Source organism: Aestuariivirga litoralis (assembly GCF_003234965.1).
Lineage (GTDB): Bacteria > Pseudomonadota > Alphaproteobacteria > Rhizobiales > Aestuariivirgaceae > Aestuariivirga > Aestuariivirga litoralis.
Window position 1 is genome coordinate 57,022 of sequence record NZ_QKVK01000004.1, and the last position, 54,691, is coordinate 111,712.

Annotated in this window: 55 protein-coding genes, 2 tRNA genes and 1 riboswitch (2 of these 58 running past the window's edge); of the genes, 21 read left to right on the forward strand and 36 right to left on the reverse strand. The window is 66.6% G+C overall.

The window, feature by feature from the left end; all coding sequences use genetic code 11:
• The 8 genes from DK847_RS09995 to DK847_RS10030 form a co-directional block, all read left to right on the forward strand.
• Window positions 1-177, forward strand: the final stretch of a protein-coding gene (locus tag DK847_RS09995) for a cobalt-precorrin-5B (C(1))-methyltransferase (RefSeq protein ID WP_204508300.1). 870 nt of this gene lie to the left of the window's left edge; 177 of the gene's 1,047 nt are visible here — the last part of the coding sequence; its start codon lies off the left edge, out of view; its stop codon occupies window positions 175-177.
• Entirely contained in the window at window positions 167-910 is a 744-nt protein-coding gene (locus DK847_RS10000) for a cobalt-precorrin-6A reductase (protein ID WP_111198271.1), read from the forward strand. Before DK847_RS09995 ends, DK847_RS10000 begins: the two co-directional genes overlap by 11 nt.
• A 122-nt stretch (window positions 911-1,032) precedes the next feature.
• Window positions 1,033-2,079, forward strand: coding sequence for an amino acid ABC transporter substrate-binding protein (locus DK847_RS10005; protein ID WP_111198272.1), 1,047 nt, complete (start codon window positions 1,033-1,035; stop codon window positions 2,077-2,079).
• A gap of 73 nt (window positions 2,080-2,152) precedes the next feature.
• Window positions 2,153-3,331 carry an amino acid ABC transporter permease gene (locus DK847_RS10010; RefSeq protein ID WP_111198274.1) on the forward strand — a complete coding sequence of 393 codons (1,179 nt, stop codon included), beginning with the start codon at window positions 2,153-2,155 and terminating at the stop codon, window positions 3,329-3,331.
• A 4-nt stretch (window positions 3,332-3,335) separates the two neighbouring features.
• Window positions 3,336-4,457 carry an amino acid ABC transporter permease gene (locus DK847_RS10015; RefSeq protein WP_111198276.1) on the forward strand — a complete coding sequence of 374 codons (1,122 nt, stop codon included), beginning with the start codon at window positions 3,336-3,338 and terminating at the stop codon, window positions 4,455-4,457.
• Window positions 4,457-5,194 (forward strand): amino acid ABC transporter ATP-binding protein, encoded by a 738-nt coding sequence (locus DK847_RS10020; protein ID WP_111198278.1) that lies wholly within the window; start codon window positions 4,457-4,459, stop codon window positions 5,192-5,194. The genes DK847_RS10015 and DK847_RS10020 overlap by 1 nt, the downstream gene beginning before the upstream one ends.
• A gap of 27 nt (window positions 5,195-5,221) precedes the next feature.
• On the forward strand, window positions 5,222-6,229 hold the full coding sequence (locus tag DK847_RS10025; protein WP_111198280.1) for an amino acid ABC transporter substrate-binding protein: 1,008 nt from the start codon (window positions 5,222-5,224) through the stop codon (window positions 6,227-6,229).
• Between the two features lie 53 nt (window positions 6,230-6,282).
• Window positions 6,283-7,086 carry a glycoside hydrolase family 25 protein gene (locus tag DK847_RS10030; RefSeq protein ID WP_111198282.1) on the forward strand — a complete coding sequence of 268 codons (804 nt, stop codon included), beginning with the start codon at window positions 6,283-6,285 and terminating at the stop codon, window positions 7,084-7,086.
• A 72-nt stretch (window positions 7,087-7,158) separates the two neighbouring features.
• Here DK847_RS10030 and DK847_RS10035 read toward each other — a convergent pair whose 3' ends face one another.
• The 7 genes from DK847_RS10035 to DK847_RS10065 are packed head-to-tail and all read right to left on the reverse strand — an operon-like array spanning window position 7,159 to window position 14,921.
• Entirely contained in the window at window positions 7,159-8,676 is a 1,518-nt protein-coding gene (locus DK847_RS10035) for a M81 family metallopeptidase (protein ID WP_111198283.1), read from the reverse strand.
• Window positions 8,677-8,698: 22 nt separating this feature from the next.
• On the reverse strand, window positions 8,699-9,649 hold the full coding sequence (locus DK847_RS10040) for an ABC transporter ATP-binding protein (RefSeq protein ID WP_111198285.1): 951 nt from the start codon (window positions 9,647-9,649) through the stop codon (window positions 8,699-8,701).
• Entirely contained in the window at window positions 9,642-10,604 is a 963-nt protein-coding gene (locus DK847_RS10045; protein ID WP_111198286.1) for an ABC transporter ATP-binding protein, read from the reverse strand. Before DK847_RS10045 ends, DK847_RS10040 begins: the two co-directional genes overlap by 8 nt.
• Entirely contained in the window at window positions 10,601-11,482 is an 882-nt protein-coding gene (locus DK847_RS10050; protein ID WP_111198288.1) for an ABC transporter permease, read from the reverse strand. The genes DK847_RS10045 and DK847_RS10050 overlap by 4 nt, the downstream gene beginning before the upstream one ends.
• Window positions 11,479-12,405, reverse strand: a complete 927-nt coding sequence (locus DK847_RS10055) for an ABC transporter permease (protein ID WP_111198290.1) — start codon at window positions 12,403-12,405, stop codon at window positions 11,479-11,481. Before DK847_RS10055 ends, DK847_RS10050 begins: the two co-directional genes overlap by 4 nt.
• Window positions 12,406-12,438: 33 nt before the next feature.
• On the reverse strand, window positions 12,439-14,019 hold the full coding sequence (locus DK847_RS10060; protein ID WP_111198291.1) for an ABC transporter substrate-binding protein: 1,581 nt from the start codon (window positions 14,017-14,019) through the stop codon (window positions 12,439-12,441).
• Window positions 14,016-14,921 (reverse strand): MurR/RpiR family transcriptional regulator, encoded by a 906-nt coding sequence (locus DK847_RS10065; protein ID WP_111198293.1) that lies wholly within the window; start codon window positions 14,919-14,921, stop codon window positions 14,016-14,018. The genes DK847_RS10060 and DK847_RS10065 overlap by 4 nt, the downstream gene beginning before the upstream one ends.
• A gap of 262 nt (window positions 14,922-15,183) precedes the next feature.
• Here DK847_RS10065 and DK847_RS10070 point away from each other — a divergent pair, with 262 nt between their 5' ends.
• A complete protein-coding gene (locus DK847_RS10070; protein ID WP_111198294.1) occupies window positions 15,184-15,888 on the forward strand; it encodes a class I SAM-dependent methyltransferase in 705 nt (234 codons plus the stop codon).
• Window positions 15,889-15,936: 48 nt separating this feature from the next.
• Here DK847_RS10070 and DK847_RS10075 read toward each other — a convergent pair whose 3' ends face one another.
• From DK847_RS10075 to DK847_RS10110, 8 genes are all read right to left on the reverse strand, one after another.
• Window positions 15,937-16,428: an SRPBCC family protein gene (locus DK847_RS10075; protein WP_111198296.1), complete on the reverse strand. Its 492-nt coding sequence runs from the start codon at window positions 16,426-16,428 to the stop codon at window positions 15,937-15,939.
• Window positions 16,425-16,769: an ArsR/SmtB family transcription factor gene (locus DK847_RS10080; RefSeq protein WP_111198298.1), complete on the reverse strand. Its 345-nt coding sequence runs from the start codon at window positions 16,767-16,769 to the stop codon at window positions 16,425-16,427. Before DK847_RS10080 ends, DK847_RS10075 begins: the two co-directional genes overlap by 4 nt.
• 75 nt (window positions 16,770-16,844) lie before the next feature.
• Entirely contained in the window at window positions 16,845-17,378 is a 534-nt protein-coding gene (locus DK847_RS10085; RefSeq protein ID WP_111198300.1) for a hypothetical protein, read from the reverse strand.
• A gap of 17 nt (window positions 17,379-17,395) precedes the next feature.
• On the reverse strand, window positions 17,396-17,929 hold the full coding sequence (locus DK847_RS10090) for a hypothetical protein (protein ID WP_111198301.1): 534 nt from the start codon (window positions 17,927-17,929) through the stop codon (window positions 17,396-17,398).
• A gap of 9 nt (window positions 17,930-17,938) precedes the next feature.
• Entirely contained in the window at window positions 17,939-18,568 is a 630-nt protein-coding gene (locus tag DK847_RS10095) for a type III secretion system effector protein (protein WP_146256095.1), read from the reverse strand.
• Between the two features lie 119 nt (window positions 18,569-18,687).
• A complete protein-coding gene (sseA, locus tag DK847_RS10100) occupies window positions 18,688-19,533 on the reverse strand; it encodes a 3-mercaptopyruvate sulfurtransferase (protein WP_111198304.1) in 846 nt (281 codons plus the stop codon).
• Entirely contained in the window at window positions 19,530-20,249 is a 720-nt protein-coding gene (locus DK847_RS10105; protein WP_111198306.1) for an alanyl-tRNA editing protein, read from the reverse strand. Before DK847_RS10105 ends, sseA begins: the two co-directional genes overlap by 4 nt.
• Window positions 20,246-21,271: a cysteine synthase A gene (locus DK847_RS10110; protein ID WP_111198308.1), complete on the reverse strand. Its 1,026-nt coding sequence runs from the start codon at window positions 21,269-21,271 to the stop codon at window positions 20,246-20,248. The genes DK847_RS10105 and DK847_RS10110 overlap by 4 nt, the downstream gene beginning before the upstream one ends.
• A gap of 171 nt (window positions 21,272-21,442) precedes the next feature.
• Here DK847_RS10110 and DK847_RS10115 point away from each other — a divergent pair, with 171 nt between their 5' ends.
• The 3 genes from DK847_RS10115 to DK847_RS10125 are packed head-to-tail and all read left to right on the forward strand — an operon-like array spanning window position 21,443 to window position 23,745.
• Complete coding sequence (locus DK847_RS10115) at window positions 21,443-22,228, forward strand: amino acid ABC transporter substrate-binding protein (RefSeq protein ID WP_111198310.1); 786 nt, start codon at window positions 21,443-21,445, stop codon at window positions 22,226-22,228.
• A 60-nt stretch (window positions 22,229-22,288) separates the two neighbouring features.
• The gene (locus DK847_RS10120; protein ID WP_111198311.1) at window positions 22,289-22,969 is read left to right on the forward strand and encodes an amino acid ABC transporter permease; all 681 of its coding nucleotides are present in this window, start codon (window positions 22,289-22,291) and stop codon (window positions 22,967-22,969) included.
• Window positions 22,966-23,745 carry an amino acid ABC transporter ATP-binding protein gene (locus tag DK847_RS10125; RefSeq protein WP_111198313.1) on the forward strand — a complete coding sequence of 260 codons (780 nt, stop codon included), beginning with the start codon at window positions 22,966-22,968 and terminating at the stop codon, window positions 23,743-23,745. Before DK847_RS10120 ends, DK847_RS10125 begins: the two co-directional genes overlap by 4 nt.
• Before the next feature lie 12 nt (window positions 23,746-23,757).
• Here DK847_RS10125 and DK847_RS10130 read toward each other — a convergent pair whose 3' ends face one another.
• The 9 genes from DK847_RS10130 to DK847_RS10170 form a co-directional block, all read right to left on the reverse strand.
• Window positions 23,758-24,996: a hypothetical protein gene (locus tag DK847_RS10130; protein WP_146256096.1), complete on the reverse strand. Its 1,239-nt coding sequence runs from the start codon at window positions 24,994-24,996 to the stop codon at window positions 23,758-23,760.
• A 123-nt stretch (window positions 24,997-25,119) separates the two neighbouring features.
• Entirely contained in the window at window positions 25,120-25,755 is a 636-nt protein-coding gene (locus tag DK847_RS10135) for a hypothetical protein (RefSeq protein WP_111198317.1), read from the reverse strand.
• Between the two features lie 166 nt (window positions 25,756-25,921).
• Complete coding sequence (locus tag DK847_RS10140; protein WP_111198319.1) at window positions 25,922-26,614, reverse strand: hypothetical protein; 693 nt, start codon at window positions 26,612-26,614, stop codon at window positions 25,922-25,924.
• Window positions 26,615-26,775: 161 nt separating this feature from the next.
• Window positions 26,776-27,531 carry an outer membrane protein gene (locus DK847_RS10145; protein ID WP_111198321.1) on the reverse strand — a complete coding sequence of 252 codons (756 nt, stop codon included), beginning with the start codon at window positions 27,529-27,531 and terminating at the stop codon, window positions 26,776-26,778.
• A 198-nt stretch (window positions 27,532-27,729) separates the two neighbouring features.
• The gene (locus tag DK847_RS10150) at window positions 27,730-28,137 is read right to left on the reverse strand and encodes a hypothetical protein (RefSeq protein ID WP_111198323.1); all 408 of its coding nucleotides are present in this window, start codon (window positions 28,135-28,137) and stop codon (window positions 27,730-27,732) included.
• 108 nt (window positions 28,138-28,245) lie between these two features.
• Window positions 28,246-28,611, reverse strand: a complete 366-nt coding sequence (locus DK847_RS10155) for a Rap1a/Tai family immunity protein (protein ID WP_111198325.1) — start codon at window positions 28,609-28,611, stop codon at window positions 28,246-28,248.
• A gap of 156 nt (window positions 28,612-28,767) precedes the next feature.
• Window positions 28,768-28,843 (reverse strand) — tRNA-Asn (locus DK847_RS10160).
• 94 nt (window positions 28,844-28,937) lie between these two features.
• Window positions 28,938-30,716 (reverse strand): 1-deoxy-D-xylulose-5-phosphate synthase, encoded by a 1,779-nt coding sequence (locus DK847_RS10165; RefSeq protein ID WP_111198327.1) that lies wholly within the window; start codon window positions 30,714-30,716, stop codon window positions 28,938-28,940.
• A 105-nt stretch (window positions 30,717-30,821) separates the two neighbouring features.
• A tRNA-Cys gene (locus DK847_RS10170) sits at window positions 30,822-30,895 on the reverse strand.
• A 252-nt stretch (window positions 30,896-31,147) separates the two neighbouring features.
• Here DK847_RS10170 and DK847_RS10175 point away from each other — a divergent pair.
• From DK847_RS10175 to DK847_RS10205, 7 genes are all read left to right on the forward strand, one after another.
• Window positions 31,148-31,816: a protein-L-isoaspartate O-methyltransferase family protein gene (locus DK847_RS10175; RefSeq protein ID WP_111198660.1), complete on the forward strand. Its 669-nt coding sequence runs from the start codon at window positions 31,148-31,150 to the stop codon at window positions 31,814-31,816.
• A 64-nt stretch (window positions 31,817-31,880) separates the two neighbouring features.
• A complete protein-coding gene (locus DK847_RS10180) occupies window positions 31,881-33,284 on the forward strand; it encodes a TolC family outer membrane protein (protein WP_111198329.1) in 1,404 nt (467 codons plus the stop codon).
• Between the two features lie 105 nt (window positions 33,285-33,389).
• Window positions 33,390-34,037: a DUF2497 domain-containing protein gene (locus DK847_RS10185; RefSeq protein WP_111198331.1), complete on the forward strand. Its 648-nt coding sequence runs from the start codon at window positions 33,390-33,392 to the stop codon at window positions 34,035-34,037.
• Between the two features lie 166 nt (window positions 34,038-34,203).
• Complete coding sequence (locus tag DK847_RS10190) at window positions 34,204-34,503, forward strand: PilZ domain-containing protein (protein ID WP_111198333.1); 300 nt, start codon at window positions 34,204-34,206, stop codon at window positions 34,501-34,503.
• Between the two features lie 85 nt (window positions 34,504-34,588).
• Complete coding sequence (locus DK847_RS10195; protein ID WP_111198334.1) at window positions 34,589-37,264, forward strand: valine--tRNA ligase; 2,676 nt, start codon at window positions 34,589-34,591, stop codon at window positions 37,262-37,264.
• A gap of 10 nt (window positions 37,265-37,274) precedes the next feature.
• On the forward strand, window positions 37,275-37,778 hold the full coding sequence (locus DK847_RS10200; protein WP_111198336.1) for a methylated-DNA--[protein]-cysteine S-methyltransferase: 504 nt from the start codon (window positions 37,275-37,277) through the stop codon (window positions 37,776-37,778).
• Between the two features lie 96 nt (window positions 37,779-37,874).
• The gene (locus DK847_RS10205; RefSeq protein WP_111198338.1) at window positions 37,875-38,084 is read left to right on the forward strand and encodes a hypothetical protein; all 210 of its coding nucleotides are present in this window, start codon (window positions 37,875-37,877) and stop codon (window positions 38,082-38,084) included.
• A gap of 40 nt (window positions 38,085-38,124) precedes the next feature.
• Here the strand turns inward: DK847_RS10205 and DK847_RS10210 are convergent, their stop codons facing one another.
• The 12 genes from DK847_RS10210 to DK847_RS10265 form a co-directional block, all read right to left on the reverse strand.
• Entirely contained in the window at window positions 38,125-39,636 is a 1,512-nt protein-coding gene (locus DK847_RS10210) for a DUF1254 domain-containing protein (RefSeq protein ID WP_111198339.1), read from the reverse strand.
• Window positions 39,637-39,709: 73 nt separating this feature from the next.
• Window positions 39,710-40,486 carry a precorrin-4 C(11)-methyltransferase gene (cobM, locus tag DK847_RS10215; RefSeq protein WP_111198341.1) on the reverse strand — a complete coding sequence of 259 codons (777 nt, stop codon included), beginning with the start codon at window positions 40,484-40,486 and terminating at the stop codon, window positions 39,710-39,712.
• Window positions 40,483-42,261 carry a precorrin-3B C(17)-methyltransferase gene (gene cobJ, locus DK847_RS10220; protein WP_111198343.1) on the reverse strand — a complete coding sequence of 593 codons (1,779 nt, stop codon included), beginning with the start codon at window positions 42,259-42,261 and terminating at the stop codon, window positions 40,483-40,485. Before cobJ ends, cobM begins: the two co-directional genes overlap by 4 nt.
• The gene (gene cobI / locus DK847_RS10225) at window positions 42,255-42,965 is read right to left on the reverse strand and encodes a precorrin-2 C(20)-methyltransferase (protein WP_111198344.1); all 711 of its coding nucleotides are present in this window, start codon (window positions 42,963-42,965) and stop codon (window positions 42,255-42,257) included. Before cobI ends, cobJ begins: the two co-directional genes overlap by 7 nt.
• On the reverse strand, window positions 42,959-44,170 hold the full coding sequence (cbiE, locus tag DK847_RS10230) for a precorrin-6y C5,15-methyltransferase (decarboxylating) subunit CbiE (RefSeq protein ID WP_111198346.1): 1,212 nt from the start codon (window positions 44,168-44,170) through the stop codon (window positions 42,959-42,961). The genes cobI and cbiE overlap by 7 nt, the downstream gene beginning before the upstream one ends.
• The gene (locus tag DK847_RS10235) at window positions 44,167-44,781 is read right to left on the reverse strand and encodes a precorrin-8X methylmutase (protein WP_111198348.1); all 615 of its coding nucleotides are present in this window, start codon (window positions 44,779-44,781) and stop codon (window positions 44,167-44,169) included. The genes cbiE and DK847_RS10235 overlap by 4 nt, the downstream gene beginning before the upstream one ends.
• Window positions 44,778-45,911, reverse strand: a complete 1,134-nt coding sequence (locus tag DK847_RS10240) for a sirohydrochlorin chelatase (protein WP_111198349.1) — start codon at window positions 45,909-45,911, stop codon at window positions 44,778-44,780. Before DK847_RS10240 ends, DK847_RS10235 begins: the two co-directional genes overlap by 4 nt.
• A gap of 314 nt (window positions 45,912-46,225) precedes the next feature.
• Complete coding sequence (cobO, locus tag DK847_RS10245) at window positions 46,226-46,843, reverse strand: cob(I)yrinic acid a,c-diamide adenosyltransferase (protein WP_111198351.1); 618 nt, start codon at window positions 46,841-46,843, stop codon at window positions 46,226-46,228.
• Entirely contained in the window at window positions 46,840-50,586 is a 3,747-nt protein-coding gene (gene cobN / locus DK847_RS10250; protein WP_111198352.1) for a cobaltochelatase subunit CobN, read from the reverse strand. Before cobN ends, cobO begins: the two co-directional genes overlap by 4 nt.
• Before the next feature lie 119 nt (window positions 50,587-50,705).
• Complete coding sequence (cobW, locus tag DK847_RS10255; RefSeq protein ID WP_111198354.1) at window positions 50,706-51,743, reverse strand: cobalamin biosynthesis protein CobW; 1,038 nt, start codon at window positions 51,741-51,743, stop codon at window positions 50,706-50,708.
• Window positions 51,740-52,522, reverse strand: a complete 783-nt coding sequence (locus DK847_RS10260; RefSeq protein WP_111198356.1) for a CbtA family protein — start codon at window positions 52,520-52,522, stop codon at window positions 51,740-51,742. The genes cobW and DK847_RS10260 overlap by 4 nt, the downstream gene beginning before the upstream one ends.
• A complete protein-coding gene (locus tag DK847_RS10265; protein WP_111198661.1) occupies window positions 52,485-52,664 on the reverse strand; it encodes a CbtB domain-containing protein in 180 nt (59 codons plus the stop codon). Before DK847_RS10265 ends, DK847_RS10260 begins: the two co-directional genes overlap by 38 nt.
• A gap of 23 nt (window positions 52,665-52,687) precedes the next feature.
• Window positions 52,688-52,900, reverse strand: a riboswitch (cobalamin riboswitch).
• Between the two features lie 146 nt (window positions 52,901-53,046).
• Between DK847_RS10265 and DK847_RS10270 the strand changes: the two genes are divergently transcribed.
• Together DK847_RS10270 and DK847_RS10275 are read left to right on the forward strand one after the other, a co-directional pair.
• The gene (locus DK847_RS10270; RefSeq protein WP_111198357.1) at window positions 53,047-54,312 is read left to right on the forward strand and encodes an SPOR domain-containing protein; all 1,266 of its coding nucleotides are present in this window, start codon (window positions 53,047-53,049) and stop codon (window positions 54,310-54,312) included.
• 106 nt (window positions 54,313-54,418) lie between these two features.
• Window positions 54,419-54,691: the 5' portion of a restriction endonuclease gene (locus DK847_RS10275; RefSeq protein WP_245414582.1), read on the forward strand. Its footprint extends 354 nt past the window's final position; 273 of the gene's 627 nt are visible here — the first part of the coding sequence; the start codon lies at window positions 54,419-54,421; its stop codon lies beyond the right edge, outside the window.

Here is a 54,691-nt window from a genome sequence, read left to right on the forward strand (position 1 = left end):
GTCCTTGCTGCAAACACGGCGCAGGAAGTGCTGGAAATGGCCGATGGCGTCGATCTCGCCGCCCGCGTGGCAAGGGCCGGACTGGCCACCGTGCGTGACGTTCTGAAAGATGCGCCGGTGGTGGCAGACGTCATGATCGTCTCGCGCCGGGGCGAGATCATTGCCCATGCCGCGTGACCGCTTGCTGATCCTCGGCGGCACACGGGACGCTCGCGAGATCGCTGATGTGCTGGTGGCGTCGGGCCGTAACGTCGTCACCTCGCTCGCAGGCGTTACGGCCCAGCCGCTGCTGCCTGCAGGCGAAGTGCGCGTTGGTGGTTTCGGCGGAGTGGCCGGATTGAAATCCTATCTTGAAACCGCGCAGATAGCGCTGGTCATTGATGCGACACATCCGTTTGCGGCGCGCATGTCGGCCCAGGCTGTCGCGGCCTGCGACGACTGCAGGGTACCGCTGCTGCGCTTCGAGCGTCCGCCATGGACGGCGCGCGCAGGCGATGACTGGAGGATCGTCGACTCGGCCACGCAAGCGGCCTCTGTCCTTCCGCGCGGGGCGCGCGTCCTGCTCACAACCGGTCGCAAGGATCTCGACCCCTTCTTTGCGCGCAGCGACATTTCGGGAATTGCCAGGATGATCGAGGAGCCTCCACTAAACCCTCCATCCAACTGGAAGATCCTGCGTGAGCGGCCGCCCTTCACCGTGCCGGACGAAATGGCCCTGATCAGCGACAACGCCATCACTCATCTGGTCACCAAGAACGCCGGCGGTCGTGCCACCGAAGCAAAACTGCATGCGGCGCGGGAGCTGCGCATTCCCGTGGTGATGATCGCCCGGCCGGTCAAGCCGGATGCCCCTTGCGTGGCCGCAATGGACAACCTTCTGGCGGTTGTGGAGGGGGTGCTTTGTCCTTGACCTGCTACCCGTTTTCCGATTGTTTTGTCACGCAACCGGGGGACTGATTTGCCCCTCGGATGAAGACATTCGCCGCGTGGATGGCGCATCCTGTCCTGCACAGGTCACAAAGAGGAATCTCGATGAAGAACAAGCTCATAACCCTCATGCTCGGCGCAGCGGCAAGCGTGGCGATCGCCGGGGCTGCCACTGCCGGCACACTGGATGATGTGCGTCAGCACGGCTTCGTGCAGTGCGGCGTCAGCCAGGGCCTGATGGGCTTCTCGGTGCCCGACGCGCAGAACAACTGGACCGGCATGGATGTCGACTTCTGCCGCGCGATTGCCGCTGCGGTGCTGGGCGACGCCACCAAGGTGAAGTTCACGCCGCTCACCGCCAAGGAGCGCTTCACTGCGCTGCAATCGGGTGAAATCGACGTTCTGTCACGCAACACCACCTGGACGATGAGCCGTGACACGTCGCTTGGCCTCAAGTTCGCGGGCATCATGTATTATGACGGCCAGGGCTTCATCGTGAACTCCAAGAAGCATGCCAACGTGAAGTCGGTGAACGATCTCGCGGGCGCCACGATCTGCACACAGTCGGGCACCACGACGGAGCTCAACATCGCGGACTATTTCAAGTCCCAGAAGCTCGACTACAAGCTGCTGACCTTCGAGAAGAACGACGAGGCGATCGCCGCCTATCAGGACGGCCGCTGCGACGCCTACTCGACCGACCAGTCCGGCCTCTATGCCCAGCGCCTCAAGATGCAGGTGCCGGACGACAACCTCGTACTGCCGGAAATCATTTCGAAAGAACCACTTGGCCCCGTCGTGCGGCAGGGTGACGACGCCTGGTTCAATGTCGTGAAGTGGGTCTATTTCGCGCTGGTGAATGCCGAGGAACTGGGCCTCACCTCGCAGAACGTCGAGGACATGAAGAAGACCTCGACCAACCCGGAAATACAGCGCCTGCTGGGCGTTGCCTCGTCCGACGGCAAGGCGGCGGGCTTCGGCATCGGCATGGGCCTCGACGAGGGCTGGGCCGAGGCTGCGATCAAGCAGGTGGGCAATTACGGCGAGATCTTCGACCGCAATGTCGGCCAGGGCTCGCCGCTCAAGATCGAGCGGGGCAAGAATGCCCTGTGGAAGGATGGCGGGCTGCAATACGCTCCGCCGGTTCGCTGAGCGATATCAACGACTTGGAAACCCGGGGCCAGGCCCCGGGTTTCGTGTTTCCGGCAACTGAGGCGGCGTTCCCATGAGCCTTGAGGCGACCGCGCGGCCGCGACGCCGGCCCGTCTGGAGCAGCGCCCGCTGGCGCGGCCTTGCGCTGCAAGCCCTTGTTTTAATTGCGCTTGCAGCGTTTTTCTATGACCTGGCTTTGAATACCGCGGCCAACATGGCCACCCGGCACATTGTTTCGGGTTTCGACTTCCTGTGGCGCAAGGCCGGCTTCGAGGTGTCGTTCTCGCTGATCCCCTATTCCGGCGAGGACAGTTATGCCCGGGCCTTAATGGTGGGGTTTTTCAATACCTTGTTGGTTTCGGCCTGTGGCATCGTGCTGGCCACGATGCTGGGGCTGGTGATCGGGCTGATGCGCCTGTCGCGCAACTGGCTGGCGGCGCGGATCGCCACGGCCTACATCGAAGTGATGCGCAACGTGCCGTTATTGCTGCAGCTTTTCATCTGGTACCGGCTGGTGCTGACGCCGCTGCCGCAGGCCCGCGACGCCATCACCCTCGGTTCGGCATCGCTTTCCAACAAGGGACTGACCTTGCCGGCACCGGTTTTCGGTGATGGAGCATGGTGGTCTTGGGTTGGTTTTGGTGTTGCCGCCGTTGCATTCTGGTTGCTGTCCGGTTGGAACAGGAGACAACGCGAAGCAACCGGAAAGAGCATGCCGGTCTGGTGGCTCGGGGCGCTGCTTTTGGTTGCGCTGCCGGTGCTGTTCCTGTTCGCCGCGGGATGGCCGCTCAGCTTCGAGCACCCAGTGCGCAGCAATTTCGGGTTCCGGGGCGGCATGACGCTGGTGCCCGAATTCATGGCACTGCTGCTAGCCCTGTCCATCTATACGGCAGCCTTCATCGCGGAGGCGGTGCGCGCCGGGGTGATGGCGGTGTCGCGGGGGCAGGGCGAGGCGGCGGCGGCGCTGGGGCTGAAGCCGCGGCTCGCGATGCGCCTCGTCGTCCTGCCGCAGGCGCTGCGGGTGATCATCCCGCCGCTGACCAGCCAGTACCTGAACCTGACCAAGAACTCCTCCCTCGCGGTGGCGATCGGCTACCCGGACCTGGTGTCGACGGGCGGCACCATCCTCGGCCAGACGGGGCAGGCAATCGAGGTGGTGACGATCTGGATGGTCGTCTACCTGAGCCTCAGCCTTCTCACCTCGGCCTTCATGAACTGGTTCAACGCCCGCCACCGGCTGGTGGGGAGGTGAGGCGGTGAGCGTGGCCTTCGTCAGGGATCGCGACGCGCCGCTGCGGCCCCCGCCACCGGGCACGGCGGGCGCCCTGGGCTGGCTGCGGGCGAACCTGTTTGCAGGCCCGGGCAACAGCCTGCTGACCCTGCTGCTGGGCCTGGCACTGGGCTGGCTGGCCTGGTCGGTGCTCGACTGGGCGGTGCTGCGCGCGGTGTGGACCGGCAGCGGCCGCGAGGCCTGCGCCATCCCTGACGCCGGCGCCTGCTGGCCCTTCGTGTGGGAGAAGTTCCCGCAATGGATCTTCGGCTTCTACCCCCTGGACGAGCGCTGGCGGCCGCTGGCGGTGATGGCGATCGGCGCGGCTGCCCTGGCGCCCATGATGGTGCCGGGCGCCCCGGGCAAGCAGGCCAATGCGCTGTTCCTGCTGATCGCCTATCCGGCCATCGCCTATGTGCTGCTGGCGGGCGGCGCTTTCGGCCTCGAGCCGGTGGAAACCTCGAGCTGGGGCGGGCTGTTGGTGACCCTGGTGGTGGCGGTGACCGGCATCGTGATCTCGCTGCCGCTGGGCATCCTGCTGGCGCTGGGGCGGCGCTCGGAGCTGCCCGTGGTGCGGACCGCGTCCATCGTCTTCATCGAATTGTGGCGCGGTGTGCCGCTGGTCACCGTGCTGTTCATGGCGAGCGTGATGCTGCCGCTGTTCCTGCCCGGCGGCGTGACCCTCGACAAGCTGATGCGGGCGATCATTGGCCTCTCGCTCTTCGCCTCGGCCTACATAGCGGAAGCGGTGCGCGGCGGGCTGCAGGCGGTGGCCAAGGGCCAGACCGAGGCGGGGCTTGCGCTGGGCCTGAGCCGGGGCCAGGTGACCCGCAAGATCGTGCTGCCGCAGGCTCTGCGCATCTCGATCCCCAACATCGTCGGCATCTTCATCGGGCTGTTCAAGGACACGACGCTGGTGCTGGTGGTCTCGATCTATGACTTCCTCGGCATCATCAATGCCGGGCTGCAGGACGCGAAATGGGCCGCGCCGCAGACGGCCAATACCGGCTATTTCGTTGCGGCCCTGGTCTACTTCGCCTTCTGCTTCGCCATGTCGCGCTATGCGCTGTTCACCGAGGCCCGGCTGGAACAGGCGGGGAAACGCTGATGGCGCGGCAGGCGGTGCAGTTCATCGGCGTGAACAAGTGGTTCGGCAGCTTCCACGTGCTGCGCGACATCAACCTCGACGTCGAACAAGGCGAGCGCATCGTGATCTGCGGTCCCTCGGGTTCCGGCAAGTCGACGCTCATCCGCTGCATCAACCGGCTGGAGCAGCACCAGGAAGGCCGCATCATCGTCGACGGCGTGGAGATCAACGACGATGTGCACGCCATCGAGGAGGTGCGGCGCGAGGTGGGCATGGTGTTCCAGCACTTCAACCTCTTCCCGCACCTCACCGTGCTGGAAAACTGCACGCTGGCCCCCATCTGGGTGCGCGGCATGCCGAAGCGCGAGGCGGAAGCCCTTGCCATGAAATTCCTCGAACGGGTGCGCATCCCCGAGCAGGCGAAGAAATATCCGGGGCAATTGTCGGGCGGCCAGCAGCAGCGCGTGGCCATTGCCCGCGCCCTGTGCATGACGCCCAAGATCATGCTGTTCGACGAGCCCACCTCGGCCCTCGACCCCGAGATGGTGAAGGAGGTGCTCGACACCATGGTGGCGCTGGCGGCGGAGGGCATGACCATGCTGGTGGTCACCCACGAGATGGGCTTTGCCCGCCAGGTGGCGGACCGGGTGATCTTCATGGACCAGGGCCAGATTGTCGAAATCAATGCGCCGGACGAGTTTTTCGGCCATCCCCGCAACGAGCGCACGCGGCTGTTCCTTGCCCAGATCCTGCGCTAGTTTCGGGCCCACAACGGAGGAATCGGAATGAAAGCTCTTCTTGCCGCAGCGGTGCTGTGCCTGGGCCTGGCGACGGCGGCACAGGCCGCGACGCTGGATGATGTGAAGGCGCGCGGCACGCTGACCTGCGGCGTCAACCCCAACCTCCAGGGCTTCGGCGCCAAGGCGGCGGATGGCAGCTATGCCGGCTTCGACGTGGACTTCTGCCGCGCCGTGGCCACCGCCACCCTGGGAGACCCCGCCAAGGTGACCTATGTTCCGCTCGACGCCAAGTCGCGTTTCGAGGCGCTGAAGGCCGGCAAGGTGGATGTGCTGGCCCGCAACTCCACTTGGACCATGGACCGCGAGACGGCCATGCCGCTGCGCTTCACCGGCATTTCCTATCATGACGGGCAGGGCTTCATCGTGAAGAAGCTGCTGGGCGTCACCTCCGCCCTGCAGCTTTCGGGTGCTGCGATCTGCTTCCAGACCGGCACCACCACGGAGAGCAACGTCGAGGACTTCTTCCGCGAAAAGGAGATGACCTTCGTGCCGGTGCGCCTCGACAACCTCGATGACCTCATCAAGGCCTTCGACGAGGGCAAGTGCGACACCTTCACCACCGACATGTCGTCGCTCTATGCGGTGCGGCTGCGGCTGAAGGAGCCTGATGCCGCCATGGTGCTGCAGGACGTGATCTCGAAGGAGCCGCTGGGGCCCGTCATCCGCCAGGGCGACGAGCAGTGGTTCAACATCGTGCGCTGGACACTGTTCGCGCTGGTCAATGCGGAGGAACTGGGCGTCACCAGCGCCAATGTCGACGACATGAAAGCCAAGTCGAAGAACGCCGCGGTGCAGCGCCTTCTCGGCGTCACCGGCAGCGACGGCCCGAGCACCGGGCTCGACGCCGACTGGGCCGCCCGCACCATCAAGGCGGTGGGCAATTACGGCGAGATCTTCGACCGCAACCTGGGCCCCGGCACGCCGCTGGCCATCAACCGCGGCATCAACGCCCTGTGGAACGCAGGCGGCCTGCTCTATGCGCCGCCGATGTGAGAGCGGACGCTGAAGGATGGTGCACGGTATGCGGACGAGACGGAGCCTGAACGATGCAGCGTGATCGCAATCGCATTGCTGTTCTCGCCCTGGCAGCGGTTGTCGCCTGCTTCGCGGGCGCCGCCGCGCTGGCGGGAGGCCTGTCGGACAGGAAGCCGCATGACGGCGTTGCCGCAGCCCATGGCATGCCTGTGCAGGGGATCGACGTGTCCTACTTCCAGGGGGACATCAACTGGAAGAAGGTCGACGCCGCGGGCATTCGGTTCGCCTATATCAAGGCAACGGAAGGGGCCGACCGCCTCGACCCGAAATTTCACGACAACTGGCGCGGTGCGCGCAAGGCGGGCATCGTGCGGGGCGCCTACCATGTGATGTACTGGTGCAGCCCGGCGCGCGACCAGGCGGCGTGGTTCGCGGCACAGGTGCCGGCCGACCGGGGCACGCTGCCGCCAGTGCTGGACGTGGAGTGGAACGGCCACTCCAAGACCTGCCCGCACCAGATTGCCCGCAAGGAGGCCCTGGCCAAGATGAAGGTGATGCTGGCGGCGATGGAAGCGCACAGTGGCAAGCGCCCGATCATCTACACCGATCCCAAGTTCCACCGCGACGTGCTGCAGGGCGCCTTCACCGACTATCAGTTCTGGCTGCGCTCGACGGCGGCCAAGCCCGCGGCGAAATATCCCGGGCGTGACTGGTCGTTCTGGCAGTTCACCACGACCGGGCGGGTGCCCGGCGTCACCGGTCCTGTCGACCGCAACAGCTACAACGGCACGCCGGCTCAATGGGCACGGGTGGTGAAGCGGTTGCAGACGGAGCAGGCCGCGACGGACGCGGTGCCGGAGACGGTGTCGCAATGAGCCTGGCGCGGGCCTGACTGGTCCTTGGCGCTGCAGGACGCCTGTGACGAGACCTGTCTCCACGACCGGATGTCAGGGCCTGGTCGGGAGCTCGGTGTTCCGCTCCAGCGGGAAGATGGGGCGGGGGACGTTGCGGTAGGTGCGGCGTTCGTAGCGGGGGGTGGAGAGGGCGCCGCTGTCGCAGACGATGACGCGGCCGGCGATGGGTTCGAAGGCGGCGCGGAAGTGCTGCATGGACTTGAGGGCGACCACGGACTTCTCCGCCGGCATGATGCCGAAGGCCTTGAACTGCTGCTGGTCCAGCATCTGCGAATTGGCGGTGACCACGAGGACATCGATGCCATCGACGCGGAGCACGGCGGTAGTGCCATAGCTGTGGTGCAGGCCGCCGAGGATGGGGCCGTCGCAGATCATGTCACCATTGCTGAGGTGGATGATTTCGCCCGTCACCGCGAGGGGGCCGCCGCCAAAGGCCGGGTCGTTCTTGCCGCCGAGCGCCAGGCTGACCGTGTCGCCCACGCGGTGGGTGTGGAGGAAGGCGGCCGCTTCAGGATCGATCATCGGGCCGAAGGCGGCGTTGCGGAGGCCTGCGTCCAGCATGGCCCGGAGCAGGTTGGTGGCATCGCCATAGGCGCCGGAGCCCGGATTGTCGGCATAGTCCGCGATGATGAGCGGACCGCGTGAGGCGTCGAAACTGCTGGCGATGGCGGCCGCCTCCTCGACGCCGAGGTAGGTGTTGACGCTGGTGAAGCGGGCAGCCCAGATGCCGTCCGCGATGTCTTCCGCGATGGCGCGGGCGCGCGACTCCGCAGCGGGCTGCAGCGTGTCGTAGGTGACGGTCACCGTGGGACCGACATCGCGGATGTCGGCATCCGAGAAGCCGGCATTGATCGATACGGCGAGGATGCCCGGCTCCCGTTCCGCCGCGCGGGCCTTGGCATAGAGCGGCAGCATGGGGCCTTCGTCCGAGCGGCCGCTGTTGATCTCGTCCAGCATCGGGCGGTGGGCGCGCAGGGTGCGCGGCCGGCTGCGCCCGGACATGCGGGCTTCCAGGATGCGGCCGGCCTGCAGGCCGCGTTCGCGCATGTCGATGTGGGGATAGGTCTTGTAGGAGACGATGGCATCGGCGAGGTCGCACATCAGCGGCGTGCAGTTGGCGTGAAGATCGAGGGTGACCGCGATCGGCATGTCCGGCCCGACGATGGCGCGCAGGCGGGTGAGGAGTTCTCCCTCGCCATCCTCGCAGAACTCCGTGACCATGGCGCCGTGCAGCGACAGGAGAATGCCGTCGAGGCTGTGCCTGCTTGCCGTCGCGGCGGCACAGATCTGGCCGGCGATGTCGTCGAAGGCGGCACGCGCCACGCGCGCGCCGGGGCCGGCATGGGCGGAGATCACATGGCTCACCCGCCAGCCTGCCTCCCGCGCGGCGTCGAGGAAGCCGGCGAGTTCGGTGTTGGCGTTGCCGCGCTCGGCGATGGCGGCCTCACCCTGGAGGTAGGTCTCGCTGCGGAAATCATCGAGCACCGTGAAGCCCTTCTTGAAGGTATTGCTCTCGTGGGCGAATTCGGCGGTCAGCACATGGCGGGGCACGGCACTCTCCTTGCTCGGTCAGTCACAGCGGGTGGAAACAGGCGACACGGTGGCCCCCGGCCTCGCCAGCAAGCTCGGGGCGCTGGTCGCGGCAGTGGGCGGTGGCGTGGGGGCAGCGGCCGGCGAAGGCGCAGCCCCGGGGAAGGTCGAAGGGCGACGGGATCTCGCCCTTCAGGGCCACCAGCCTGCGGCGCAAGGCGGGATCCGGGCTGAAGGTGCTGTCGAGCAGGGCGCGCGTGTAGGGGTGGCGCGGGGCCGCCTCGGTGGAGGGAAGCTCCTCCACCACGGCACCCAGATACATGACGAGGATGCGGTCGCAGAAATAGCGCACCAGCCCGAGGTCATGCGAGATGAACATGTAGGTGAGGCCGAGTTCGGACTTCAGCCGCTCGAGCAGCGCCACGATCTGCGCCTGGATCGACACGTCGAGCGAGGCGGTGGGTTCGTCCAGCACCACGAAGTCCGGCTTCAGGGCAAGCGCGCGGGCAACGCCGACGCGCTGGCGCTGGCCGCCCGACAGCTGGTGGGGATAGGCCGCCGCCATCGGCGCGGCGAGGCCGACCTGCGACAGGAGGTGGTCGATCGCGTCGCGGCTGACGCGCTCGCCCTGCACCCGGAAGGGCTCTGCCAGGACCTCGGCGATGGTGTAGCGCGGGTCGAGCGAGGAATAGGGATCCTGGAACACCATCTGCATCCGCCGCCGCATGCGGCGCAGTTCGCCCGCAGGGAGCGCCGTGAGGTCCGCCCCGTCGAAGCCGACACGGCCCTGGCTCGGCTCGATCAGCCGCAGCACCAGGCGGGCGAGGGTGGACTTGCCGCAGCCACTTTCGCCCACGACGCCCGTGACCGAGCCGCGCGGAATGGCAAGCGTGACGTCACGCACCGCCGTCATGCTGCGCGGCCGGCGGAGAAGGCCGCCGCCGCTGGTGAAGCGGCGCGTCAGGCCGGTGGTGGTGAGCAGCGGTTCAGCCATTGGTGGGCCCCGGGAAATGGCAGGCGACCACGCCCGAGGGTCTTGGCCGGGAGTCCGGAACGGTGGTGCGGCAGATGTCCTGCGCCTGCGGGCAGCGCGGGTGGTAGCGGCAGCCCGGCGGGTAGGCGGAGACGGCGGGCACCGTGCCGGGAATGCCGGCGAGCGTTCCCTTGCGGGTGTCGTCGCGCGGGATGCAGGCGATGAGCGCCTGGGTATAGGGGTGGGCGGGGGCGGCGAAGAGCGGGTCGATGGCAGCGGCCTCCGCCAGCCGGCCGGCATAGAGCACCGCCACCCTGTCGCAGCACTGGGCGACGACGCCCATGTCATGGGTGATGAGCAGCAGCGCCATGCCGCGCTCGCGCACCAGCTCGGCCAGGAGGTGGATGATCTGGGCCTGCACCGTCACGTCGAGCGCGGTCGTCGGTTCGTCGGCGATGATGAGGTCGGGCTCACCCGCCAGCGCCATGGCGATGACGATGCGCTGCTTCATGCCGCCCGAGAGCTGGTGCGGATAGCTGGCGCAGATCGCAGCCGCCTCGGGGATGCGCAGCTGGGTCAGCACCTCCAGGGTGCGGCGGCGCGCCTCCGCCCGGCTCTTGCCGAAATGCAGCGTGCCGATCACATCGACCTGGGCGCCGATGGTCTGCAGCGGGTCGAGCGCCGTCATCGGGTTCTGGCTGATGAAGGCGATGCGCTTGCCGCGCAGCTGCCGGTAGGCATCCTCGCCGAGCGAGGTGAGCTCGGTGCCGTCGAAGCGGATCGAGCCCGCACTCACCCGGCCGCCGCTCAGCGGCAGCAGGCCCATGATGGCCATGGCCGTGAGCGACTTGCCCGAACCCGATTCTCCCACGAGGCCGAGGATCTCGCCGCGGTCCAGCGTGAAGCCGATGCCGTCGAGCGGCGTCACCGGGCCGATCGTCACCTGCATGTCCGCCACGGTGAGCAGCGCCGTCATGCCGCGCGCAGCCTGGTGCGGATGTCGAGCGCACGGATCAGCGCGTCGCCATAGATGTTGATGGCGACCACGGTGATGGCCACCGCGAGGCCGGGGAAGATGATGATCCAGGGCGCCTTGAACAGCAGCGCCGTGCCCGACGACATCATGGCGCCCCAGCTCGGCGTGGGCGGCTGGGCGCCTAGGCCGAAGAAGCCGAGTGTCGCCTCGAGGATGATGGCATCGCCGGTGGCCAGCATGCCGCTCACCAGCACCGGGGCCAGCGCATTGGGCAGCAGGTGCCCCGTCAGCACCCGGGCGTGCGAGGCGCCGAGGCTGCGCGCCGCCTCGACATAGGTTTCCGACTTGATGGCCATGATCTGGGCCCGCGTCAGCCTGGTGAACTGCGCCAGGTAGGCCACCCCGATGGCCACCAGCGTGCCGGTGATGCCGGGGCCGATGATGGCAACCAGCATCAGCGCCACGAGGATTTCGGGGAACGACCAGGTGAGGTCCACCGCCACCATGATCATCTGGTCGAAGCGCTTGCCGAAATAGCCCGCCGCGGCACCCAGCACCATGCCGACGAAGACCGAGACGCCGATGGCAATGCCCGACACCGACAGCGAGGTGCGCCCGCCATAAAGCAGCCTGGTCAGCAGGTCGCGGCCGAATTCGTCGGTGCCGAGCCAGTGCGCGGCGCTGGGCGGCTGGTAGGCCTCCTTCAGCGACTGCAGGTCATAGGCATAGGGCGTCAGCAGCGGCGCGAAGACGGCGGCGAGGACGACGAGGATGATCCAGCCGCCGGCAAGCGCACCCTTGGGCGTGCGCAGGGCGCGCAGCACCGCGACGTCGCGCCACGCCACGCCATGGTGGCGGGTGGAGGTGGCGATGCTCATGACATGGCCGTGCGCACCCGCGGGTCGAGTGCGGCCTGGATCAGGTCTCCCAGCAGGGTGCCGAGCATCACCGCCATGGCCAGCATGAGGAGCGAGGCCTGCACGACCGGGTAGTCATGCTGGTTCAGCGCCTTGATCAGCAGCGTGCCGAGGCCGGGGCGGGCGAAGACCACCTCCACCGTCACCGCGCCGCCGAGGATCCAGCCGATGCGCAGGGCGAGGATGGTGACCACCGCGGTCAGCGCGTGGCGCAGCACGTGGCCCAGGTGGATGCGCCAGCGCGGCAGGCCCTTGGCATGGAGCAGCATGACGAAATCGCGCTGCTGCGCCTCGATCATGGCGACGCGGGTGACGCGGGCCACCAGTGCGGTGCCCGCCAGCCCGATCGTCAGCACCGGCAGGACCAGCGATTGCCAGTTGCGTGCCCCCGACACCGGAAACCAGCCGAGATGCACAGAGAAAAGGAGGATCATCAGCAGCCCCAGCCAGAAGGTGGGCATGGTGGAGCCGAGCAGCACGCCGCCCATGATGAGCTGGTCCGCCCAGCCGTCGCGCTTCCAGGCGGCGATGACGCCGAGCAGGATGCCGAGGCTGGCCGAGAACAGCAGCGCCGCGCCGCCCAGCGCCAGCGAATAGGGCAGCGCCTGAAGGATCATGGTGGAGACCGGGCGCTGGCCGACGATGGCGGTCCCGAGGTCGCCGCGCAGCACATTGCCCAGCCAGATGAAATATTGTTCAGGCAGGCTGCGGTCGAGCCCGTAGCGCTGGGCGATGATCTCGCGCTGCGCCGGGCTCGACCCGATCCTGATGAGGTTGTCGATCGGATCTCCCGGGATCAGGTGAAGGATCAGGAAGATCACGACCGAGACGGCGAGGAACACCGGCACGAGCATGAGCAGCCGCCTGACGGCATAGCCGATCACCGCAACCGCTCCGCCCGTGCCCGCATGTGCCGCTTACTCCTTGACTTCGACGTCCATCATTGTCACCGCGCCGATCTGGGTGCCGCGGATCTTCTCCGGCAGCACGATGCGCTCGGTGTTGTAGCCGACGTTCACCACCGGCTGGTAGATCGGCGCGAAGGGGAACTGCGAGAGCACGTATTCATGGTAGGCCTTGAAGTTGGCCTGGCGCTCCTCGCCGGTCTTCGAGCCCTTCATGGCCTTGGTACGCAGCTCCTCGGCCTTGGGGTCGTTGTACATCGAGACGTTGGGATAGCCCAGACGGTCGCCGCCGAAGAACCAGTCGATGATGTCGGCGTTGTCCCACTCATAGGAGCGCACGGCGAGCTGCTGCTTGCCCGACTTGTACTGGTCGCGGATGGCGGACGAGTCGAAGATGGTGATCTCGGCATCGATGCCCACCGCCTTCAACTGGCCCTGCACCACCTCGGCGAGGCGCTTGAAGGAGGTATCGGCCTGGGCCCAGAGCGACACCTTGAGCGGCTTGCCGTCCTTCTCGCGCACGCCATTGGCACCCATCTTCCAGCCCGCCTCGTCGAGCAGCGCATTGGCGCGGGCCGGATCGAACTTGATCTTGTACTTGGGGTCGACGTTCGACTCCGGCAGCGCGCTGATCAGGAAGGTGTCGGCCACGGCGCCCACGCCGCCATAGACGGCGGCGAGGATTTCCTCCTGGTTGATGGCCTTGGCGGCGGCCTCGCGCACCTTGATGTCGGTGAAGGGTTCGGCCGTCACGTTCATCGGCATGTAGGCCACCTCGCGGCCCGGCATGGTGAGCACGGCGAGCTTCGGTTCCGACTTCATCTCGCCCAGGAGGTCATTGGGCACCGAGAGCAGCATGTCGACGCCGCCCGTCTTGAGTTCGAGGAAGGCGGTCGAATCCTCGGCGATCTCGCGGAAGGTGAGCTTCTCGATCTTGGCCGGACCGGCGTTCTTCGACAGCGGCGAGGCCCACTTGTAGTCCTCGTTGCGCACCAGCACGGTCTCCGAGCCGACGTTGAAGGTGTCGAGCTTGAAGGGCCCGGTGCCCACCGCCTCGGTGACGCCGAACTTGTCGCCCGCCGCCGCATAGGCCTTGGGCTCCGGCACCGACATGAAGACGCTCGAGAGATTGTAGAGCAGGTTGGGGTCCGGCTGCTTCATGACGAACTTGACGGTGTGGTCGTCGACGATCTCGACCTTGTCGATGGCCTCTGCCATGTAGGCGTTGTCGCTGCCCTTGAACAGCTCGAGCCACACCGGGATGGTGGCTGCGTTGAAGGGCTCGCCATTGTGGAACTTCACGTCCTTGCGGAGGTGGAACACCCAGCTCATGCCATCCGGCGCCTCTTCCCAGCTTTCGGCCAGATGGGGGTGGAAGGACAGGTCGGCGTCCTGCTCGACCAGGCGGTCATAGATCATGGCGGTGGCGGTGTTGAGCATCGGCGCCTTGATGGGGTTGTAGCTCTGCGCGCCCACCTCGTTGGTGTTGAGCACGATGGTCATCTCCTGGGAGAAGGCCGAGGGGGCCGCCTGCAGCAGCGCCGCGAACGAGATGCCGGCCGCGAAGACGGCCTTCCTGAAGCTGATCGTCATGTCCTGTTTCCTCCTGTTGATCTGGTTCTTGTCGCTGGTGACTTGGCAGCGGCCCGCCGCCCGCCCGCCATGGCCGGGGCGAAGCCCGTATGGCCGACGAGGTCGTTGTAGAGCCCTGCCACCCGCTCCATGCGCGTTTCCACGCCGGCGCCGAGTTCCTTGAACACGCCGTTGACGGCCAGGCCGACGAGGCAGGCCATGACCGAGGTCGTGTCCCAGAAATGGTTGAGGTCGGTCTGCACGGTGAAAAGCTCCGACACCACGCCGTGCGCCCAGTCGCAGTAAGGATCGGTGATCAGCGTCACCGCGATGCCGCGCTCGGCCGCGGCCGCCGCCAGCTGCTGCGTGGTGCGCGAATAGCGCCGCCCGTCGAACAGCACGAGGCACACGGCCTTGGGATCGGCCAGCAGGATCTCGGCGAAATGGCCGCCCGCCACATCGGCGAGCTGAACGCCAGGGCGCAGGTACTGGAGATTGTGCACCAGCTGCACCGCATGGCCGCGCTCGGTCTGGAAGCCCGCGACATAGACTGCCGGGCAGTGCGCCAGCCGCGCCACCCAGCGCTGGAATTCGGGTGTGGTGGCCGTCTCGTAGACGGCGACGACCGCCGCGATCTCGCGCTCCAGCGCCAGGGCAAGCTCACCGCTGCCGCGGCGGCTGCGCGCATGGAAATCCTTCAGTCGGTCGCCGATGAGCCAGGCGGTGTTGCCGAAGGGCGACTGCAGGCTGCCCTTCAGCTCCTTCAGGTGCCGATAGCCAAGGGCGCGGCAATAGCGCCCGACGGAGGCCTCGCTCACGCCGACCTTGCGGCCGAGCGAGGCGGCGGTTTCGAAGGGCAGGGTATGGAGGTTGGCGAGCATGTAGCTGCCGATCGCGTTGGCGGCGCCCGAACCGTCCGCCATGCTCAGCCTGAGCCGGCGAACCAGATCGGGGCCAACGTCTCCAGCGGTTCTGGCGCGTGTGCTCAAAGGTCACTTCCCCCGCATGGAAGCGTGTCAGAAAAGTTTCAGACCGTCAATCGTGCAAGAAAACTTGTTCGTGGCCTGATGCAGCGGAACCGCGGGACCCGCTGGCGCCAGCGCCATGCGGCGCGCCGGCACAAGCCGTTTGCTCCACAACCGGGGAAGAGGCTAGCGTTGCATCAACGGCGATCGGAGAAAGTCGATGGCGGAGTTCCTTCTGCAGAACAGTGGCTACTGCCACTGCTGCCGGTCACAAGCCACGTTCCGGAGCGCCAATGCCTGGCTGCGCGACCACTACATCTGCCTGAACTGCCATTCGATCCCCCGTCAGCGCCACCTGCAGCACATCCTGGATGTTCACTTTCCGGACTGGTGCGGCCGCATCCTGCACGAATCCTCGCCCGCGAACGACTTTCTCGCGCGCTATTGCAAGGCCTATGAATCGAGCCAGTTTTTCCCGGACGTTCCGCCGGGCGAGAGTCACAATGGCGTGCGCTGCGAGGACCTCGAGGGAATGTCCCTTGCCGACTCATCGATTGACATCTTCGTCACGCAGGATGTGTTCGAGCACATCAACAACCCGGCACGTGCCGCCGCTGAAGTCACGCGCGTGCTGAAGCCCGGTGGCCTGCACATCTTCACGGCGCCAAGGCACCGGGGTCTCGCCTCGATCCAACCGCGTATCCGGATCCGTGCGGATGGCGAGATCGAGCATCTGCTCGAGCCACAGTACCACGGAAGCCCGGTCGGGGACGGAAAGGCGCTGGTAACCCATGATTATGCCCGTGACTTCGAGAGACTCTATGCCGAATGGTCCGGCAACCTCGTCACGACCTATGTCACGCGGGACCGGGGCCTCGGGATCGATGGCGAGTTTCTCGAGGTGTTCGTGGCTTGCAAGCAGTGATGTGACGGCAGCTGCCGGGCAACGAGGGATGAAGGGCGCGGGGGGCAGTCAGCTGGACGAGCCGATGTCCGCATCCCGGCCAAGATGGCGGGCCAGCTTGCCGAGGGTCTGGTAGCCGTATTCCACCGCACCGAAATCAATGACCGTCCGGCGCCGCTCAGGCGTCGGGTGGAGTTGGCGCAGGGTGAGCACGGTCTTCCCATTCGACTGGGCATCGAAGGTGACGGTGACGTGGAAGCGGTGCGGGTCGTCCTCGTTGTCGGCGCCATGTTGCATCTCGATCAGGCGGGGCGGATCGATGCGGAGAAAGTCGATGCAGTTGGTCCACCTCGTGCCATCGGGCCCGGTATAGACGAAACGCCAGCGCCCGCCTTCACGGATGTCGCACTCGGACGTGTCGCAGGTGAAGCCTTCGGGGCCGAACCAGCGGGTGATCTGCCCGGGATCGGTCCAGGCGGCAAAGACCCGGCCGACAGGCGCATCGATGACGCGGCAGAGGACGATCTCACGCTCGATCAGGTCACGGCGGTCAGGTGTCATTGGCGGGTGTCCTTCTTGGCGGCGAGGAAGTTTTCGAGGCGGTCGAGACGTGCCTCCCAGGCATGGCGGGTATTGTCGAGCCAGGCCTGCGCGGCGGCGAGGCGTTCCGGCCGGAGACGGCAGGGACGCTGCTGGCCGTTGCGGCCGCGGGAAATGAGGCCGGCCTGCTCCAGCACCTTCAGGTGCTGCGAGACGGCAGGAAGGCTCATGGCGAAGGGGCGGGCGATGTCCTGCACCGTCATGTCGCCCTGCTTGGCGAGGCGGGCAAGGATGGTCAGCCGCGTGGGGTCACTGAGGGCGGCAAAGGTCCGTGAGATGGTGTTGGCGCGCGGCAAGGGCATGCCCCATATTTAAGTGATGACTTAAATATAGGACACACGGGAGGCCCGGTCTACGCGGCGGGGGTTGTGGCCGGCCTAGCGCGGTTCCCTTGGCTTCTCGATTTCCAGCGGCTTCGGCGCCGGGCAGGGACGGTAGGCGCAAACCGGGGGATCGACCGGCGGCGGGCAGCACTTCTCGGTGGCGTGGCGCTGTTCCTCGCGTCGATCAAAGTCGAGGGCGGCGGCCGGGTTCACGCTGCGGGTGATGTCGAGGATCGCCGTTTCCGCCGCGGCGATGACGGTCTGCCGGCCGGTCTGGATGTGGGCTTCGTTGTGGATGGCGCAGGTGTTGCGCGAGATCGCCTCCAGCGCACAGATCATCGCATCAGCCTGCTGCGAGAGGTGGAACAGCGTGGCATTGGTGACCTGCTGCAGCCCGGCGATGGTCTTCAGAACGGACGTGCCGGCATCGACCGCGTTGCGCACATCATTGATCGCGGCCGTCGAGGCAGCGATGGCGGCGGCGATGGCCGCCTGCCCGGCGATGATGTTGCCATTGTCGGCATGGAGCGTCTGCAGATGGCCGTTGATGGCCTGCAATTCGCCGAAGGCGTCGTTGAGCGTGGGCATGGCTGTGCTGTTCCTCTCTAGTCGCGGGTGTCTGGCTTCACGGCGGCTTCACTGCGGATGGTCCTGCCCCACCTGGCGAGGCGCGTGCGCAGCGCATGGGCGTCGATCCGCTCGAACTGGCCGATGGGCCTTTCACTGGCGGCGATCTCGCAGCGGATGGTGTGCATGGCGCGAAGGTCGGTCTCGACCAGCGCGAAGGGCTGGCCGGGCACGGGTCGAAGTTCCTTCAGGATGGCGGGAATCTTCACGGTGATCGCTGCCGAGGCATGCGGTTCCACAGTCACCGTGGCGGGGGTGGGAAGGGTGAAGGTAGGGGCATCAGCGCTGATGGGACCGGGCGGTGCCTCGGCAAGCCGCAGGGTGAGCACGCGCTGGGCGGCATCATAGGAGAGGCCGCGCAGCTCGCTGACGACATGCAGCGGTTTCGTGCCGGGATTTTCGAGCCTGACGGTGACGTCGAACCAGATGTCGCGGCGGCCATCCATCGGGTGTGGCAGGCCGCGGCGCCGGGCCGAGAGGGCAATGTCCGTGATCGCGAGCGCATTTGCCATGAGGGCTCCTCAGCAGCTGCAGCAGGGCGAGGGGCCGGTGGGGCCGGTGGGTCCGGCGGGCCCCATGCCGGTGCAGGTGGGCACCTGGCGGCCATCGCCGGGGCCCTGGCCGCCATTGTGGTTGGTGGGATCGCGCAGCGGCAGACCCACCTGGGCGCGATAGGTATTCTCGTCGCTGATCGCCTGAAACTCAGGATCGGCGGCGTTGAAGGTGCCGTTGGCGCGGTGGAAGGCGTGGGAGAGCTCGTGGAACAGGATGTCGGATCGCGGGAGCGAAATCTGGCCTCCCGCCGCGTCGAAGCCGAACATGGCATTGTCGAAGCAATAGACCACCTGGATCAGCCCGGCGGCATCGGGCGGATAGGTGGCGCCGCCCACGAGGTTGACCGGTATCATGCCGCCGGACCCGTCCGGTATGGTGGTACCGTTGGGCACGGCGCTGACCACGACGTTGCCCGCCGACTGAACCAGCGCCTCGATACGGTCCTGGCCTGCACCGGAACTGGTCTTGGCGTAGGAGATGCGGTCGACCTGGGCGTTGATGGTGTCGCTGCCCAGCGCGGAGTCGCAGCGCACGATGGTGAAGACGTCGACCAGCGCCGCACCGGTGTTCGCGAGCTTGCTGAGAAAGAGCGTCACGGCCACCTCCGGAGACGTTGCACCGACATGCACATCGCGATGTTCAACCAATCTCCTGGTTGAAAACATCGCCGATTGTGAATGCCTGCAGGCGCTACGTCAAGAGCGGCGGGTGCTGATCACGCACCTGTGGCGACGGGAGAGTCCGGGTTGCCGCCCCATTCGGTCCATGAACCGTCATAAAGCGCATGGTCGCGCGCGCCCGCCAGCGTGAGGCCGAGGGTGAGGATCGCCGCGGTGACACCGGAGCCGCAGGAGGTGATGACGGGCCTGGCGAGATCGACGCCCGCGGACGTGAAGGCGGCGGCGATGGCGTCAGGCGATTTCAGCGTGCCGTCGGGGTTGAGGAGGCTGGCATAGTGGACGTTTCTCGCGCCGGGCATGTGGCCGGCGCGCACCCCCGGGCGGGGTTCCACCTCCTCGCCGCGGAAGCGCGTGCCGGAGCGGGCATCGGCGATCTGCCCAGCACCGGATTTCAGCGCGGCGGCGACCTCCTTCATGTCCTTCACCATGGAGCCCTTGAAGCGGGCGGTGAAGTGGCGCTCCTGGGCCTTGAGGGCCGGGCCGTCCGCGGTGGCGCGGCCCTCGGCGAGCCATTTCTTGAGGCCGCCGTCGAGCACCGTGACGTCATCGTGGCCGAAGACCTTGAACATCCACCAGGCGCGGGCCGCAGAGAACAGGCCCACCGAGTCATAAGCGATGACGCGCTTGCCGTCGCCGATACCCATCCTGCGCATGCGGGAGGAGAATTTCTCCGGGCTCGGCAGCATGTGGGGCAGGCTCGAGGCGGTTTCGGACAACTCGTCGATGTCGAAGAACTGCGCGCCGGGGATGTGGGCCTCGAGGAATTCCTTCTTGGCGTCGCGCTGCGCGGTGGGCAGGTGCCAGGAGGCATCGATGATGGCGATGTCGGGCGAGCCGAGGTGGTCGGCCAGCCACTCTGTCGAGACGATGTCGTTGCTCATTGGAAGGCCACCCTGATGCGGCGGTTGATCTTGCCCTTGTTCTCGATCTTGGCCACCACCACGGGCCCGATGGCGGCGGTGGAGGAGAGATGCGTGCCGCCGCAGGGCTGGAGGTCGACCTTGCCGTCCTCCCCGATCATCACCAGGCGGACGCGGCCCGTGCCCATCGGCGGCTTCACCGACATGGTGCGGATCAGGTGCTGGTTCGCGGCCATTTCCTCATCCGTGATCCAGCGGAAGGAGACCGGGTGGTCTTCCGTGATCAGCCGGTTGAGCGTGGCCGTCAATTCCGCCTTGTCGGGGATCTGGCCTTCGGGAATGTCGAAGTCGATGCGGCCGCCGTCCTCGCCGATGGCACCGCCGGTGACGGGGAAGGGCACCGAGGCGCAGAGCAAGTGCATCAAGGTGTGGGCCCGCATGTTGCGGTAACGGTTGGCCCAGTCGAGGGTGAGCGTCACCTTCGATCCGACGCCGGGCAGGGTGGAGCCCTCGGCGGGGACGTGCACCACGTCCTTCGCCTCGTCATAGACGGTGGTGGCGATGGCGGCGGTGCCGCCGTCCCAGGCGAGCGTGCCCTTGTCGCCCGGCTGGCCGCCGGCGGTGGCGTAAAAGACCGTGCGGTCGAGCAGGATGCCACCCTTGTCGCTGATGGCGGTGACGGTGGCCTCGCAGTCCTTCAGGTAGGCGTCGTCACGGAAGAGGAGGGCCGCCGTCAAGCCGGGACCTCTTCGGTGACGTTCGGGACATCCGGTGCCTTTTCGAGCCAGGCGGGCACGGGCAGGTTCTTCTCGCGCAGGAAGGCGGGGTTGAAGAGCTTCGAGGCATAGCGCGTGCCATAGTCGCAGAGGATGGTCACGATGGTGTGGCCGGGGCCCAGCTGCTTTGCCATGCGGATGGCGCCCGCGACGTTGACGCCGGTCGAGCCGCCCATGCACAGGCCCTCGTGCTGCAGGAGGTCGAAGGCGATCTGGATCGCCTCCGCATCCGGGATCTGGAAGGCGTCGTCGACGATGGCGCCCTCGAGGTTCGCGGTGATGCGGCCCTGGCCGATGCCCTCGGTGATCGATGAGCCTTCGGACTTCAGCTCGCCGTGCTTGTAGTAGTTGTAGAGTGCGGCCCCCATCGGGTCGGCCAGCGCGATCTTCACACTGGGATTGAAGGACTTGAGGCCCATGGACACGCCGGCCAGCGTGCCGCCGGAGCCCACAGCGCAGACGAAGCCATCGACCTTGCCGTCGGTCTGGCGCCAGATCTCAGGTGCGGTGCCCTCGATATGGGCCATGCGGTTTGCGGTGTTGTCGAACTGGTTGGCCCAGACGGCGCCCATGGCCTTGGCGAGGCGGCCTGAATACTTCACGTAGTTGTTGGGGTTCTTGTAGGGAACGGCCGGCACCTCGACGAGCTCGGCGCCGAGCTGGCGCAGCGCGTCCTTCTTCTCCTGGGCCTGGGTGTTGGGGATGACGATCACCGAGCGGAAGCCCATGGCATTGGCGACGACCGTGAGGCCGATGCCGGTATTGCCCGCCGTACCCTCGACGATGGTGCCGCCGGGCTTCAGCGCGCCGCGCGCGATGGCGTCGCGGATGATGAAGAGGGCCGCACGGTCCTTTACCGACTGGCCAGGATTCATGAACTCGGCCTTGCCGAGAATGGTGCAGCCGGTGAGCTCGGAAGCCTTGCGGAGCTTGATCAGCGGCGTGTTGCCGATGGCGGCGATGACGTCTTGCTTGATATCCATCCCATAGTGATGCCCCAGCGGGCGGATTCCGTCAAATCATCGGGAACCGGGCAGGCGGTTCCGGCGTTGCAACCCGGTTTTTCCTCAGCTCAGCCCTCAATATTACGAAATCGACCCGGGCGGGCGGGTTGCGGAAAAGCAAGGGCAGAGACAAGCAACCAGGAGTTTCCGATGTTCACCTTCAAAGCCATTCCCGTCACGCTGCTGGCCGCCGCGCTGACGCTGGGCGCAGCCGTGCTGCCGGCCCAGGCGGGCGCCAATCTCGATGCCATCAAGCAGGCGGGGTCGATCAAGGTGGGCACCGAGGGCACCTATGCGCCCTTCACCTACCATGACGAGAGCGGCAAGCTCGTCGGCTTCGACGTCGAGATCGCCGAGGCGATCGCCAGCAAGCTGGGCGTGAAGGCCGAGTTCATCGAGGGCAAGTGGGACGGGCTGATCGCCGGCCTCGACGCCAACCGCTATGACGTGGTCATCAACGAGGTGGGCATCACCGAGAAGCGCAAGGAGAAGTTCGCCTTCTCGGACCCCTATATCGCCTCGCGCGCCGTGCTGATCGTCAAGGAGGACAATGCCGACATCAAGGACTTCAAGGACCTGAAGGGCAAGAAGGCTGCGCAGTCGCTGACCTCCAACTTCGCCGAGATCGCCAAGAACAATGGCGCCGAACTGGTGGGCACCGAGGGCTTCGACCAGTCGATCGCGCTGGTGACCCAGGGCCGTGCGGATGCGACGATCAACGACAGCCTCTCCTTCTTCGACTTCAAGAAGAAGCAGGCGGCGGCCCCCGTCAAGATCGTGGCGCAGGAGCAGGATGCCTCCTATTCGGGCGTGATCCTCAGGAAGGGTGACGACGAGCTGGTGGCCGCCATCAACCAGGCGCTGAAGGACATCGAGGCGGATGGCACCTACCAGAAGATCTCCGACAAATACTTCGGGCAGGACGTTTCGAAGTAAACTGGAGCCGGCGCGGTGGCATGCTGCCGCGCCGCAACCTGATCTTCGAAAGGACTTCCGGTGCCGCCCTGGCTGCTGCTGATGCTCGACTCGCTGGCCCCGCTGCTGTGGGCCTGCCTGACCTTCACCATTCCCCTGACCATCCTGTCCTTTGCATTCGGGCTGCTGCTCGGGCTTGCCTCGGCGCTGATCCGGCTGTTCGGGCCGAAACCCGCGGCGGCGGTGGTGCGGTTCTATGTGTGGATCATCCGCGGCACGCCGCTGCTGGTGCAGCTGTTCCTGATCTTCTATGGCCTGCCCTCGGCGGGCATCCTGCTCGACGCCTTCCCGGCGGCGCTGATCGGCTTCACGCTGAACATCGGCGCCTATACCTCCGAGGTGATCCGCGCGGCAATCTCGTCGGTGCCGAAGGGACAGTGGGAGGCCTCCTTCTCGATCGGCATGAACTGGAGCCAGGCAATCCGCCGCACCGTGCTGCCGCAGGCGCTGCGGGTGGCGGTGCCGCCGCTGTCGAACACTTTCATCTCGCTGGTGAAGGACACCTCGCTCGCCGCAGCGATCACCGTGCCCGAGATGTTCCAGACGGCGCAGCGCATCGTGGCGGTGACTTATGAGCCGCTGATCCTCTATGTCGAGGCGGCGCTGATCTATCTCGCCATCTCCTCCGTGCTCTCCGCACTGCAGGCCAGGCTCGAGGTGAGGCTGTCGCGCTATGGCGGCTTCATGGAGGGGCGGGCGTGATTGAGCTCTCCCATATCGTCAAGACATTCGGCGATCACACGGTGCTGAACGGCATCAGCGTGACGATCCGCGAGGGCAGCGTCACTGCGCTCGTCGGGCCTTCGGGCGGCGGCAAGTCGACACTGCTCCGCTGCATCAACCTGCTGGAGATCCCGACATCGGGGCGGGTGCGCATCGGCGCGGAGGCGATCGACTTCAGGCCACAGGTGCGCGTACCCTTCGCCGAGGTGCAGAAACTCAGGCGGCAGACCGGCATGGTGTTTCAGAACTTCCAGCTCTTTCCGCACCGCACGGCACTGGGCAACGTCATCGAGCCGCTGGTGACCGTACTGAAGTGGCCCCACGCAAAGGCGGTGGCGCGCGCGGAGGAGCTTCTCGACAAGGTGGGCATGGCGCACAAGCGCGATGCCTGGCCCGCCGAACTTTCCGGCGGCCAGCAGCAACGGGTGGCGATTGCCCGGGCACTGGCGCCTTCGCCGCGCGTGCTGCTGTGCGACGAGCCGACCTCGGCGCTCGACCCCGAACTGGCGGGCGAGGTGATCGAGGTGCTTGTGGGGCTGGCCCGCGAAGGGACGACCATGGTGATCGCCACGCACGACCTCCGGCTTGCCGCCGGCATCGCCCATGAGGCGGTGTTCCTGGAGGCGGGCGAGGTGGTGGAGAAGGGCGAGGCCCGGCGCATCTTCAGCGCGCCCGAGCGCGAACGCACGCAGCGCTTCATCGCCACGCTCACGCAGGAGGCACGCCAGCACCAGACGCCGGATGCTGCCCGCTAGCCGGCCCCGCCGCTATTGCGCCGGGCGGAAGCCGACGGTGCCGCCATCGAGGTCGAACATCACGTCCCACTGGGTGTAGAACCAGAAGCCGGTGTTGATGTAGGCCGGATCGCCGCCGCCATCAGTGTGGGCGCTGGCGCTGATCTTCTGCGGCGCCTGCTGCGTCAGCATCGCCTCGAAGGGCAGCCAGCGCGGCCGCACGGTGTTGGCCGCCAGCGACTGGACGGTGACTGTGGCGCCATCCTTCAGGTCGCCGGAATAGCTGGGCGGATTGGTGCCGGGAATGAGGGTCGGGTTCTTGAGGAAGGACGTGTCCAGCACGACGTTGCCGAGTTGCCAGAGGGTGGCGTTGGGGGCGCCGGTATCCAGCGTCACACCAATCTCGTCAAAGACCTGCCGGTCGTCACCATGTCCCACGGCGACGCGGGCCTCGAACTGCTGTTCGCTGAACGCGGTGACGGGAACGGTCGACCACTTGTGCCATCCGGGCAGGCAGTAATTGGGCTGCTTGCGTTTCTGCGGCGGGCACTTGGGGTTCATCCGCACCAGCGAGGTAAAGGACATGACATCATTGTAGCTCAGCCCGATCTTCACCGCGGGCCGGGAACTGCCGTCAGGCCTGCCGACGTGGATGATGAAGCCACGGTGATATGACATCGTTTGCGATGCAATCTGCGGAAGGACCGAATAGACACCGGCGGTGCCGGCCGTGTTGAGGCCCGGGCGGAGTGCGGCCCCGAAATCGCCCCAGAAGGCGCCGGAGAGCGGCGCGGTGCCGTTCTTCATGGCGTCGTCCCACTTCTTCTGCAGCCCGGGCTTGAGGGTGTTGGTGTAGGAGGTGATCTGCGAGACCTGGACCTGCTGGCTGCCGGTGCCGCAGAGCGGCGACTTGGGCGAGGTGCTGGCCGGATCGTAGAGACTGACCCTGGTGCGCACGAGATTGGCCAGATAGGCGTTGCCGGAGGTATAGACCGTCTGCATGTCGCCGCGTGACAGCACGCGCGCCGCGCCCCACCATTGCGGGTCCGACTTCTCGTCATAGGCGGCCCAGAATCCGGGGCCGCCGGTATCGAACTCATAAAGGCGCGGCGCACCGCCGCCGAGGCCGACATTGATGCCGAGCTTGTATTCCGGCTTGTCGTCGGTGCCGATGTTGACGATCTTGAGCGGCACCGTGCAGCCCGCGGCGAGGACCGGCGCAGCCTGGCAGGCGAGGAACAGGGCAAGGCAGGAGACGAGACGGATGTTCATGGGCGTGTCCTCAGGAGGCTGCGGCGCGTGCATGGCCGGCGGTCTTGCGCCGGAATGGCCTTGCAAAGCGCGAGAGGCTGACGCCTTGCGGTGCCAGCCTCCCGGTGTTCATGGTCCTGCCGATCAGTAGCAGGGCGGATAGGGATAGTAGCCGCAGGCCGGGGGCGGCGGCGGCGGCACGTAGGGGGCGCCATAGACGACAGGCGGATAGCCGTACCAGCCATGATGGCCGTGGACGACATAGCCGCCGGGGGTCACCGCCCACCAGTCGATGAACAGCGCGGCCGGGCCCTTGACGCCCTTGAGATCGCCTTCCAGCACCTTGGCATCGAAGGTCAGCTTGTCGCCGTCGAGCTTGGGGTTGGAGATGATGACCACGGCGTCGGTGACGCCGGCGTCGGAGCCGCCGAGCACCGAGATGGTGGCGTTCGGCGGGTCCTTGGCGAAGCTGTCCTTGCCGTCGCCCCAGCGGGCGATGAACAGGTCCATGTCCTCGTGGCCGGCGGCGCGCACCGGGCGGTCGGCGAAGACGATGACGTTACCGGCGATGCCGTCAAGCACCAGCTTGCCATCGGCCAGCGTGGCGTTCTTGGCATTGATGACACCGAGCGACGGCACCGGCGCCTGGGCGCTGGGCTTGCCGATGGTCTTCTGCAGCGGGACATGGGTGTTGGCCGGTTCGGCCGCCTGGGCGAAGCCCGCCGCGAGCGCAATGCCGGCGGCAACGACCGCCATGCGGGTCAGTGCCTTGAGGTTCATGGGGAGGTCTCCTTCAATCTTGATTCCTGCCGTTCCGGCCGCCGGGACAGGCAGATGACGTGGCGCCGGATGCGGATTGATATCAGCCCTTGCATGGGTTCGCCACTGCGCCGGGCAACAAAAAGGCGCTGGCGGCAGCCAGCGCCTCGATCACGTGTGTTTATCCTTAATAGCAGGGCGGATAGGGATAGTAGCCGCAGGCGGGGGCGCCATAATAGCCATAGGGATGGGCCACAGCCGCACCCACGGCGGCACCGGCAACGGCACCGGCGGCCACACCGGCGGCAACCGGAGCGCCATACCAGGCGTGGTAGCCGTGCCAGCCACCGCCGCCAACGGCGAAGCCGCGGCCACCTGCCGCGAACCAGTCAATGAACACCGCGGCCGGACCCTTGAGGCCCTTCAGGTCACCTTCGAGGACGTCGACGTCGAACACCAGGTTGGTGCCGTCGAGCTTGGGGTTCTTGAGGACGACGACGGCGTCGGTCACGCCGTCCTTCTCGCCGCCCAGCACCGAGACGGTGGCATTCGGCGGATCCTTCGAGAAGCTGTCATTGCCATCGCCCCAGCGCGAGATGAACAGCTGCGTCGCCTCGTGGCCGGCGGCGCGCACCGGGCGGTCGGCGAAGACGATGACGTTGCCGGAGACGCCGGTGAGGGTGAGCTTGTTGCCCTCGAGCGTGGCACCATCCGAATTGATGACGCCGAGCGAGGGAACGGGGCCCTGTTCCATCGGCTTGCCGATGGTCTTCTGCAGCGGAACATGCGGATTGGCCGGCTCGGCGGCGCCCGCCACCGAGGCCGCGAGGGCGAGGCCCGCTGCCATGACGGCGACGCGGGTAAGAGCCTTGAATGTCATTCTGTGGTCTCCTTCGAGCCTTCTCGTTTGCCGTAGCCATGCGCACGCGGAGAAGGCGGCAGCTTGCGCAGGAATTGCAACACCCCATATCAGGCGCAACGCCTATTCGCCACCGGATTGCGGCCAATTTGCGGGGGAGTGGGCCAAGTTTGCCCGTACCCCTAGAAGTGGAGCTTCGCGGTGGCCCGGGTGATGCTGAACTGATAGTCGGCCTCGCCCTTCACGCGGGTATTGCCGAAGGCATCGTCGAGGGTTCCCGAGAGATCGCCCGACCAGTCCGCGGTGCCGAGATCGACCCAGAGATATTCCAGCCCGAAGCTGACATTGCTGATGCCGTATTCAAGCCCTGCGCCCGCCGTCCAGCCCCAGTTGGTAGCCTCCGTCGAGCCTTTCCATTTGGCGACATCGCCGGTGGCGAGGTCGATGGCCTTGATGGTGGCTGTCGCCTCCATGTTGCCCGCCGCCAGGCCGGCGGTGCCGTAGAGCAGGAAACCACCGGCGGCGAGGCCGGCGCGGCCGCGCAGCGTGGCGAGCCAGCTGGCATCGATGGTGGTCTTCCGCGTGGCGTTGTAGAGATCATAGTCTTCCAGCGTGGAGCGGGTGTCGCTGACGCCGAGGTAATTGAGATCAGCCTCCGCACCCACGACGAAGCGGCCCGTCTGCAGGGCATAGCCCAGCATGCCGCCGCCCATCAGGCCGGACTGGCTGCCGTCGAGCGTGTTCTTCAGCGTGTCATAGGTGTTGCCCGGATCGCGGATCGAACTGTCGAAGCTGGACTGGTTGGCGGCGATGCCGGCATTGACGCCGGCATAGAGGCCGGTCCAGTCAAAGCCGGGCGCCAGGATATCGGATGCGGCGGCGGGTGCGGCGAGAGCGATAAGCGCGGCGTGGGCCGCCAGGGTGATACGAGAGAGCACGGTGACATTCCGCGCGGCCTGCTTGCCGCTTCACCGCAGGCTAGGTGACAAAGCATTGCGCAAAGTTGAGCAGACAATGCCGCGAGCGGAAAATCCGTCGACGCGGTTCATGAAACGTAAACGGCCGCTTCGCTGCCCATCGCGGGCGGAAGCGGCCGCTGGAATGCCTGCGGGGTGCGCTGGCGCCCCGGGCGATGATCAATCGTAGAGCAGCACATAGCAGGTGCCGTAATTGGCGCCCGACTTGGTCAACTGCAGCGTGACCTGCAGTTCCTGGGTGGCCAGTACCTGCACGGCATCGGCATCGGTGCGGAACATGCCGCGCGCATTGCGCTCGTCCTGGGTGAGGGCGAAGGGATAGGCGAAGTCGATGGCCTTGTTGGCCTTCTTGACGATATTGGCCTGGACCAGGTTGACCAGCTTGTTCGACCACTGGCACGACACGGCGCCGATGTAGAAGGTGGTGGCTGCGGGTGTGAAAGTCAGCGAGCAGGTGAAGCCCGTGGTGCAGGCAAAGTCCTTGGTGGCTGTCTGGGCGGCGTGCGACGCGGTGGGAAGCGCCGCAAGAGCCGCCAGCGACAGCAGGGCAGGCCGTAGCAGGTTCATGGTAATTCTCCCAGCTTGACTGTAGTAACTTTACACGTCTGATCGCCGGGGTAACGCTGTTTTATTGGCGGCGCGTTCTACTTGTGGTGCGAGCCGGGATGTATCGCTTCAGGGGCAGGGGAAGGCACTGGAGAGGGCGGCGCCGATCACGCGGCTCGCCTCTTCCTGGCGTGCGGCCCGATGCGTGTCGATCCACTGCAGAACCAGGTTCACCAGCTGATGCTGGCTCAGCTGCGCCTGCGCACCGTCCCAGCGAAAGCCGTGCAGGGCCTCGCCGCAGTCGAAGGAATCGGCCACGCCCACGATGAAGCCGAGGCACTGGCCGGACGCCATCGGGTCCAGTGTCTTCGCGGACTGGTGGGTGCACATCCGGTAGAGCTCCTCGCCATGGAGGTGGCTTGCCGCCGCATCACCCGCGCCCCACAGCGCGAGGCCGGAAAGTGAGAGTGCAAATAGCTTGGTGGCGGGATGCATGGTGCCGGACCTCTTCGCGTCAGGCGCAGGTGTGCGCGCCGCGATCTATGTGGGGAAATCCCGAGTTGCGAATTGACCCCGGTCAAATGCCGCGCATCCGGCGCAGCAGCGACTGCGCTGCGGTGCGCCGGACCGGATGTTCAAACTGTGGAAGGGTGGCTCCCCGACCTGGACTCGAACCAGGGACCATTCGATTAACAGTCGAATGCTCTACCAACTGAGCTATCGGGGAATGTGACGGCGCCTATAGCAGACGGTTTCGGCGGGGAAAAGCACTTTCTGGGGGTGGCTGAAATTCGCCGCTGCCGCTGTGCAAAACCGTGGGTTCAGACGGTGAGGGCGGCGCGGATCGCGGCGGCGATGGCGCGCGCATCGAGCCCGGCGTCGGCATATTGTTCGGCGGGGGCGCCGTGCGCCACGAAGCGGTCGGGCAGGGTGAGGGCGCGGAACCTGGTGCGGGCGAGAAGATCGCGGCCGGCGAGGTGCTGCAGCACATGGGCCGCAAAGCCCCCTACCGCGCCGTCCTCCACCGTCACCAGCAGCGGATGGTGGCGGGCCAGACCCTCCACCAGTTCGGCGTCGAGCGGCTTGCAGAAGCGCGCGTCGGCCACGCTGGCCTCAATGCCTGCGGCGGCGAGGTCCTGTGCGGCGGCCATGACCGCTTCCAGCCTTGCGCCGAGCGACAGGATGGCGACATCGCCGCCCTCGCGCAGCAGGCGGCCGCGGCCGATGGCGAGCGGCCGGCGCTCCTGCGGGTCATCGATGCCGGAGGCCTCGCCGCGCGGATAGCGGAAGGCAATCGGACCCTCGTCATAGGCAATGGCAGTGGCCACCATGCGCCGCAGTTCGGCGGCATCGGCAGGGGCCATCACCACCATGCCCGGCAGCATCGACATGTAGCCGAGATCGAAGGAGCCGGCATGGGTGGCGCCGTCCTGCCCGACGAGCCCGGCGCGGTCGATGGCGAAGCGCACGGGCAAACGCTGCAGCGCCACGTCATGCACGACCTGGTCGAAGCCGCGCTGCAGGAAGGTGGAATAGATGGCGCAGACCGGTGTCATGCCCTCGCTCGCCAGCCCCGCGGCCAGCGTCACCGCATGCTGCTCGGCGATGCCGACGTCGAAGGTGCGGTGGGGAAAGCGCTCGGCGAAGATGTCGAGCCCGGTGCCGGATGGCATGGCGGCGGTGATGGCGACGAGCCTTTCATCACGCTCCGCGGCGGCAATCAGGCTGGCGGCGAACACCTGGGTGAAGGTGGGCGCGTTGGGTTTGGCGGTCTTGAAGGCGAAGGTGACGGGATCGAACTTCGGGACGGCGTGATAATGCTCCTTGTCGGGCGCCCGGAAGGGGTGGCCGCGGCCCTTTTCGGTGACGACGTGAATGAGGATGGGGCCGCTTTCCTCGCTGTCGCGCGCACGGCCGAGGGCCGCGAGCAGCGCATTCATGTCATGCCCGTCGACCGGACCTTCATGGCGGAAGCCAAGACCCTCGAAGACGCTCGGCAGGCGGCCCTTGCGCAGCTCCGACAAGTGGTCGTTGAGGGCACCAACGGCCGGGGCGATGGACATGCCGTTGTCGTTGAGGATGACGATCAGCCGGCTCGGCAGGCTGCCGGCATGGTTCATCGCCTCCCAGGCCATGCCGCCGGTGATGGCGCCGTCGCCGATGACGGCGATCACATGGTTGTCGCCGCCCGTCAGGTCACGTGCCAGCGCCATGCCGAGGGCGGCGGAAATGGAGGTGGAACTGTGCGCCGTGCCGAAGGGGTCATAGGCGCTCTCTTCCCGCTTGGTGAAGCCATAGAGGCCGCCGCGCTGCCGGATCGACCGGATGCGGTCGCGCCGGCCGGTGAGGATCTTGTGGGGGTAGGCCTGGTGGCTGACGTCCCAGATCAGGCGGTCGCGCGGCGTGTCGAACACGTGATGCAGCGCCACGGTCAGCTCGATCACGCCCATGCCGGCGCCGAAATGGCCGCCCGTCTCCGCCGCGGCGGCGATCACCTCCGCCCGCAATTCGTCGGCAAGGCGCGGCAGGTCGGCGGGGCTGAGCTGCCGGATGGCCTCCGGCGTGGGCGCGCGGTCAAGCAGGGGTGTCAACTTGTCCATACAGAAGACTGTAACACTCTATTGACGCCTCGCCAAGGCGGCGCGTGCGACCCGCAACCGCTGAAGTGGCATGTGGTGATGATGGCCAGTGGAACTGGCAGGAAGTGGAGGCCTCGCCCGGAATCGAACCGGGGTGCAAGGATTTGCAGTCCTCTGCGTAACCACTCCGCCACGAGGCCTTCTTTTATTTCAATGACTTATGTCTTGAGTGGTGGCCTTGTATCGCACGGAGGCCGCGCGGTGACAAGGGCCAATGTCGGGTTCCGGCACGGAAGGGGTGCGGCAGGCGACGACCGTGCGCGGCGAGGCTGCTGCGCGCTCGATCGTGATCAGCGAAACGGTGCATTTCTGCACCGCCCGGTGGACTTATCCGGCAGGCTTCGCTACACAATCATCGACACTCCGTGACTGCGCCAGAACCCAGGAAAATGATGACCGATTACACCGCCGCCCGCCTCAACATGGTCGAATCGCAGGTCCGCCCCAACGGTATCACCGACCGGCGGATCATCGCGGCGATCGAGGCGGTGGCGCGCGAGGACTTCGTGCCGGAGAGCCGGCGCCCGCTCGCCTACATGGACGAGGACGTGGCGCTCGACCCGTCCGACCGGGCGCAGGGGCCACGCGCCCTGATCGAGGTGATGGCCTTCGCGCGCATGCTGCAGCAGGCCGCCATCAAGCCCACCGACAAGGTGCTGATCGTCGGGGCGGAAACGGGCTATGGCGCCGCCGTGGTGAGCCAGATCGCCGCTTCCGTGGTGGCACTGGAATGCGACCCTGGCCTTGCCGCGCGGGCGAAGTCCAACCTTGCCGGCGCAGCCAACGTGAAGGTGGTCGAGGGGCCGCTGGCCGGTGGTGCTGCCGCCGAACAGCCGTTCGACGTGATCCTGCTCGAGGGCCGTGCCGAGGCGGTGCCGCAGGCGCTGATCGACCAGCTGGCCGATGGCGGACGCCTGATCGGCGTGGTGGGGGAACGGGAAACCTCGCATGCCTGCGTCTATTCGAGGTCGGGTGCCGCGGTTGCGGTGCGCCAGGTGTTCGATGCCTCGGTCGCGGCCCTGCCGGGATTGAAGATGAAACGGCCCGCCTTCGTGTTCTGAGGCGGGATCCTGCTGGGGTAAGTGGCGCGGTTGACGGGCGTCAGGGTTTTGGAGTGGTGGACAGATGACACGTAACCGGCTGCGGGCCTTCCTTTCTGGCGTGGCGATTTCCGCCGCGGTGGCGATGCTGGGCGCACCCGCCAACGCCGACACGCTGTTCGGCGCGATGGAGAAGGCCTACGTCACCAACCCCACGCTGAACGCTGCCCGCGCCGGCCAGCGCGCCACCGACGAACTGGTGCCGCAGGCGCTGTCCGGCTGGCGGCCGACGGTGGGGGTGCAGGCAGAGGTGGACCGCACACGCACCTCGGCGCAGGACGTGCTGATCCCGACAACGGGCGACATCGACTCCCTCGCCGTCAACAACGCCACGGGCGGCAGCGTCAGCATTCAGCTGGCCCAGCCGCTGTTCCGTGGCTTCGGGACCGTCAACAGCACCAAGGCCGCCGAGGCGCGCGTCGACGCCGGCAAGCAGAACCTGCTGGGCACCGAGCAGCAGGTGCTGTTCGATGTGGTGCAGGCCTACATGGATGTCTATGCCGGCCGCCAGTTCGTGATGCTGCGCCGCCAGGACGTTGCGGCGCTTCAGGCCCAGGTGAAGGCGGCCCGTGACCGTTTCGCGGTGGGCGAGATCACCCGCACCGACGTGGCGCAAGCCCAGGCCCGGCTGGCGGAAGCCCAGACCTTCCTCGTCAATTCGCAGACCGAACTGGCGCGGGCGGTGGCCTCCTATGTTCAGCTCATCGGCAATGAGCCGGGCAAGCTGAGTTACCCCAAGGTGGTGAACGTACCGAAGTCGCTGAAGTCGGCGCTCGACACCGCGGGTGAGATCAATCCGCAGCTGCTGGCGCAGGCCTTCGTCGAATCGGCGCGCAACAGCGACATCAAGGTGGCCTTCTCCAACCTGCTGCCGAGCGCCGACCTGGTGGTCTCTGGGTCGGCTGCAAATGACGACTTCAGCATCTCGCGCAACGAGACGAGCGTTGCACAGCTGAGCGCCCAGCTGTCCATCCCGCTCTACGAAGGCGGCCTTGTCTATTCGCAGGTGCGCCAGGCCAAGCAGCTGGCGAGCCAGAGCCGCATCCAGGTGATCGAGGTGGCGCGCGCCGTGCGCCAGGCGGTGGCCTCGTCGTGGAATGCCTATGTGGGGCTGGCGCAGATCATCAAGAACACCCGCACGCAGGTGTCTGCCGCCCAGCTGGCCTTGCAGGGTGTTCAGGCCGAATACCAGGCGGGAACCCGCACCACGCTCGACGTGCTGGACGCCCAGCGCGACCTCGTCCAGGCACAGGTGCTGCAGGTGACGGCGGAGCGCAACCGCGTGGTGACCGGCTACCAGCTGCTCGCTGCCATCGGCCACCTGACGGCGGAGGAGGTTGGCCTCAAGGTGCCAATCTACGATCCGGACGCCAACTACCAGAGGGTCCGCAACAAATGGATCGGCACCGACGTCAAAACCGTTGAATAGACAGCCCACGGATATCGACAAGACTCGCCGGCTCGCGTAATCCTTTCTGAAGGGTTAAAATTTGTGAGCCGTTTCAGGGTGGGCGACGTGACTGCAGAACCGCGAATGGAAGACCTCCTTGCCTCGATCCGCAAGGCCATCCACGAGGACATCGGGGACGTGCCGCAGGCCGGGCAGGGCAGGCTGCATGCGCCGCCACCGCCGCCCGCGGCACCCGCCCCGCGGGTGGGAGACGAACTGGCCGCCGCCGCAAGCGAGATCCAGCAGCTGCGCGAGAAGATTTCGCGTGCACGCGCCGGAAAGCCGCTGCCGCCGGTCGAGCCCGCCCAGCGCGCCGCCAGCCTGACTGCCGCGCTGCAGAACGACACCCCGCGCCGCAACTGGCGCGAACTCGAACCGCCGCCGCTGGCACCCCGCCTGCGGGGCAGCGTGATCGAGACCGAAGCGCCCAGGCCGCACCAGCCGCAGGCACCGCGGCATGGGGCCCATGTCAGCGTTCCGGCGCCCCGCCTGCCGGCCCGCGCCGAGCAGCCGGCCATCCTTTCAGGCAACTCGGCACAGGCGGTGCAGTCGGCCTTCGGCAAGCTCGCCGACTCGGTGCTGAGCCGGGCCACCAACGAGCGTTCGGTGGAAGAGGTGACGCGTGAACTGCTGCGGGTGATGCTGAAGCAGTGGCTGGATGAGAACCTGCCGGCCATGGTCGAGCGCATGGTGCGCGAGGAAATCGAGCGCGTGGCCCGCAGCGGGCGCTGACCGATCTGTCTGCCTGTTTGCCGGCCTGCCTTGAAATCGTCTTACACTCGCTTTCTAATTGAACTATCTCGGCATTTGACGTAACGTCCGGTTCGTCAACTTTAGCGAGTTTGCAGCGTTTTCCTTAACCCTTGGTCGAATTTCCCCCACAGCAGGGTGACTGGCAATGACAGCGGCACATGTTTTTCCCGATGAACGGCGTGCCCATCCGCGCCACCGGGTGTTCAAGTGGGCGAAGGCAGTCTTCAATGCCCACGGTTCGGTGGTCGACTGCGTGATGCGCGATCTCTCGGCGGGGGGCGCGCGGCTCTCCTGCGCCTCGGCGGCGCAGCTCCCGGAGCAATTCCAGCTGCTGTTCGTGGCAGAACGCGAACTGCGTGACGTGCGGGTGGCGTGGCGCAGCCTCACCGAGCTCGGCGTGCAGTTCCTGTCGCCGCCGCGCAAGGCGTTGCACCTGCTCGTCTAATCGCCCTCTCTCAAGCGTTGCGTGGCCGCGTCGGCTGGTGTTTAAGGCGCACCAACCCTTCACCATCGCTTTGGCCAGTCGCATCATGCTCGAGAAGACCTTCACGCCCGCCGAAATGGAAGCACGGCTCTATGCCGAATGGGAGGAGCGCGGCTTCTTCAAGCCCGGTGGCAAGCCCAAGGCGGAACCCTTCACCATCGTGATTCCGCCGCCCAACGTGACGGGCTCTCTGCACATGGGCCATGCGCTCAACAACACGATCCAGGACATTCTCGTCCGCTTCGAGCGCATGCGCGGCAAGGACGTGCTGTGGCAGCCGGGCACCGACCATGCCGGCATCGCCACCCAGATGGTGGTGGAGCGGCTGCTGCAGAAGGAAAACAAGACCGACCGGCGGTCGATGGGCCGTGAGGCCTTCCTGGAGCGTGTCTGGGCCTGGAAGGAAGAATCGGGTGGCACCATCTCGCGCCAGCTGCGCAGGCTCGGCGCCTCATGCGACTGGTCGCGCGAGCGCTTCACCATGGACGAGGGACTGTCGAAGGCCGTGCTCAAGGTCTTCGTGCAGCTCTACAAGGAAGGCCTGATCTACAAGGACAAGCGCCTTGTGAACTGGGATCCGAAGCTCTTGACCGCCATCTCCGACCTCGAGGTCGTGCAGAAGGAGGTGAAGGGCAATCTCTGGCACCTGCGTTATCCCATCGAGGGCAGCGATGAATTCATCGTCGTCGCCACCACGCGGCCGGAAACCATGCTTGGCGACAGCGGCGTTGCCGTGCATCCCGAGAACGAGAAGCTCAAGCATCTCATCGGCAAGATGGTGCGCCTGCCGCTGGTCGGCCGCCTGATCCCCATCGTCGGCGACGATTATGCCGACCCGGAGAAGGGCACCGGTGCCGTCAAGATCACGCCCGCCCATGACTTCAACGACTTCGACGTGGGCAAGCGCAACGAGCTGCGCCAGATCAACGTGCTCGACCAGTTCGGCAAGATCCTGATCGCGGGCAACGCCGATTTCCTCGAGGCTGCCGATGTTCCGGCCGAGACCATGGCGCTCAATGGCCTCGACCGCTTCGAGGCGAGGAAGCGCATCGTCGAGATGTTCGAGGCGCAGGGGCTGCTGGACAAGATCGAGCCGCACACCAACCAGGTGCCGCATGGCGACCGCTCCGACGTCGTCATCGAGCCGTGGCTGACCGAGCAGTGGTACGTGAATGCCGCCGAGCTCGCCAAGCCCGCCATCGCCGCGGTGGAGAAGGGCGAGACCAGCTTCGTGCCGAAGAACTGGGAGAAGACCTATTACGAGTGGATGCGCAACATCCAGCCCTGGTGCATTTCGCGCCAGCTGTGGTGGGGCCACCAGATCCCGGCGTGGTATGCACCCGACGGCACGGTCTTCGTCGAGGAGACGGAAGCGCAGGCCATGGCCGAGGCGGAACGCCACTTCGGCATGCCCGTGAAGCTGACGCGTGACGAGGACGTGCTCGACACCTGGTTTTCCTCCGCCCTCTGGCCGTTCTCGACGCTGGGCTGGCCCGAGGAGACGCCGGAGCTGAAGCGCCATTACAAGACGGACGTGCTCGTCACCGGCTTCGACATCATCTTCTTCTGGGTCGCCCGCATGATGATGATGGGCCTGCACTTCATGAAGGAAGTGCCGTTCCACACCGTCTACATCCACGCCCTGGTCCGCGACGAGAAGGGCCAGAAGATGTCGAAGTCCAAGGGCAACGTCATCGACCCGCTTGAGCTGATCGACGCCTATGGTGCGGATGCGCTGCGCTTCACGCTGGCTGCCATGGCGGCACAGGGCCGCGACATCAAGCTCGCCAAGGCGCGTGTCGAGGGTTACCGCAACTTCGGTACCAAGCTGTGGAATGCCGCGCGCTTCGCCGAGATGAACGGCGTCACGCATGACCCGAATTATGATCCGCTCGCCGCGCGCGTGACCGTCAACCGCTGGATCGCGGGCGAGACGGCGCGCACCGAGGCGAAGGTTCGCCAGGCACTCGACGAATACAAGTTCAATGAGGCGGCAGGGGCCCTCTACCAGTTCGTCTGGAACGTGTTCTGCGACTGGTATCTCGAGCTGATCAAGCCGATCCTCACCGGCACGGACGAAGCCGCCAAGGCCGAGACGCGCGCCACCACGGCCTGGGTGATCGACCAGATCCTGCTGCTGCTTCACCCCTTCATGCCCTTCGTGACGGAAGAACTCTGGCAGCAGACGGGCAGCCGCAAGCAGTGGCTGATCGCCTCCGACTGGCCCACCTACAAGGGCCTCGGCGATGCCAGGGCCGATGCCGAGATGGAGTGGGTGATCCGCTTCATTTCCGAGGTGCGCTCGGTGAGGGCCGAGATGAACGTGCCGGCGGGCGCCAAGATCGGCTGCGTGCTGGTTTCCGCCAACAGCGAGACGCGCCGCCGGGCCGATGCCTGGGAGAACGAGATCATGCGGCTGGCCCGCCTGTCCTCGATCGGCTTCGAGGACTCCGTGCCCAAGGCCTCCGCCCAGATCGTTCTTGACGAGGCCACAGTGGCACTGCCGCTCGAGGGCGTCATCGACTTCGCCGCCGAGAAGGCGCGGCTGGCCAAGGAACTCGAGAAGATCGCCAAGGACAGTGCCGCCATCGACGGCCGCCTCAACAATCCCGGCTTCGTCGCCAAGGCGCCTCCGGAAGTGCTGGAGGAAAGCCGCGAACGCAAGGCGGAACTGGAGGCGCGCAAGGCCAAGGTGGACGAGGCGCTGGCGCGATTGGGGTAGGCCTCGCGACATGATCCTGAGCAGCCGGATCGAAACGCCCATCGGCCCTCTCGTGCTTCTCGCGCGGGAGGGCATTTTGCTGATGCTGGAATTCGATGATGGAGGCCCGCGCATCAAGCGCGAGATGACGGCGCGCTTCGGGAGCGTGGAGCATCAGCCCACGGAGGATCCCTTCGGCCTTGCCTCACGCGTGCGGGCCTATTTCGCGGGCGATCTCCCGGCCATAGACGGCATCGAGACCGATGGTGGGGGAACGGAGTTCCAGCGCCGTGTCTGGGCGGAGCTCAGGCGCATTCCGACGAGCGTCACGATCTCCTATGGCGAGTTGGCCCGGCGTCTGGGCGACGTCAAGGCCACGCGCGCGGTTGGCCTTGCCAATGGCCGCAATCCCATCGCCGTCGTCGTGCCTTGCCACAGGGTGATCGGGGCGGATGGATCGCTGACCGGCTATGGCGGCGGGGTTGACCGCAAGCGCTGGTTGCTGGTGCATGAGGGTGCGCTGCTGGACGTCTGACCGCCGGCGCGCTGCCTTGCGGCATTCACCAATATCCCACGCCTTGTGCTTCGCCTAAGAGCCCGGTGGAAGCGACCAACACGGGACATCCTCAACATGCGCAGAGTTCAGCTTGCCGCCATCGCGGCCGTTTCGGCCTTCACCTTCATGGCGTCACCGGCCGAGGCCGTGGTCTATTGCAAATATGTCGGCGTGCCGAAGGGGTGTGTTGCCAAGCCGGGTGTCGTCTACCGCCCGGCCCCGGTGGCGGGCGTCAACACGCCCGTCAATCGCGGCGGCCCGGTGAACCGGGTGGGGCGGCGCTGAGCCACAGGAAAAGGGCGGCCCCTGCGGCCGCCCTCTTTCGTCAGGGAACGAGTTCGAAATCGCCCGGTTTCCAGCTCTTGTCGAACCACGGCTCCAGCGGACCATAGAGCCGGAGCAGCGTGTTCCAGCCCTTGCCGGGCATGGTCTGCACCCAGTTGCCCTCATGGCCCTTGGGCGGGGTGGGGCCGAACCAGACGGTGGCGGACCCGTCGTCGTTCATCTTCAGATCCTTTGACGTGCTGTCGACGCCGGCCAGCTTCTGGTCGGTTTCGAGGAGCGAGCGCGTCTGGTTGGAGTAGACGGTGAAGGACCAGAAATTGTTCATCGGGATGGGGCCGGGGAGCGTGATCTTGTAGGTCTTTGAGCCGTCGAGATAATTGCCGTCCTTGTCGCGGAAGGCCGCGGCATAGGCCGAGCCCGTGCCGGGCTTCGCATCCGCCATCGCGGGCGTGATGCCGGTGGCATAGTAGAAGAAGGTCGAGCGCACGTTGAGCATCAGCTCCGCGCCGTCCATGAACAGGTAGCTGCCGCCGACGAAGGGCGTGATCCACTGGCGGTCCGGATAGATGAAGACGCGCTTGTCCGATGGCACCCAGAGGAACGAGCGCGCGGCGGCATTGCCGAGCGCCACGGCATCGGTGAGGATCTTGGTCGTCCGGTCATCGGGGTTGAAGGGCTGGCCCTTCCTGATGCCGATGGCGGAGAACAGGCCGACGGTTTCCGGCTCGACGAAATCGGCGGGCTCGTTCTGCACCACCTTGTCGAGTTCGCTGAAGAACTCGAACGTGTTGCCGCTGATGGTGTTGAACTGCTGGCCCGAGGTGTTGACGAAGGTGGTGGCGGGCGGCTTGGCGAAATCGGCCAGGGGATAGACCTTCGCCGTGGCCTTGGCGGCATCGACCGCGCCCTTCAGGTCCCCGTCCTTCACGAAGATGCGGTAGAACATGACCAGACGGTTGGTCCTTGGCTTCACCACGTGGAAACCGAAGGGCGGGACCGGACCCTCATAGCCGGGCGGCAGGAAGAGGTAGCGCCCGCCGCGTCCCTGGTCAGGTCCGGTCAGGCCCAGATCGGTGACCCAGCGGAAATAGGCATCGTCTACCGGCCCGAGCACGCCGGGGGGCACCTCGACCACCATGGGACCGGCATTGAGATTGAGGCAGCTGAAGACATAGGGCGTGGTCGTGTTGGGGGTGAGGAAGAGCGTGCGCGCGTCCATCAGGTCTTCGGTGATGCCGATGCCCTGGTTCTCCTTGACGCCCGCGGAGTCGAGGCCGTTGCAGATCGCCCAGACCGAGGTGGCGGGCATGCCCTTCATGAAGCTCTCGATGCCGCGGCCGAGGAGGAGCTGGTCGAGCGCCAGCTGCACCGTCTTGTCATCCGGGGCGCCGTCCTTGAAGTGGAGCGTGCCGACGCTGGTTTCGACCTTGTCGGGCGTGAGGATCGATGGCGGTGGATTGGCCTGGAACTTGGGCGCGTCTGCCATGGCGCTCGCCGCAGCCATGCTCATGAGGGCTGCGGTGGCCAGAAGCTTCAATCCTGCACGTACCATGAGTGTCTCCTGTGTGACCGGGAGACAACCGTAACATGCAAATCGGATGTCGGAATACCCCTTTCGCGACCGATCAGCCTGCCGCCTTCACCGTCTTTCGGTTGCGCAGCACGTGCTCGTGGGCGCCGTCGTAAAGGGCGGAGTCGCGGAAGTCATGGGCATCGAGCACGTGCCCGACGAGGATCAGCGCGGTGCGGGTGAGCTTCGCTTCGCGCACCTTCCTGGCGATGGTCGAGAGCGTGCCACGGATGATCATCTGGTCCGGCCAGGTGATGCGATAGGCGACGACCACCGGGCAGTCGGCGCCATAATGCGGCGTCAGGGCGCGCTCGATGTAGCCGAGATTGCGGATCGAGAGGTGGATGGCAAGCGTCGCCTTCGAGCGGCCCAGCTCTTCCAGCATTTCGCCTTCCGGCATGGAGGAGGACTGCATGGCGGTGCGGGTGAGGATCACCGTCTGTGCGATCTCGGGCAGCGTGAACTCGGTCTTGAGTTCGGCGGCGGCCGCCGCGAAGGCGGGAACGCCCGGCGTCACGTCGTAAGGAATACCGAGCTTCTCGAGGCGGCGGATCTGCTCGGCGATGGCGCCATAGAGCGAGGGATCGCCCGAGTGGACGCGCGCCACGTCATGGCCCCTGGCATGGGCGTCCGCGATCTCGGCGATGATTTCGTCGAGCGTCAAGGGAGCGGTGTCGATGACGCGCGCACCCTCCGGTGCCGCCTTGACGATCTCCTCCGGCACCAGCGAACCGGCATAGAGGCAGACGGGGCAGGACTGGATGCGCTTCAGCCCGCGCACCGTGATCAAGTCGGGTGCGCCGGGGCCGGCGCCGATGAAGTGGACGGTCATTCCGCTGCCTCTCTCTTCCTGGCATAGCCGCGCGGCGTATAGGCGTAGGTCCTGCCGTCGCCGCGGGTGAAACACTTGGATTGCGACGAGCCGACCATCACCAGCGTGAGCATGTCGACGTCGTCGGGGTTGAAGTCTGCAAAGCGCACGATCCTCACCTTCTCCTCTGGGCGGCCGAGGTTGGAGGCGATGACGACCGGCGTATCTGCCGGACGGTGACCCTTGAGGATCGCGAAGGCACGCTCCAGCTGGTCGCGGCGCTTGAGCGAACGCGGATTGTAGAAGGAGATGACGAAGTCGCCCTCGGCCGCGCCATGAAGCCGCTTCTCGATCGCCTCCCACGGGGTGAGGAGGTCGGAGAGCGAGATGCAGCAGAAGTCATGGCCGATCATCGCGCCCGCCTTGGCGGCCGCGGCCTGGAAGGCGGAGATGCCGGGGATGACATTGACCGCGATGCGCGCGGGTTCGAGGTCGATCACCTCGTAGACCAGCGCCGCCATGGCATAGATGCCCGCATCGCCGGAACAGACGAGGGCCACTTCCTTGCCCTGCTTCGCCAGCTCGATCGCATGGCGCACGCGGTCTTCCTCGCCGCCCAGCGGGAAGCGGTGTTCCTGCTGACCGGAGCTCAAATCCGCCACGAGGTCGAGATAGAGGCCGTAGCCCACCCAGTCGGTCGATGCTTCGAGGGCCGCACGCGCGGCGGGCGCCCGCCAGTCCGGCGTGCCGGGGCCGATGCCCACGACATGGACGATGCCGCGGGGTTGGCCGGGCAAATCGAGGATGGGCTGCGGTGCCTTCGCGATGGCGCAGGTACCCCGGGCCGAGCGGGTCTTCTCGACGATGAGGTCGGATGAGGTGCCTGCAGCGGCAAGGGCCGCGGCCTCCGCAACGCCGGCGACGCCCACTTCCTTCGCCACGATCTCCGAGGGGTTCCTGAGGCGCGGCGTTTCCCTTGCGAGGTCATCAGCGGTGAAGAAGCGCGCCGGCACGCCGAAATGCATGGCGACGGCATGGATCGCCGCCTCGTCCGACTTGAGGTCGATCGACGCGACGGCGGCGAGCGAGGCGGGTGACAGTCCTGCGTCAGTCAGCACCTTCTCGGCCAGCGCAATCAGTTCGGAGGCTTCGGCATGGCGTTCGCAGCCTAGACCCATGACGAGGGTCTTCGGATGATAGACCAGGGTGGTCTTCGCACCTTCGATGCGCTGCTCGGTCACGGCGAGCGTGACGGCATCCGGCCCGTCGGCATAGGTCGCGGCGGGGAAGGGGTTGAGCGTGCCCTCCAGCGCGAGGGGTGCACCGTTGAGCAGCGCGGCAGTGGCAGGCTTCATCTCCTGCGGGTTGGCGAGGACGAAGCCGGGCGCGGGATCATCCAGCGCGAAGCCGAAACGCACGTCGCTCGCCGTGGTGACGGCGGCATAGCCGCCGGTGAGCTTAGCGATGCGGCGGGCAAGCTCATTTGCGCCATGATGGCCGCCCAGCAGCGGCACGACGGAGGAGCCGTCCTCCGCCAGCGCAATGACGGGCGGCTCGCTGCGCTTGTCATGAAGCTGAGCCGCAACGGCGCGGATGATGATGCCGGCAGCGCAGAGGCCGATGATGCTTCTGCCTTGCGCGAAGAGTTGTGCGAAATGCGCCGTGGCCTTGGCGTAGGTGACGTCGCCGCCCGACACGCATTGGGGCGTGTGTATTTCGGCGTCGAGCGGACCCTTGAGCTTCTGCGCCAGTGGCAGGGCGGAGGCGCCCAGCACGAGGAGGACGGGCTTCACCATGCTTCGGTGCCTGCATAGACGAGGATGGAGGAGAAATAGGGCAATGTATCTTCCGTGATGTCGAGGAGCGGTGTGACCACCTCGTCCTCATGCGTGGCATTGATGATGACGCGGGCGCGGGACGAGAGATCCAGCAGCCCCAGGATGTTGCGCACCTTCGCGAGGTGGCGGCCCACCTTGATGAGGACGGCACTCTCCGCCGTCATCAGTTCCTCGCGCAGCCGGTCCTCGGGGAGGGTGGCGGGCAGCACCTTCACCACCTCGTTGCGCGCCGAGAGCGGGCGGCGGAGAGAAGCGGCCGACGCCGTCATGGAGGTGACGCCGGGCACGATGGCGCAGGGGTAGTCATGCGCCAGCCGCGCGAAGAGATACATGAAGCTGCCGTAGAAGAACGGGTCGCCCTCGCAGAGCATGACGACGTCACGGCCCTGCTTCAGGTGTTCGGCGATGGCTGCGGCACCTGCGTCATAGGCCTTCTCGCCCGGTTCGCGCTCCACCCGCATCGGCATGTCGATGACGAGGTGCTGGGCGGTGGCGGGGATGTAGCCCTTCGCAATGTCACGCGCGGTTGAGTCCTTGCCGTTGGCGGCGAGGTAGGCGACGACGCCCGCGTTGGAGATGAGCCGCGCGGCCTTGACCGTGAGCAGTTCCGGGTCACCGGGGCCGACCCCGACGCCATGCAGGATTCCAAGCTTGCTTACCATGATTTCTGTGCCCGCCACTGGGTGACGGCCATGCGCGGCCGGAGCGCCCGCAGGCGACCCACATGGGTGAGGTTGGACACCTCCATGCGCATGATGTCGCCGCCGTGTTTCTCGTGCAGGTCGTAGAGGTGGAGTTCGCCCTCGATGGTGACGACATTGGCCACCAGCGTGCCGCCGGGCTTCAGTGCGGCCCAGGCACCCTCGAAGACGCCGGGCAGCCAGATGCCGCCGCCGATGAAGACGGCATCGGGTGCTGGTTGTCCCGCATAGGTGGCCGGAACCTCGCCAGCGACCACCTTGAGGCGCGGTGCACCGAGGGCGTCCATGTTGGTGGCGATCATGCCCAGGCGCCCGGCATCATGCTCGAAGGCGACGGCCATGCAGCCGCGTGCGGCGCGCATCCATTCGATGGAAATCGAGCCGCAGCCCGCGCCCACGTCCCACAACAGCCGGTCGGGCGAGGGGGCGAGGGCCGCGAGAGTCGCAGCGCGCACCTCGCGCTTGGTGAGCTGGCCGTCATGGACGAAGGCATCGTCGGGCAAGCCTGCGAGGCGGGAAAGGACCTTCGCGCCGGGGGATGCGATGCAGTTGATGGCGAGCGTGTTGAGGTCCGAGAAGTCGGTCGGCGGGATGGCGTCGGCGGTGAAGTGCGACTGGGCCTGGCGGTCACCGCCCATGTTCTCGAGGACGGTGATCACGGACTTGCCAAAGCCGCGTGCGGCCAGGCGGCGGGCGACTTCAGGGATCGTGGTGCGATCCGCCGTGAGCACCAGGAGGCGCGTATCTGGCTGGATGAAGGGTTCGAGATGTGCGGCATCACGACCGTGCAATGTCAGCGCATCGCAATCGGGGAGTGACCAGCCCATGCGCGACGCCGCAAGCGAGAAGGCGGAGAGGCCGGGGATGATTTCCATCTCCGGGAAGGGGATGAACTCCATGAGCTTGCGCGCCACGCCATAGTTGAGCGGATCGCCCGTCGCGAGGACGACGGTACGGCGGCCGGCAAGTGGCCTGATGCGGTCGACCACTGCCGAGAAGGGCTGCGGCCATTCGTGTATGTCGGCACCCACCGTCTCGGGCAGGAAACCCAGGAGGCGGGCCGAGCCGACGATCGCCTCGGCATTCTCGATGATCGTGCGGGCGCGGGGCGACAGGCCTTCCCACCCGTCCTCGCCCATGCCGATGATGGTGAGCCACTTGCTCATTGTGCCCCCCGCATCAGCGCGTTGATGACGGAGGCGGCCATGGCGGAACCGCCGCGGCGGCCGAGGAGCGTGGCGTGGGGAATGCCGCGCGGGTTGGCGTGGAGTTCGTCCTTCGACTCCGCGGCCCCCACGAAACCGACGGGGAAGCCGACTATTGCCGCGGGCTTCGGTGCGCCCGCATCGATCATCTCGAGCAGCGCGAAGAGGGCGGTGGGCGCGTTGCCGATGACGGCGACGCTGCCTGCGAGATGCGGGCGCCAGAGTTCCACGGCGGCGGCGGACCGGGTGTTGCCGGTGGCAAGGCCGATCTCGCGGGCCCGGGGGTCATTCAGCGTGCAGATGACGTTAAGCTGCTTGTCGATGATGCCGTGGCGGACCATCTCGGCATCGACGAGAATGGGCCTGCCGGCCGCGATTGCCGCCTGTGCGGCCGTCACGAAATCGGGCGAGATGCGCAGGTCCGCCGCGATCTCGGGCATGCCGCAGGCGTGGATGATCCGCGTGGCAATGGGTTCCGCGTCCGCCGGAAGGCGCGAGAGATCCGCTTCGGAACGGATGATCTCGAAAGAGTGCCGGTAGATGGCGGCGGGATCGCGGAGGTAGTCGATCACTTCTTAAGCATGCTCTTCGGGCCGAGCGGATGATCGGCATGGGGATAGGGTGCATGGGTGTGGTCATGCCCGTGATCGTGGCTGTGGCCATGGTCGTGGCCGTGATGGTGGTGGCCATCCTCGCCATGATGGTGGTGATGCGCGGGGCCGGAGAGGATCTTGGTGGCGTCGACCGCCAGCACGGCCTCCTTCTTTCTCTTCGGAGCCGTCTTGCACATCTGGTTGCACACGCCGTCGCAATATTCGCAGTCGGCGGAGGTGCCGATGCCTTCGACGTGGTGGTGGTGGCTTTCCTGGACGGCGCCGACCTCCGCCTCGAAGCCCAGAACCTGGGTGCGGTACTTGCACATCTGGCAGTTCATGGCGATGTCGCCGGTGAGGATCTGCTCGATCCGTTCCTCGAAGGTGGCGATGACCTGGGGATGGTCGTTCAGGTAGGGCGCCTTGACGAACTCGATCTCCGGGTGGCGCGCGGCCACGGCGTCTGTCGCATCATAGATGCGGTCGACGAGGATGCCGGTGAAGAGGAAATAGGGGAAGACGATGATGCGCTTGTAGCCCAGCCGTGCCGCATGCTCGAGGCCGGGTTCGACCAGCGGGAAGGTGACGCCGGAATAGGCCGTCTCGGCCCAGCCGAAGCCGAAGCCTTCCCACAACAGGCGCGTGACCTTGGCGACGTTGGAATTGGCGTCCGGGTCGGACGCGCCGCGGCCGACGACGACCAGCAGCGTCTCGTGCTTCGCAACACCGGGGCCCGCCTTGTCCAGCGCCTCCTGCACGCGGTCACCCGCAGCGCGCATCATCTTGGGGTCGATGCCGAGTTCCTTGCCATAGTCGATGCGGAGGTCATTGGCCGCTGCATAGGTGTTGAGGACGGACGGGATGTCGTTCTTGGCGTGGCCCGCGGCAAACAGCATGCCGGGCACGGCCAGCACGCGCGTCACCCCTTGTGCCTTCAGGCTGTCGAGGCCGGTGCGGATGATGGGGGTGGCGAATTCGAGATAGCCGTATTCGACCGGATACTGCGGCAGGCGCTTCTTCAGGTGCTCGGAGAGCACGGCGAATTCCTTCACCGCATCCTTGTCGCGGCTGCCGTGGCCGCACAGCATCACACCCAGTTTTTCCGCCATTGGTCCTGCCTTCCAGCTCATAGCGCGCCCCCGGGCGAGGCCCGGTCCGGAAGACAGCTTCCGTCTTGGCCCCGCGATTGGGTCGGCCGCACCGGAATGTGCTTTCAGTCCCGTCTCTGGGGACGCTGCGAGGGGGTGTTCTAGCCGCGTGGCGGGGGTGGGACAAGCACGTTTGCGGCATCGGACGGTGAAGGGCGTCATGGAGACGGCCACTTATCCTCATCTTCGCCGGGCTTGTCCCGGCGATCCTTTCTGGCGACAGCAAAAGGATGCCCTGGACAAGCCCGGGCATGATGGGGGGTGGCAGGCCGTTTCTAGAACTCGATCCCGGCCTGGGCCTTCACGCCGGAGCGGAAGGGGTGCTTCACCTGTTCCATTTCGGTGACGAGGTCGGCGACCTCGATCAGCTCGTCCTTGGCGTTGCGGCCGGTGACGACGACGTGCTTGCCCTCGGGCTTGTTCCTCAGCACCTCGAGCACCTCCTCGAGCGGGAGATAGTCATAGCGCAGCACGATGTTGAGCTCGTCGAGCAGCACCATCTTGTAGTCCGGGTCGGCGATCATCTTCTTGGCCTCTTCCCAGGCGGCGCGGGAATGGGCGATGTCGCGCTCCCTGTCCTGGGTTTCCCAGGTGAAGCCTTCGCCCATGGCCTTGATGGTGACGAGATCGGGGAACTTCTCCAGCACCGTGCGCTCGCCCGTGGCCCAGGCGCCCTTCACGAACTGGATGACGCCCGACTTCATGCCGTGGCCCACGCAGCGGAACACCATGCCGAAGGCCGCCGTGGACTTGCCCTTGCCCTTGCCCGTGTGGACGATAAGCAGCCCCTTCTCGATGGTCTTGCCGGCCATGATCTTGGCGCGTGCGGCCTTCTTCTTCGCCATCTTCTCGTGGTGGCGGGCATTGTCGTGGTCGGGGGTCTCGTCGGTCATCTCGTCAGCTCCTCGAGGAGGTCATGGGTCGAATTGAGGCGGGGTGTCCACAACCCGCGTTCGCGCGCCTCCGCAAAGCGCTCGGCAATCTCGCGCAGTGCCGCGGGGTTGTTGTCTCGGATGAAGTCCCGTGTCGCATCATCGGCGAGGAAGGCGTCATAGGCCAGGTCGAAATGATGGGTCCGCACGGCACCCGTGGTGGCTGCGAAGGCGAACATGTAGTCGACGGTGGCGGCGATCTCGAAGGCGCCCTTGTAGCCATGGCGCTTCACGCCCGCGATCCACTTGGGGTTGACGACGCGGGAGCGCATGACGCGGCCCACTTCTTCTTCAAGTGTCCGGATCACCGGGCGCTCGGGGCGGGAATGGTCGTTGTGGTAGACGCGCGGGCGGCTGCCCGAGGCCTGTTCGACGGCAGCCGTCATGCCGCCCTCGAACTGGTAATAATCGTCCGAGTCGAGCAGGTCATGCTCGCGGTTGTCCTGGTTGTGGACCACGGCCTCGATGCGCTTCAGCCGCTCGGTGAAGGCCTTCTCGTCGTTGATGCCTTGCGCCTTCGCGCCATAGGCATAGGCACCCCATGTGATGTAGGCCGCCGCCAGATCGGTGCGGTCGGTCCAGATCTTCTCGTCGATCAGGGCCTGCAGGCCCGCGCCATAGGCGCCGGGGCGCGAGCCGAAGATGCGGTGCCCGGCCATGTCGCGCGCTGCCTCAGGGTCAATGCCTGAGGCGGCGAGCGTCTTCGCTTCCGTGCGAATACGCGCGGCGAGCGGGTTGTCATCGTCATCCTCGTCGAGGGCGCCGACGGCGCGGATGGCCCTGTCGAGCAGTTCGATCTGGGCGGGGAAGGCATCGCGGAAGAAGCCGGAGATGCGCAGCGTGACGTCGACGCGCGGGCGGCCGAGCTTCGCGAGCGGAATGATCTCGTAACCGGTAACGCGCCAGCTCGATGGCTCCCACACAGGTCTCGCGCCGATGAGGGCCAGGGCCTGCGCGATGTCGTCGCCACCGGTGCGCATGTTGGAGGTGCCCCAGGCGGAAAGGCCAAGGGCCTTCGGGTATTGCCCGACATCCTGGAAGTGGCGGAGCAGCAGGTCTTCCGCCGATTTCTGGCCGAGGTTCCAGGCGGTGGCCGTGGGGACCGTGCGGTTGTCGAGTGAGTAGAAGTTCCGGCCCGTGGGCAGCACGTCGAGGCGCCCGCGCGTCGGCGCACCGGAGGAACCGGGGGCGACGAATTGGCCGGCGAGGCCCTTCAGCAGTGAGGCGATCTCGTCCGGGCCGCAGGCGCGGAGCGCGGGGCGGATGCGGCTGTCGATCTCGGCGAGCACCGTGTGGGTGGCCGCGAAGTCATTCGGGAGCACCGCACCATCAAGCAGTGAGGCGGCGAAGAGCTCCAGCCTTTCGACGGCATCCCCGTTGCTGCGCCATGGATCGGTTGTCAGGGCTTGCAGTTGCGCGGGCCTGTCGCCCGCCCATGCGGCGGCCATCTCGCAGGTGAGGGGATCGAAATCCGTGAAGCCGAAATCCTTGGCCAGCGCCCGGATCAGCGACTGGTCGCCGCCTTCGCCCAGGCCCCGCGGCACGCGGGTGAGGGCCAACAGCAGGTCGGTCTCGAGGCGGCCTTGCGGCGAGGTGCCGAGAATGTGCAGCCCATCCCGGATCTGCGCCTCCTTGAGGTCGCAGAGGAAGGCGTCGAGCCGTTGCAGGTCGGCGTCATCCTCACCGGTGAAGCCGGCATCTGCGTCGAGGCGGGACGATTTCGTGAGGTCGAGGATGTCGCGCTTGAGCGAATCCCGGCGGCGGGCATCGAGGCCGGAGGCGAGGTAGTACTCATCGACGAGGGCCTCGAGGTCCTTCAGCGGGCCATAGGTCTCGGCGCGCGTCAGCGGCGGCGTGAGGTGGTCGATGATGACGGCGCCGGTGCGGCGCTTGGCCTGCGTGCCCTCGCCGGGGTCATTGACGATGAAGGGATAGAGTTGCGGCAGGGCCCCGAGCGCCACTTCCGGCAGGCACTCACGCGTGAGCGCATTGGCCTTGCCCGGAAGCCATTCGAGATTGCCGTGCTTGCCGTTGTGGATGACGGCGTCGGCCTTGAAGTGGTGGCGGAGCCAGAAATAGAACGCGAGATAGCCGTGCGGCGGGAGAAGAGCCGGGTCGTGGTAGGTCGATTTCGGATCGATGTTGTAGCCGCGCGCCGGCTGGATGGCGACGGCGGCATTGCCGTAGAGGCGGATGGGCAGGTGGAAGGCGCCGTCGGCGAAGAAGGGATCGCGGGAAGGATCGCCCCAGCGCGCGGTGATCCGGGTGCGGAGGGGTTCGGGCAGGGTGTTGAAGTGGGCGAGGTAGTTGTCCATCGCCAGCACACAACCATCATCGCCGGGCTTGACCCTGCGGTCCTTTTCGCCGCCGTCCGCAAAGGATGCCCGGGACGAGCCCAGGCATGATGAGTGTGTGGAGGCGGGGGACGCGGCACGCGCGGCATTCGTCGGCCCGCGCTGCAGGTCCTCGATGATGTCGTTGCCGGTTTCAGGGTATTCGCCGACACCATAACCCTCGGCGCGCAGGGCATCGAGGATGGCGACCGTGCTGGCGGGCGTGTCGTAGCCGACGCCATTGGCGATGCGGCCGTCCTTGTTGGGGTAGTTGGCGAGGACGATGGCCACGCGGCGTTCGGGCGCCGGCGTGCGGCGGAGCTTCGCCCAGTTGGCGGCGAGATCGGCGACGAAGGCGACGCGGTCCGGCACCGCGCGGTAGGTCACGATGCGGCACTCGGTCGCTTCGTGCCACAGGCTGTCGGCCTTGAAGGAAACCGCGCGCGACATGATGCGCCCATCGAGTTCCGGCAGCACCACGTTCATCGCGAGATCGCGGGCGTTGAGGCCCTGCGCGGACTCGCGCCAGCTTTCCTCGGAGGAGCCCGAGAGCACGACCTGCAGCACCGGGCAGTCATGTGCGGCCAGTGGGTCGGCGCTGCCACCGGACGCCACGGCGAAGCTGGTGCAGTTGAGGATGACGTCGGGTGCCGCGAGCTGCTGCTGGAGCATTTCGACGCTGGCGCGGTCCTTGAGACTGGCGACGTAGAAGGCCTTCGCGCCGACGCCCCGTTCGAAAAGAGCATCGACCAGCGCATCGATGGGCGCGGTCTGCGCGCCTTCGAGGACGGAGCGGTAGAAGACGATGGCGGCGCACGGGCGGCCCGCGCCGGAAGCGTCGCGGTAAAGGCCCGCCTTGGGCAGTTCGCGCGCCGGGGGCGGCGCGTCGCCGCCTTCGGTGAGGTGGCGGCAATAGGCGAGGAAGGCCGCGGCGTTTTCCGCTCCACCTGTCACCAGATACTGGCGCAGGCGCTCACAGTGGTGGGGGGCGAGCGTCGAGCGCGCGGTGAGATCGGGGTCGGGCTGTGCATCGCCGGGCAGGATGCAGAGCATGATGCCGCGCTCCCTTGCCATGGCTTCGACCTGGTCGAGGCCATAGCTCCAGTAGGATGTGCCACCAAGCACGCGCAGCACGATGAGTTTCGCGTGGGCGAGCGTCTTCTCGATGTAGAGATCGACCGAGAGCGGATGCTGCAGCTGCAGGAGGTTCGCAAGCCGCAGCGGGCAATGCGCGCCGTCATGCGCGCGGGCGAGGGAGGCGAGTTCGCTGTCCGCGGCGGACAGGACGACGATGTCGGCGGGAGACTGCGCGAGATCGACAGCTTCCGAGCCGCCGTCGATCACCCCCGATGTCGTGGCGAGGAGATGCATTACCGGAATACACTCTCAAGGCCGGGATGGCGCTTCACGTCCGCGCATGCTGAACCAAAGCGGGGCCCCGGCCTTCGCCGGGGTGACGGCATGATGTGTGTGTGCCGGGCTGGCACCAGCTATCCCCGCAGCATGGCGGCGATGGCCTCGCGGTCCATGTGCTTTTCGCCGATGATCACGAGCTCGGTGCCGCGCCGGTCACCCGCTTTCCACGGGCGGTCGAAATAGCTGTTGAGGCGCGGGCCTACGGCCTGGACGAGCAGGCGCGCGGGCGAGCCCTTGACGTCGACGAAGCCCTTGAGGCGCAGGATGTCGTGCTTCGCAATGGTGTCCTCGATGCGCGCGAGGAGCGTGGCCTTGTCCGCCACTTCGCCAAGGGACACGATGAAGGTGACGAAGTCGTCGTGGTCATGCTGCTCCTCGCCTTCCATCTCGTGGTGCGAGAGGCGGTTGTGGAGGTCGTCCTCGGCAGAGGCGCCGACACCCAGGAGGGCAGCGATGTCGATCTGGCCGTGGCGGGTGGGTACGAGGCGGGTGCCGGCACGCACCTTCTGCTTCAGCTCTGCCGAGACCGCGTCGTGTTCGCCCTCGCCGAGAAGATCGGTCTTGTTGACGATCACCATGTCGGCGCAGTTGAGCTGGTCCTCGAAGAGTTCCTCGATCGGGTTCTCGTGGTCGAGGTTGGGATCGGCCTCGCGCTGGGCCTGCACGGCCTCCTCGTCATCGGCGAAGCGGCCTTCTGCCAAAGCCTTGGCATCGACCACGGTGACCACGCCGTCCACCGTGACGCGCGACTTGATCTCGGGCCAGTTGAAGGCGCGGACCAGCGGCTGGGGAAGGGCGAGACCGGAGGTCTCGATCACGATGTGGGTGGGCGGGTCCTTGCGGTCCAGGAGCTTCTTCATGGTGGGCACGAAGTCGTCCGCCACCGTGCAGCAGATGCAGCCATTGGCGAGCTCGATCACGTCTTCCTCGCTGCAGGCCTCGACGCCGCAGCTGCGCAGGATCTCGCCGTCGACGCCGACATCGCCGAACTCGTTGATGACGAGCGCGATGCGGCGGCCCCTGGCGTTTTCCAGCATGTTGCGGATCAGCGTGGTCTTGCCCGCACCGAGGAAGCCGGTGACGACGGTGGCGGGGATCTTTTCGGTGCTCATGTGGCGTAGATGTCCTTGGCGGTCCGGTCCAGCCCGAGGCCCAGCAGGAGCCCGATGATGCACCAGAAAACGGCGTTGGCGGCAATGGAGTTGGCGACGAAGCGGGCGACCAGCTCGGCAGGCACGAGGTTCTCGCCATGCGGCGCCACCGGGGCGCCGATGACATGCGGTGCGAGGATCAGCACCGCCGCGAGCACCAGCGCGAAGGCCCGCGTCTGCGTGGCGATGAGATAGATGCCGGCGGCCGTGGCGGCGATGGTGCAGACCCACCACACCTGGCGCGCGAGGAGATCGGCCGCGGCCATGCCCGGAAGCTCCGGCGGCAGGCCGGCGGCGGGGGCCAGCGTCACGGCCAGGAAGCCGCAGAGGCCCCACAGGATGCCGTTCCGCCGGGTGATCTGCAGGCCAGTCAGCAGCGAGATCGCCGCGAGGATTGCGGCGAAGCCCGCGCCCGTCATGGCGGCGGTAACCGTCGTGGCGAGGGTGCGCTGCCAGCCGTTCTCCGGCATCCAGCCTTCACCGTGGTCATGGTCGTGACCGCCGGATTCGGCCACGGCTCCGGGCTCCGGTGTGGTGCCATGCGAATGGGACGCGGGGTCGCCCGCGCGCTCGAAGGCCTCGGCCTCGAGAATCAGGGGGGTGAGCCGCACATGCTGGATCACGCCCATGACGAGGCCCGCCGCGATCCCTGCCAGGAGCACGGCGAGCACGACTCGCCCGATCATATGAAGAGCCGGGGGCTCAGTGGCAGGGGAAGCCGATGGCATGGCGCGTGTCATGCGCCGTGTTGTGCGCAACCGCCATGGAGGAGAGGCCGACCGCGAAAGTGAGCGTCAGGCCGACGAAGAGCAGCGCGAAACCGGCGGCAATGCGCTTCGAGGCGGTGAGCGAGGTGGTGGAAGAAATCGAGCGAGCGGTCATGAACACCCTCCGTGGTGACCTGTTTCTAGTCCTGTTGCGTGGCAGGTCTCCTGACTTGCGGGTCGCTGAACCTTGGCGGCCTTCCCGGTTTCCCAGTGGCCAGAAGTGCCAAGGCCCTCACCGCTCACAGTTGCGGGGGCAGTCACGGATTCGGCCCCTTTTGGGTCGTCCTCACCGTGTTCCCTGTTAGGCCCGCCATCCGTCTGGCAGCGGGCACCACACGCCAACTGTAATGCCATCTTGACAGCCGCCCGTCAACACGTCGGCGGCGGGGTGGAGTCCAGAAACGACACAGGACAAGGCTTCGCGTTTACCACCTGTCAATCTTGCAAAGCCCTCCCGGCAATAGGTTTTTAACCACGCGGAACCAATACTCCGAGTCATGAGCATCCGTACCCTGTTCCTCGCCTCCGTCTGTTCCGTGGTCCTCGCCGCCAGCGCCGTTCCGGCCTGGTCCGCCGCATCCACTCCCGAAACCGAGCTTGCCGCCGAGGCTTACAAAGCTTTGCAGGCGGGTGACGCCGAGGTTGCCGTCGCCGACTACACCAAGGCGATCGACTCGCGCGCCCTGCCGCCCGATGTCCTTGCCAATGCTCTGCTCAACCGCGGTCTGGCCTACCAGCGGCTCAATGAGCATGAGTTCGCCATCGACGATTATACCGCGGCCCTCCGAATCGATGCCCTGTCCGGCAAGGTGCGTGCCCTGGCGCTCTACAATCGCGGCCTGTCCTATCAGCGCCTGGAGCGCAATTCCCTGGCGATGGAGGATTATACCTCCGCCCTGTTCCTCGATGCGAGCTTCAGCCACGCCTATTACAGCCGCGGCACGCTGCTGCGGGATTCCGGGCAGTATCTCTTCGCGCTTGCGGATTTCGACAAGGCCCTGAACTATGGATACCCGGACCCGGCGCGCGTCTATGTCGCCCAGGCCGGGACATTCGAGAAGCTGCAGCGCACGGCCGATGCCCGCGAGGCGCTCGAGAAGGCGCTGCAGGCGAAGCCCGGATACGAGCCCGCGCTGCAACGCCTTGCGGCGCTCGACGGCGCCCCGGCGGCCAGCGCCTCCGGTGATGCCATCCACACCGCCGACACCAGCCCCGCCAGCGACCAGCTTCCGGCCGCGAAGGCGCCTTCGGCTGACCTGATGGGCGGCGAGGCGCAGGCTGCCGAGGCCGAGCAGTCCACCCCCAAGCTCTACACCGACCGCGTGCCACAGGAGCAGCCGGTGCGCGTCGCCTCTGCCGAGCCCGTGGCCGAGGCGCAGCCCGAGGAGAAGGTCCTCGCCGTCGAGGACGTGCCGGACGACAGCGCCGCAGCGCCCGCGCCGGAGGCAGACGAGGTCCAGACCGCCTCCGCCGAGCCGGCCCCGGCCGATGAGGCGCCGCCGCAGAAGATCACCGGCTGGTCGGTGCAGCTGGCGTCCGCCACAACCGAAGATTCGGCCTGGTCCACCTGGCGCAAGATGCAGTCGCGCAACAAGGCGCTTGCCGCGCAGAAGCCCGTCGTGGTGCGGGCCGACCTCGGCAGCAAGGGCGTGTTCTACCGCGTGCGGCTCGTCGGCTTCGACAGCCAGGAAGACGCCGGGCGCGCCTGCTCGAAGCTCAAGTCCAAGGGCGTGAAGTGTTTCATCAGCAAGGCTTCTTCCTGATCGAGTTGCGGGAAGGGGATGGGGACCCGGTGCGGGGGGCATTACCCTCGCGCCGGGTTTTGCTTTCAATAAGCCGGTGTTAAGCGTTGGGAATTAACCTAGCGTCATGTTCGTCCTGAGCGATTTTCAGCGCCTCATGGTGTCGGCCAGTGAGGAGCCGGAGCCTCCGGAATTACCGGGCGGCATCAACGAGGAGGGGGTCGCGGCGCTCACCGCCCTGGTGAATGCTGCCAATGCCGTCCTGCATCACGAGCTGATTTCCCGGATCCACTGCCAGACCCCGGAATTCTTCGAACGCCTGGTGATCGATGTGCTGCTGGCCATGGGCTATGGCGCCGACCGGGCCGCCATGGCGCAATGCCTTGGCCGCTCGGGCGAC

What these genes read in the sequence shown, in the direction of transcription:
- DK847_RS10005 (WP_111198272.1), top strand. Translation starts at nt 1,033, where the DNA reads ATGAAGAACAAGCTCATAACCCTCATGCTCGGCGCAGCGGCAAGCGTG.
- DK847_RS10185 (WP_111198331.1), top strand. Translation starts at nt 33,390, where the DNA reads ATGGAAGACCTCCTTGCCTCGATCCGCAAGGCCATCCACGAGGACATC.
- DK847_RS10130 (WP_146256096.1), bottom strand. Translation starts at nt 24,996, where the DNA reads ATGAACATCCGTCTCGTCTCCTGCCTTGCCCTGTTCCTCGCCTGCCAG.
- DK847_RS10140 (WP_111198319.1), bottom strand. Translation starts at nt 26,614, where the DNA reads ATGACATTCAAGGCTCTTACCCGCGTCGCCGTCATGGCAGCGGGCCTC.
- DK847_RS10165 (WP_111198327.1), bottom strand. Translation starts at nt 30,716, where the DNA reads ATGGACAAGTTGACACCCCTGCTTGACCGCGCGCCCACGCCGGAGGCC.
- DK847_RS10260 (WP_111198356.1), bottom strand. Translation starts at nt 52,522, where the DNA reads ATGACACGCGCCATGCCATCGGCTTCCCCTGCCACTGAGCCCCCGGCT.
- DK847_RS10010 (WP_111198274.1), top strand. Translation starts at nt 2,153, where the DNA reads ATGAGCCTTGAGGCGACCGCGCGGCCGCGACGCCGGCCCGTCTGGAGC.
- DK847_RS10200 (WP_111198336.1), top strand. Translation starts at nt 37,275, where the DNA reads ATGATCCTGAGCAGCCGGATCGAAACGCCCATCGGCCCTCTCGTGCTT.
- cobN (WP_111198352.1), bottom strand. Translation starts at nt 50,586, where the DNA reads ATGCATCTCCTCGCCACGACATCGGGGGTGATCGACGGCGGCTCGGAA.
- DK847_RS10195 (WP_111198334.1), top strand. Translation starts at nt 34,589, where the DNA reads ATGCTCGAGAAGACCTTCACGCCCGCCGAAATGGAAGCACGGCTCTAT.
- DK847_RS10030 (WP_111198282.1), top strand. Translation starts at nt 6,283, where the DNA reads ATGCAGCGTGATCGCAATCGCATTGCTGTTCTCGCCCTGGCAGCGGTT.
- cobI (WP_111198344.1), bottom strand. Translation starts at nt 42,965, where the DNA reads ATGGTAAGCAAGCTTGGAATCCTGCATGGCGTCGGGGTCGGCCCCGGT.
- DK847_RS10265 (WP_111198661.1), bottom strand. Translation starts at nt 52,664, where the DNA reads ATGACCGCTCGCTCGATTTCTTCCACCACCTCGCTCACCGCCTCGAAG.
- sseA (WP_111198304.1), bottom strand. Translation starts at nt 19,533, where the DNA reads ATGAGCAACGACATCGTCTCGACAGAGTGGCTGGCCGACCACCTCGGC.
- DK847_RS10150 (WP_111198323.1), bottom strand. Translation starts at nt 28,137, where the DNA reads ATGAACCTGCTACGGCCTGCCCTGCTGTCGCTGGCGGCTCTTGCGGCG.
- cobJ (WP_111198343.1), bottom strand. Translation starts at nt 42,261, where the DNA reads ATGGTGAAGCCCGTCCTCCTCGTGCTGGGCGCCTCCGCCCTGCCACTG.
- DK847_RS10090 (WP_111198301.1), bottom strand. Translation starts at nt 17,929, where the DNA reads ATGGCAAATGCGCTCGCGATCACGGACATTGCCCTCTCGGCCCGGCGC.
- DK847_RS10205 (WP_111198338.1), top strand. Translation starts at nt 37,875, where the DNA reads ATGCGCAGAGTTCAGCTTGCCGCCATCGCGGCCGTTTCGGCCTTCACC.
- cobM (WP_111198341.1), bottom strand. Translation starts at nt 40,486, where the DNA reads ATGACCGTCCACTTCATCGGCGCCGGCCCCGGCGCACCCGACTTGATC.
- DK847_RS10210 (WP_111198339.1), bottom strand. Translation starts at nt 39,636, where the DNA reads ATGGTACGTGCAGGATTGAAGCTTCTGGCCACCGCAGCCCTCATGAGC.
- cbiE (WP_111198346.1), bottom strand. Translation starts at nt 44,170, where the DNA reads ATGAGCAAGTGGCTCACCATCATCGGCATGGGCGAGGACGGGTGGGAA.
- cobW (WP_111198354.1), bottom strand. Translation starts at nt 51,743, where the DNA reads ATGAGCACCGAAAAGATCCCCGCCACCGTCGTCACCGGCTTCCTCGGT.
- DK847_RS10040 (WP_111198285.1), bottom strand. Translation starts at nt 9,649, where the DNA reads ATGGCTGAACCGCTGCTCACCACCACCGGCCTGACGCGCCGCTTCACC.
- DK847_RS10135 (WP_111198317.1), bottom strand. Translation starts at nt 25,755, where the DNA reads ATGAACCTCAAGGCACTGACCCGCATGGCGGTCGTTGCCGCCGGCATT.
- DK847_RS10085 (WP_111198300.1), bottom strand. Translation starts at nt 17,378, where the DNA reads ATGCCCACGCTCAACGACGCCTTCGGCGAATTGCAGGCCATCAACGGC.
- DK847_RS10050 (WP_111198288.1), bottom strand. Translation starts at nt 11,482, where the DNA reads ATGAGCATCGCCACCTCCACCCGCCACCATGGCGTGGCGTGGCGCGAC.
- DK847_RS10070 (WP_111198294.1), top strand. Translation starts at nt 15,184, where the DNA reads ATGGCGGAGTTCCTTCTGCAGAACAGTGGCTACTGCCACTGCTGCCGG.
- DK847_RS10020 (WP_111198278.1), top strand. Translation starts at nt 4,457, where the DNA reads ATGGCGCGGCAGGCGGTGCAGTTCATCGGCGTGAACAAGTGGTTCGGC.
- DK847_RS10060 (WP_111198291.1), bottom strand. Translation starts at nt 14,019, where the DNA reads ATGACGATCAGCTTCAGGAAGGCCGTCTTCGCGGCCGGCATCTCGTTC.
- DK847_RS10190 (WP_111198333.1), top strand. Translation starts at nt 34,204, where the DNA reads ATGACAGCGGCACATGTTTTTCCCGATGAACGGCGTGCCCATCCGCGC.
- DK847_RS10065 (WP_111198293.1), bottom strand. Translation starts at nt 14,921, where the DNA reads ATGGCGGACGGTTCGGGCGCCGCCAACGCGATCGGCAGCTACATGCTC.
- DK847_RS10025 (WP_111198280.1), top strand. Translation starts at nt 5,222, where the DNA reads ATGAAAGCTCTTCTTGCCGCAGCGGTGCTGTGCCTGGGCCTGGCGACG.
- DK847_RS10270 (WP_111198357.1), top strand. Translation starts at nt 53,047, where the DNA reads ATGAGCATCCGTACCCTGTTCCTCGCCTCCGTCTGTTCCGTGGTCCTC.
- DK847_RS10045 (WP_111198286.1), bottom strand. Translation starts at nt 10,604, where the DNA reads ATGACGGCGCTGCTCACCGTGGCGGACATGCAGGTGACGATCGGCCCG.
- DK847_RS10175 (WP_111198660.1), top strand. Translation starts at nt 31,148, where the DNA reads ATGACCGATTACACCGCCGCCCGCCTCAACATGGTCGAATCGCAGGTC.
- cobO (WP_111198351.1), bottom strand. Translation starts at nt 46,843, where the DNA reads ATGACCGACGAGACCCCCGACCACGACAATGCCCGCCACCACGAGAAG.
- DK847_RS10080 (WP_111198298.1), bottom strand. Translation starts at nt 16,769, where the DNA reads ATGCCCTTGCCGCGCGCCAACACCATCTCACGGACCTTTGCCGCCCTC.
- DK847_RS10240 (WP_111198349.1), bottom strand. Translation starts at nt 45,911, where the DNA reads ATGGCGGAAAAACTGGGTGTGATGCTGTGCGGCCACGGCAGCCGCGAC.
- DK847_RS10110 (WP_111198308.1), bottom strand. Translation starts at nt 21,271, where the DNA reads ATGGATATCAAGCAAGACGTCATCGCCGCCATCGGCAACACGCCGCTG.
- DK847_RS10155 (WP_111198325.1), bottom strand. Translation starts at nt 28,611, where the DNA reads ATGCATCCCGCCACCAAGCTATTTGCACTCTCACTTTCCGGCCTCGCG.
- DK847_RS10115 (WP_111198310.1), top strand. Translation starts at nt 21,443, where the DNA reads ATGTTCACCTTCAAAGCCATTCCCGTCACGCTGCTGGCCGCCGCGCTG.
- DK847_RS10075 (WP_111198296.1), bottom strand. Translation starts at nt 16,428, where the DNA reads ATGACACCTGACCGCCGTGACCTGATCGAGCGTGAGATCGTCCTCTGC.
- DK847_RS10000 (WP_111198271.1), top strand. Translation starts at nt 167, where the DNA reads ATGCCGCGTGACCGCTTGCTGATCCTCGGCGGCACACGGGACGCTCGC.
- DK847_RS10180 (WP_111198329.1), top strand. Translation starts at nt 31,881, where the DNA reads ATGACACGTAACCGGCTGCGGGCCTTCCTTTCTGGCGTGGCGATTTCC.